We start from the raw sequence: 57,017 nt of genomic DNA on the forward strand, positions 1-57,017 counted from the left end.
TCAATGATTTCAACACATCTTGAGTAGATTTCACTTTTTGATCAACATCTACATTTTCAGCAGCACTTTCTGTCAATGCATTGATAATAGCTGTGTGTACATCGCCACCCCAAACATCACTTACAGTTGGAACAACTACTTTTGCATTCTTAACTTGAGTGATTGCTTGTCCTAAAATTTTAGTAGTAGCTTCTGAACTCTTTTCTGAAAGTTCTTTTACATTTACATTTTCATCAGAAGGATTTGCTCCTACTTTTTCAAAAATTACTTTTTGTACATCATCGCTAGTCATATATTTCAAAAACTCAAGAGCTAGTTTTTGTTTAGCTTCAGACATCTTACTTGAGATAGTGATACCACCTCCAGAAGAACTAATTGCTACACCTGCAGGATAGATTCCAGGTGCAAGACTTGGGTTCTTAGACATCTCACCAGAAGCCCACACACCATTAAAGAAGACTGCAGATTTACCTTCTTGGAAGTCTTTAGAATAAGCATTAGCATCGCCACCAGCATTCTTAGAACCATTAGCTTGAATTTCTTTCATAACCATTTTCAAAGCATCTGCAAATTCTTTAGATTCGATTCCTTCTTTTGTTAATGGTTTGTCTAATAATTTACGCCCATTTTCTGTGGTTCCTAAGACTGTATTAAACAAGCGAATAGATGGTTCTCCAGCACCAAATGCATACACTCCATCTTGCTTTCTCACAGTAGCCATTGCTTGTGTAAAATCTTCCCAAGTATTCCACTGATCAGGTGTTTTAGCACCTGCTTTTGCAAATATATCCTTGTTATACCACAAACCCATTGTAAATAACTGTTCGTGAACTGTATAAATTTTTCCATCTTTTTGGTTTGTTTATAGTTCAAACCAACATTTTTTTCAAGCTTATTTGAATCGATATATGGTTTCAAATCTAAAACAAGTTTTTGTTCAATTGCAGCTAATGATACTGCATTACCTGCTAGGTCAATCACATCTGGAAATTCACCACTAGCAACCTTGTTATTCATTACATCCTTCAAATCACCATTTATAGGAATTGGTTTAAATTCTACACCACTATCTTTATGTTCTTCTGCAAATTTATCATATAAATCTCGCATAGTCTTAGCTACAGGCCATTCATCTTCACTATGATGATACCCATGATAAAATTCTAATACTTCTTTACCAGAAGAACTTCCACCGCTTGCATCCTTAGATGTTCCACAAGCTGCTAAACCAAGGGTAGCTACTAACCCGATAACAGCGCATTTCAAAAGACTTTTTTTGTTCATGACAAAACCTCCGTTTTTTATTTTTGTTTATGATAGCTGAGGATAATAATATTGTGTATCAGCAATATTTGTCATAATATCCTTTAACCCTGTATCCTCGTTTATTTTACCTTGACTTAATAGCTGCACAACAATATTTCCCACAGCTGTAGCCTCAGTTGAACCTGTAAGAACTTCTCTACCAGTTCTATCAGCAATCATTTGATTAAAGTAACTGGCTCTAGCACCTCCTCCAATCACATATATCCTCTTATAAACCTTATGAGTTAGCCCTTCTAATAACTCTATCGTTTTCCTATACGTTTCAGCTAGGCTTTCATAAACGATCTTAAATAGTTGTCCATCTGTCCACTCTCTAGTTTCATGATGATAAGCTAGATATTCTGTCAAAGTCTTGTACATGTCAGATTCTGTTGCAAATTCAGTTGATTCAGTATCAATCAAAGGAAGATCTTCTTTTTCTTTCTCCACCATTGTTTTTATATCACCAAAAGAATATGCTTTCCCTCTTCGTTCAAATGAACGTCTTAGCTCCTCTATGATCCACAACCCTGTACAATTCTTCAGAAATGTAATCACTCCATCTTTACCGACTTCATTTGTAAATCCATAACTGAAGGATTCGGTACTAAGAACAGGTGAAGAAAGCTCCACTCCAACCAAAGACCAAGTCCCTGATGAAATAAATAAACTATCTTCTGTCTTAGGTACTGAGACAATCGCGCTTGCTGTATCATGACTACAAACATTCACAACAGGAATATCGCCTAAACCATACTCCTCTTTTATCCTTCCAAGGACATTTCCCTCTGAAACAATTTCAGGAAGTAAAGATGACTCCAATTCAAATAGTTTTAAAATATTCTGATTCCATTTTTGACTTCTCGGATCAAAGAGTTGGGTTGTTGAAGCAATGCTTTTTTCTGAAGCAAACTTACCTGTCAACAGATAATTAAACAAATCTGGCATTAAAAGAATCTTATTGGTCTTATAGAAAGAGTCAGGAGATTCTTGACGTGCCTTAAAGAGTTGAAACAAGGTATTTATCTCCATAATCTGATTTCCTGTCTCTGAATACAGTTTTTCTAATTCAGTAATTTCAGATATTTCCTTTAACACTCCCTTTGTTCTTTCATCACGATAATGAACAGGTTGTGATAACAGCTTACCTTCATTATCAATAAGTCCAAAATCAACTCCCCATGTATCAATACCGACAGATAAAATCTTGTAACTAGTATTAGCCAAGCGGATGCTTTCAAGAATTTTAGCTAGTAGAAAGTCAGCATCCCAAGATAAATGCCCTTTTACTCTAATAGGTAGATTAGAAAAGCGATTTATTTCTTCCATTACTAGTTTATTTTCAGAAAGGTAACCAACGATTGCTCTTCCAGAAGTCGCACCTAAATCTATTGCTAAAACCGCTTCCATTTTTCTTCTCTCTTCGTCCTTGATTAAGTTTATTATAATCCCCACATTTTATTTTTTCAATATGTGAACGCTTACTTGAATAAAATTCATACGTTTGCGCCATAAACATAAAAATAATTCAAATTCCTTCAATTTGTGCTATAATATAGTTGAGATGATAAATTAGGAGGAGCTTATGATAAAAGATGAACGTATACTTGAATTGATTGAAATTATCAAAAAGAAAAAAAGAATTGCCGTAAAAGAGTTGGCAGAAATCACTTTCTCCAGCACAAGTACCTTACGTCGTGATTTAATTTTCTTAGAAAATCAAGGTCTTATCAAAAGAAAGCACGGATACGTGACCTTGTCCTCCATGAATACAATTGAACTTTCCCATCAAATACGTGAAGGAGAAAGTACTAGGCAAAAAAGATTAATCGCTAGTCTCGCTAAAGACTTTATTCGGTCAGGTATGTGTATCTATCTGGATTCTAGTACTACTACCTACGAACTTTGTCCCTATCTTTCTGAACTTGATAATTTGATTATTTTTACAAATGGTTTACATACTGCACAAACCCTATCTGAAACTGTTAAAGATAGCTCCAAAATCTTTATCACATCTGGCGAGGTCAAACATCAATCCTGTTCCGTAGTCAACTATGATAAGGAAAATTCTTTATTAGATCATTTTAATATCGATTTGGCTTTTTGTTCAGCAAGAGGTATTGATGATCAATATGTTTATGAAGCTTCTCTCAGCCAAGCTATTTCAAAAAAGAATATTATTGATAAAGCCCATGAAACTATCTTACTGATTGATAGTTCTAAATTTTACAAGACTGGATTTTTTAAAATTAATCCGCTCTCTAAATATACAACCTTTATTTCTGACATCTTGCCAGATCAAAAATTATTAGACGCAGTAGAATTATTTGATGGAGAATGGGTTTCTGATATTCAATGAAAATCAAATAGGAAGCTAGTCTCAGGTTGCTCAAAGTACAGATTTGAAAATTGATCAAGTCAGCTCGAAACACTGTTTTGAGGTTGTAGATAGAACTGACAAAGTCAAGTCCCCCATAGACACGGCAAGACGAAGCTGATATGATGTGAAGAGATTTTCGAAGAATATTCGTTCTGTCTGCTGACTTATCTACAAATACTCGCCACATGACATTATTTTCTCAGCAACCCCAAAAACAGAAGCTGGGCAAATACCCAATTTCAGGAGAAAATGGAGTAAATCTTCCCACAATAAAACGCATAGTATCAAGTTTTTACACACCTGATATTATGCGTTTTTCTGATTTTAAAGACTTTGTCGCCTAGACCCTATATTTCAAGAATTAAGTGACCTTGATGATCTGAATGTAGTGTGATATACTATTTTGTCATCGGTTACCGATTACGTTCCTTACGGTTCGTGAGAGGAGGTGAAACTAATGAACCTTATCATAGAGCTCGCTCTTACTATTATAGCGGATGTTATAGCTGGAATTATCTTGTATTTCGTCTGCAGATGGCTAGATAGTAAGGAGTAGACCGACTGACTAGCCTATCAACACCCGTTAAATCGCTAAGATACGTCAAAAAAGCCCTTAACTACGGCAATAGTTAAGGGCTTTGGTGTTCTAATGAACCTTATCAATTAACTATATTCTAGCATATAAGTCCTAATATTTCAAGCATTAAGTAAGGTTGATGGTCTAAATTTATTGTGGTATACTATTTTGGTCATCGGTTACCGATTACGTTCCTATGGGTTCGTGAGAGGAGGTGAAACTAATGAGCCTTATACCTGAGCTTGCTCTTACTATTATAGCGGACGTCATCGCAGGAATTATCTTGTATTTCGTTTGCAAATGGCTAGATGGTAAGAAGTAGACCGACTGACTAGCCTATCAACACCCGTTAAATCGCTAAGATACGTCAAAAAGCCCTTAACTATCGCACTAGTTAGGGGCTTTGGTGTTCTAATGAACCTTATACACTAACTACATTCTAGCATATAAGTCCTAATATTTCAAGCATTAAGTGAGGTTGATGATATAAATTTATTGTGGTATACTATTTTTGTCATCGGTTACCGATTACGTTCCTTACGGTTCGTGAAAGGAGGTGAAACTAATGAGCCTTATCCCAGAGCTCGCTCTTACTATTATAGCAGACGTCATAGCTGGAATCATCTTGTATTTCGTTTGCAAATGGCTAGATGGTAAGAAGTAGACCGACTGACTAGCCTATCAACACCCGTTAAATCGCTAAGATACGTCAAAAAAGCCCTTAACTATCGCAGTAGTTAGGGGCTTTGGTGTTCTAATGAACCTTATCCATTAACTACATTCTAGCATATAAACCCAGATATTTCAAGAGTTTTATTTATTTTTTCAGGTTCCCTTAGTTCTGAAAGATCTATAATGAAGTTAGCCATCTAGTATCAAAAAACCGACTAGCTCTTATGAACTAGTCGATTTCTCATCAATGCGCCAACATTTCTTGGGCGATTTCTTGGCCAGATAGGTTATCTGGGTAGTAGGTTGGCCAGTTGTCCATTTCTTCAAAGAGGGCTTCTTGGCTTGTGCCTCCAAAGAAGATATGGAAATGTTCTGCCTTAACTGGGGCGATATTGTGGTCACTAAACTGAACATACTTGAATTGTCCAGCGTCCGCATCTGTAGCTTCAAAGAGGAAACGCACGCCACGATTGCCTTTCTTGTAAGTCAAAATTTTCTTACCGACATACTTGTAAGTGTATTTCTTGCTTTGTCCACCTTGAACAAATTCCATAGTATTATCAGTAATATTAATCTTAGTCACATCTGTCTGATAGCCTTTTGTATAGTAAGCCTTGTACTCAGCCTGGGTCATCTTACCAGTCAACTTAGCCTTGTAGTCAAAGACTTGGTCAAACGTGCCGTCTTCAAGGAAAGGATAAACTGATTGCCAGTTACCTGCATAGTCACTCAAGGTGCGGTCCTTGACAGCTACATCCTCGAAGTAACCATTTTGGACTGTCTTGGTATCCTCTGCCTTTTCAGGCTCAATTGCTGGGCCTTCTTGGTCCGTTGTTTGTTTCAAAGCCTTGAGGTTTTTCTCCATGATAGAGATGTAGTTTTCTCCAGCCTTGGTGTCCTCTTCTGTCAGACTTTCTAAAGGATTGAGGACATCTGTTTTGACACCTGCCTCTTTTGAAAGTGTGTTAGCAAGGGTCTGTGAGGCATTTTCTTCAAAGTAGATATAGGCAATTTTATTTTTCTTGACATACTCTGTCAATTCTGCCAAACGTGCAGCTGATGGTTCTGCATCTGGAGAGAGGCCTGAGATTGCGACTTGTTTGAGTCCATAGTCCAAAGCAAGGTAGTTAAAGGCTGCGTGCTGAGTCACAAAGCTCTTTTGTTTGGCTTGAGACAAGCCTTCTGCGTAAGCCTTATCCAAGGCTTGTAATTTTTCGATATAGGCAGATGCGTTCTTTTCAAAGGTCTCTTTTTTATCAGGATAATCTGCTGACAAGCTATCACGGATGTGCTCTACTAGTTTAATGGCACGGACTGGTGATAACCAAACATGGGGGTCAAACTCATGGTGATGACCTTCTTCTCCATGGTCATGGTCTCCCTCTTCTTCCTCACCACCTGGCAAGAGCAACATATCACCTGTCGCCTTGATAGTTTTCACCTTTTTCTTATCCAAAGTATCTAGCAATTTAGGTACCCATGTTTCCATGTTTTCATTTTCATAAACGAAGGTATCTGCGTCTTGGATTTTAGCAACTGCCTTGGCAGACGGTTCGTATTCATGGGGTTCTGTACCAGCACCGATGAGAAGTTCTACATTAGCAGTATCTCCTGCTACTTGCTTGGTAAATTCATAGACAGGGTAAAAGGTTGTCACGATATTGAGTTTGCCATCTGCCTGTTTTTGATTGGAACAAGCCACTAAAAACAAGGTACATAGACTGGCTAGTAATAAGCTAATTTTTTTCATGTTCTTCTCCTATTTGATAAAACGTCTTACTAAACTGATTAGCAAGAAAACAGTTACAAAAATAATAGTAATACTTGCACTTGCAGGTGTTTCTGCATAGTAGGAAATGTAAAGTCCTGCCACCATTCCCAAAAATCCAATAGCACTGGCAAGCAGCATAACCGATTTAAAATTTTTCCCCAGACGCAGGGCAATACTAGCTGGCAAGACCATAATGGTCGATACCAGAAGAGCTCCCGCAGCAGGAATCATAAGGGCAATGGCCACCCCTGTCACCATGTTAAAAAGAATAGACATGGTACGAACGGGCAAGCCATCCACAAAGGCCGTATCCTCATCAAAGGTCAGAATATACATTGGACGAAGGAAGAGGAAGGTCAAAATCAAGACAACCGCCGCAATGACAAAGAGGGAAAGCACCTGCTCCTCACTGATCGTCACGATGGAACCAAAAAGATACTGGTCCAAACTCATAGAACTAGAGCTTTTCCCCTTGCTCATGACAATCAGAGAAACAGCCAGACCTGTTGACATGAGGATAGCTGTCCCGATTTCCATAAAGCTCTTATAAACCGTACGGAGATACTCCAGGAAGACTGCCGCAATCAAGACAATGGCAATAGTAGAAACAGTTGGAGAAATCCCTAGGACTAGACCAAAAGCTACACCCGAAAGCGAGACGTGGCTGAGGGTATCACTCATCAAACTCTGACGGCGCAAGATAAGGAAGGTTCCCAATACTGGCGAGAAAAGACTCATGGCAATAACAGCCAGAAAGGCACGTTGCATAAAGTCATAAGATAACAAACTAAGCATGGCCTACCTCCTGATCATTCTCATGAACGTTGAAACAACGCCATGGCGAGTCTTGGTTACGGACTAGATGAATATTGCGGTCCGCATAGTCCTTAACTTCTTCAGGATCATGGGTAATCATCAAAACAGCCTTGCCGTGATGGTGGGCACTGTGGTGCATGAGTTCGTAAAATTCATTTTTACTTCCTGCATCCATCCCCGTTGTCGGCTCATCTAGGATAAACACATCTGGGTCAGAAGCAAACATACGCGCAATCACCGCTCGTTGCTTTTGCCCCCCAGATAGAGAACCCAAGCGTTTATCTCGGTGTTCCCACATGCCAACTGAGTCCAGACTAGCCTTGATATGCTCCTCATCATGAGCATTCAAGCGACGGAACCAGCCTTTTCGCGGATAGCGACCCGACTTGACAAATTCATAAACCGTACTTGGAAAACCTGCATTAAAACTGGCAATCTGTTGAGGAAGGTAAGCTATTCTCAATTTCTTACCCTGCGTATTTGTCTTTGAAATGGTCACCTTACCTATGCGTGGTTGGAGGATACCAAGACTGGCCTTGATGAGTGTCGTCTTAGCTGCCCCATTCTCCCCTGTCAAGGTAACAAACTCCCCACTATCAACACTATAATTGATATGTTCAAGAACGGGCTCCTTATCATAATAGAAGGATAAATCCTCTACCGTAATGTATCTCATTATTTGATTTCTCCTACTAAAGCAGTCAAAAACCGCTGAATCACTTTTTGTTCATTTGGAGTAAACTGAGTCGCCACTTGTTCATAGGTTAAAAGTGTATGCTCATGGTGATGATGATGCTCCTCAGCGATTGGACGAGCCAAGTCAGTCAACTGATAAAAAATCACACGCGCATCCTTAGGATCTTTAGACGTTTCCAACATCCCTTCCTTGACCAAAGACTTAATGGCCTTGGTAACTGCCGCCTGACTGACATTGAGGCGACGCGCCAACTCTGAATTTGTTAAAGATTCCTCTGACAAGAGCATGAGAATGTGCTCCTGGGTATTAGTCAGGGCCACCTCGCTAGTGCAATGACCTATTAGGATTTCATGTTGGTTTTCCGCCTGCAAAATTACCTCATTCAAAAAGGCATCAATATCCTTCGCTAGCTGTCTCATATCTGACTCCTTTCCTTCTGGACTTTTCTTTTTTAAGACAAAAATACTATTCTGTAGAATTTTATTTACCAGTTAATTATATCACAAGCAAAAAAAGAGTCAAGAAAAAACGTAAAAATCGGCTTTATTCTTGAACTCTTCTATATTATCTATTGAAATTCTTTGACATCTCCATCATAAGTCGCCCAATCTTTGCTGAAAAAGCGCTCATTCAGATGGTAAGTCGGAGCTGGTGTGGGATTGGATAGGAAAGGATCAACTGCCTTGTCAAAAGCCAACCAACCCAACCAACCAAGGTGAATGGTGTCCTTCATAAAGAAAGGCTCCCCGCCGTCCTTAGAAAAATCTGCTATATTGGTAAACCCTTGACTTTCTAACTGGTAGCGAATCTTCTGCACCGTTTGTTGGTACATTTCCTCTCGTAGACCAGCATAGTCCATCCATTTTTTATTAACAGGTGGAATGATAAAAATCGGGTTTACCTTGGATTTAGAAAACTGTGTTAAAACCAACTGCAAGTCATTATACTCTGGCGACTTGAGATAGGTAAAGCTTTTCTGAGAATCCTTTAATTTCTTCAAATCCTTCTTGATCTGCTTATTATAGAAATCATTCTCCATTCCCAGATCATTATTGGAAGTATTTTTTTCAGCATCTGCTTTGACAACATCTTCTATTGCTTGATAAGAAAACTGGTCTGGCAAGGTCTTTAAATACTTAGCTACATGCTTCTCGTAGTTGATATAGCCTCTAACCGAAAACTGACCAAAAAAGGAAGCTTGGCGCTCATTAAAACGAGCCAATAATTCAATCATTTCATTGTCTGCCGTCGACAATTCTTCTTTACTTGCCAACTTCTGAACCAGATCCTTCATAGCTACGTTTGGAAACTGCTGCAGCAAGCGAGTCGCTGCATATTGACTAGCCTGATCTCCAGATTGATGTTCCAGAAAACTAGTCAACTGGTCTCCATTAAAATACTGCTGAAAAGCTGCTGGCTCATAGCCATTTTTACTGAACCACTGAGGTGAGATAACATACACAACTTGTTTATTCTCCAGTTGTGGCAACATCTGTTGCATTCCAAAATACTGGTTAAGCGATGCAGCTCCCCTCTGTCCTAAAAGATAGGGACGATAAGAGCGATTGTATTTCTCAGCTAATACCGCAGGATGAGCACCGTCAAAACGAAGCCATTCACTAGAGCCAAAGAAGGGAACAAAATGCATATTTGAATCAGATAGTGCTCTGACTTTTTGACTTCGCTCCTTAAAACTATCGATAGTAGTAGCCACCGCCGAACGCTTTTCAGCTCCTAGATTATGACGCATCTCAGTAGGATAAAAGAAAATGAGCAGAAAAACCAACAAACCAGCTATCAAGACCGGTCCGAAGATTATCCATAAGCGTTTAAGCATTTTGTAGCTCCACAATACCAGCTATGATTTTATTAGCTGTATTCCAGTCGTCGCGACCAAACTCTGTCACAGGGACACGAATGTCAAAACGGTTTTCAATCTCAACAATCAATTCAACCGTTCCCATACTATCCAAGACACCTGCATCAAAAAGATCTTCATCCATCATGTCAGAAACATCTTCCATAAATAACTCATCAATAATTTCGATAACTTCTGATTTGATATCCATATTTTATTTCCTTTTATTTTTTAAACCATAGATCATTCAAGAATCCAGAAAAGATTAAGAATGACAGCATGACGACATGGAAAGTGATAACCATGCCAAGCAACTGAATCCAGCGATTCTCAGGTAGAGCAGCTTTCCCTGCTTTTTTCCGTTCCTTATTGAGCGTTTTTTTCTTACGAACCCAAGCGTCATTGATGACCAGCCCAATCCCATGAAAGAGTCCATAGGCGATGTAGTACCAGGTCACACCGTGCCAAAATCCCATAATCAGCATATTGACAACGTAGGCCACACTTGAGGTTACATTACGATTTTTAAAGACCTTCTTTCTGGTCAATACCATGACCATTCGCATAAAGACAAAGTCACGGAACCAGAAAGAGAGACTCATATGCCAACGATTCCAAAATTCCTTTAAATCCCTTGATAAAAAGGGCTTGTTAAAGTTGATAGGGCTACGAATTCCCATCAAATTTGAAATGGCTAAGGCAAACATAGAGTAACCTGCAAAGTCAAAGAAAAGTTCCAGACCAAAGGTATACATGACTGCCAAGGCATAGAGGTTAAAGAAACCACCTGACTGCAAGGCTAGATTCTTCAGAGGAGGCAACAAGGTTTCTCCTAAAACATGAGCTAGGATAAACTTATACAAAAATCCCCACATGATATAGCGAACAAATTCATCCAGCATATCCATCAACTCATCCCGCTCAGGAATGGTCTGATAATTTTCATTAAAACGCTTAAAGCGATCGATTGGACCACTTGAAAAAGTCGGCATAAAGAGAAGAAAACGGAGGAATTCCCTGAGGGTAAAATCCTTAATCACTCCATCTCTCAACTCAATGATAATCCCAACCGAACGAAAGGTCAGGTAAGAAATTCCCAAGAACCCAAGCAAAGACTGCGTTCCATTGATAGCCGGCTGCACCTTGACAAAGATAATCGGAAGGAGGGACAGAAAACTAACGAGGTAGAAGACCCACTTGCCATCCTTGTTTTTTCGATAATGCTTGTAGAAAAGCAGGAGCAATATTTCCCAGCAAAGGTAAATACCCAAGGCAGCCAACTGATTGGTCTTCCCACCTACCAACATGGTGACGATAAAGAAGAGACTTACCAGCACTTCATACCAGGCAAAGCGTTTCTTGAAAAAGAGACCGATAAAGATGGGCAAGGTTGCAGCAATCACATAGACAAAATACTGAGGATTGCCATATGGCTCTAAATGAGGAAGCTGTTGAAAAAACTCCATCATCTCTTATTCACCTCGTTAATCAATCCTTTGATGTCAATCTTTCCATTTGGAGTCAGTGGCAAACTGTCTCGGTAAAGGAATTTAGACGGCATCATATAGGACATCATGATGTCTGTCAAATCTTCCTTGATGGCCTTGGTAATATCGATATCTCGCTCAAACTGCTCACGAACACCATCTTTTAAGATGACATAGGCCAATAGATTTTGCACCTTGTGGTCCTTGTTATAACGCGGTACTGCAACAGCAGACTCGATATAGCGAGACTTGTTGAGGTTTTGAGAGACATCTTCTAACTCAATGCGGTAACCGTTGAACTTAATTTGGAAGTCCATGCGTCCACCGTAGAGAAGCAAGCCCTCATCTGTCATGGTTCCCACATCGCCTGTGTGGTAGGCTGGCAGTCCTTCAAACTCAAAGAAAGCTTCTGCCGTTTTTTCAGGATTGTTCATATAGCCTTTTGAAACAGCTGGCCCAGAAACAATGATTTCTCCCTGTTCGCCATTTGGCAATTTATTGCCTTCCTCGTCAATGATAAAGGTTGGAGAGTCAGCCTTGGTATAGCCGATTGGTAGGCGTTTGAGAGTCGCTAGCATCTCATCTGTCACGGCAACTGCTGACAGGGCCACTGTCGCTTCTGTTGGACCGTAGGCATTGATAATACGGGCATTTGGGAAACGCTCGCGCAGTTTTTGAGCTGTTTTAACCGTCAATTCTTCGCCATCAAAGTAGAAATGCGTGATTCCAGGCATTTTCTCACTGTTGAAGTCTTCAGACAACATGGCCATATCCGCAAAAGAAGGGGTTGATGTCCAGATAGCAATCGGCAATGAAAAGATGGTCGCAAAGAGTTGCTTAAAGTCCTGAGTAATGGCAGATGGAAGAGCGAAAAGCGTACCACCCAGTGCCAAGGTCGGTGCCCAGTACATGACAGACAGGTCAAAAGAATAAGGTGGCTGAGCCAGCATTTGCGGACGACTTGGCGTCGCAAATTCCTTGTCCGTAATCATCCAATTGGTAAAGCTGAGGAGGTTATCATGGGAAATCTGCACTCCCTTTGGCTTACCAGTCGTACCAGAAGTAAAGATGATGTAGTAATTATCATCGCCCTTGACTGGATGCGTGATCTCATAGCTTGTCCCTTGAGCAAAGGCTTCTTGAACCTGAGCTAGAGTCATCATTGGCGTAGAAACCTGCTCCAATGGAAAGTCTGAGATGGCAATAATCAAGCTTGGCTCTGCTACTTCTAAAATAGCTGAAACTCGCTCCAAGGCCGAATGGCTATCAATTGGAATGTAGGCATGACCTGACTTAGTCAAGGATACAAAAGTTGCCAACATTTCATACTCTTGACCACCAAAAACGACCACAGGAGACTTCTCTGGCAAGCCTAGTTGGTCAATGGCTGTAGCCAAACTATCCGAATCAGCCTTCAAATCGCCATAAGTGTGTTCCTGCCCCAAAACATTGTAAACAGGATAGCTAGGCTGTGTCTGAGCAAAATGCTCAATGGTTTCAATCATATCTACTATTGGTTTATTTGACACAATAGGGATTCTCCTTCAAGTTAAAATTCATTATAGATAAAGCTTCCTTGACCCTGGCCAAGATAGCTAAAGAAGTAAAGCAGCCCTAGAAAGATAAGAAAATACAAGGCTGTCCGACCAAGAAAGAGGTACAATTCTTTTCTCTGTTTCATCAAGAAAAACCATTCATTTCTGTAATTTTTGTTAAATAAGATGAACTCTTACTATAGTATTTTTCTACCATTGTACCATTTTTTAGGGTAATTTTTCAATTGTTTACCGTACATTTTCACTGCATTTAAGCTAATTTTAAAGATTATGCAGTTTTTCTATGAATATTTCAAATAGAGTGTTCCTGGGCAAAAACTCAATTTTAGGAGAAAATGAAGTAAATCTTTCCATAATAAAACGCACAATATCAAGTTTTTTCAACACCTGATACTATGCGCTTTTCTAATTTTTCAAGACTTTTTAACCAGTCTCTCATTTAAAATAATCTCGTCTGATATAAATTAAAATAGCTTCTATCATCAGACAAATGGCTGATAGCCAAAAACTGATGCTAATACCAAAAGTCTCAGTAATATAGCTCATTAGCAAAACAAATACTGAAAATGCTAATGTCGAAATCACTTCAAGAACGGAATAGACATTAACCAAATGATTTTCCTCTACTGTTTCCTGAAGAAATACACTTTCAGGAACTTCTTTTAGTTGCGATAACATACCAACTAAAGCTGAAAATAATAAAAACATCTGTGCGTTTGGAAAATATAGAATAGTCAGTGTCACTATTGCCATAGCTACAAGAGGAAAAAGAATACTTTCCCATTTAGCAGCAAGGAACTTTTCAGATAGCCTAAAAGCAATTAAGCCACTAATTATAATACCAATAGAGTATGCTGTATTAGAATATCCCCAGTAACTTTCCGTTTTATTTAATAACTCAGTTACAAAAACAAGTATAATGGAAGAAACCCAAATCGTATTTGAAAAAATTTCCAATAAATTTGCTGATACAAAAAGTCTTAATCTAGGATCTCTAGCAACTAACTTCCAACCTTTGAGCAAAATTTCAAGATTAGTTTCTGACTCTAACACCTCCACTTCAGCGTTAGGAAGAAATAACATCAAAAAGCTAGAAATGATATAAAATATTAAAATGATAAACGTGGTAGGTAACAGATCAATTGTTGCAAATAAGAGTCCACCCAATCCCCAACCCACTAACTGAACAGCTTCACCAGTCATTGACAAGGCTGAATTAGCCTTACCCAAATCGGTCGCATAGCGTGGCACAATAGCATAGGAAACAGGTGCTGCAAAACCATCTAATATTGAAATTGCAACAACAAATAGATAGGTCACCAAAGGCGCTACTGATTGCATTAGTATAAACATCCCTACCAGTATCGCCAATAATATGGTCTTTCCAAATTGAGATAAAGATAAAACCCTATTTAGCGCTATCCTTTTAGTAACTAAAGGAACTAAAAGACTCGCAACAAAAGAGGATATCCCTATTAAAATGGGAACTAGTGACGTGGCAATTACTGATTTTGAAATAATGTATATGTTAGCAATGATTGTTACTCTAAAGAAAATATCTGCTAAATTTGCAAACAATTGAGAGACTAACAACTTGATAAATGAATTAGACATATAGCTCTCCCATCTTAGTTACCAACTTTAGAATTAAAATTTGATTTTTAATATTTTAGCATAAAATAGCAGAAAACAAAAGTGAGATTTTTCACATAAAAAAGCCTGAGATTTTCATCCCAAGCTCTATCAACATAGTTGTTTTCCAAATTAGAAAAGTGAGAATACAAGCACGGCCAAGGCTGCACCAATAACAGGTCCCACAACAGGAATCCAAGCATAAGACCAGTCTCCGTCTCCCTTGTTTGAAATTGGAAGGATACTGTGCATGATACGAGGTCCAAGGTCACGCGCAGGGTTCAAGGCATAGCCTGTTGTCCCACCAAGTGACAGACCGATACCGACAATCAAAGTCCCCACCGCAAAGGTTCCGATACCTGCCTGAAAATCGTAAAGACCCAAAGCAAAGATTGTCAAGACCAATACAAAAGTTCCAAGGATTTCGCTTATCAAGTTTGATACTGTATCTTTGATGGCTGGTCCTGTGCTGAAAGTAGCCAAAATATTTCCTGCATTTTCTTCTGCCTCATAATGCGGTTTGAATTGCAACCAAACCAAAATCTGACCGAGCATAGCCCCTGCGAACTGGGCTAAGATATAAGGGAAAACGGAAGCCCAAGGTAAGTCACCTTTCAAGGCCACACCGATGGTCACAGCTGGGTTTAAATGAGCTGGACTGAGCTTGCCAGATACAAATACTGCAACCGCAACTGCAATCCCCCAACCCATAGTAATCACAATCCAACCTGAGCTGTTGCTCTTGGTTTTTGGAAGAACCACACCTGCAACAACACCATTTCCTAGAAGAATCAGGATTAAAGTCCCTAGAAATTCTCCAAATAATTCATTCATCATCTTTCTGTCTCCATTAAAAAGAAGGGGCGGGCGACAAGGATTCCTGCCCTCCACCTCTTTTATTTTTTCTTAATTTTTTAATTCTGCTAAATCGTTGTTAGCAAGAGCTACTTCTACATCCGCACGGTAGGCTGCTTTTTCTTCTTCTGACCAGTCATAGAATCGTCCCATTTCATCCAATACTGGCTCAACGATGCTATCCAAACTATCACGCATAAAGAGCATGTGGTTGGTACGACGAAGAAGGAAGTCAACTGGGCTCAGAGCCAACTCGTTGCGCATTGCATAGTGAAGGGACAAGGTATCTGCCAAGCTGAGGCCTGGCGCTTGTTCCAAACTATGAGCAAGGGCAAAGACCTTCGGTGCATTTGAACCGTAAAGATTTGCTAGGTAATGGGCTTCCTTGCTATCCAAACCACGTGACACTCCAAGTTGCGCAAAGGCTTCGATTTCTGAGTCCACATTTGCTGGGTTCAATTCTCCACCTGAAACAGGGTAAGTCTTAGAATTGATGAGTTTAAAGCTACGGTCAAATTCTGCTTTGAGGATGTCAACCACACGCTCCATAGCTCCTTCAGCCATCTTACGGTAGTCTGTGATTTTACCACCAGCAAGGGTCAAGAGACCATTATCATCTCGGTCCAAGCTCGAACCACGTGAAACTGCAGATGGGTCCAAATGTTTCTCAGAAGTACTGCTTTCAAGCTTGCTGACAGCAGACTCAACATCTTCACGAGTTTTTTCTTTAGAGAGGTAAGACTCAACAGTCGCAATCAAGTTGTTAAAGCTTTCATCACTGATTGTACCGTTATTTCCTCCATTGTAGTCAGAAGCGCTATTGCCTGCGATCAATGGACGAAGACCTGCCCAGCTACTTTCGATATCATCAATGGTAATGTTCGCTTCTGGGAAGCGGTTGTTGACAATACCAAGTAGGTAATCTACATCTTCCTGCGTCACTTTTGGATGTTCCAAATCACCTGTGTAGTCTGTATCAGTTGTACCAAAGTAAGTCTTGTTTTCACGTGGGAGAACAAAGACCATACGACCGTCACCCAAACCTGTGTCAAAGTAAACTGGCTGTGACACCTTGATCTTGCTTGAATCCACGACTAGGTGAACTCCCTTAGTTGGACGCATTTGTGAGAATTGGGTTCCCTTATTAGACAAATTGCGTACCTTATCACTCCAAGGACCTGTTGTGTTAATCACCAGACGGGCCTTGATTTCAAAGACTTGGTCTGTCAAGAGATCACGAGCTACAACACCTGTAATCTTGCCACTTTCGTCAAATAAGAAACCTTCTGCTTTAACGTGGTTGGCAATGAGGGCACCGTCTTGGTTGGCACGTTTGATGTTTTCAATCACGAGACGTGCATCGTTGTTACGGAAGTCAAGGTAAACCCCACCTCCTACCAAACCTTCTTTCTTCAAGTTTGGCTGGCGTTCCAAGACTTCTTCTTTACTCAAAACCTTGTTTGCAGCAGGCGTATTGTTAACCCCTGCCAAAAGATCGTACAAATCCATGGCTACTTTCAGACGGAAGAGGCTAAAGGTCGCTCCATCTTCATCGTAAACTGGCAAGAGCATTGGATCTGGTTTTGGAATGTGTGGAGCAATTTGTTGTACCACTGCACGTTCTGAAACCGTATCTGATACTACTTCTACGTCAAATTGCTTAAGGTAACGAAGACCTCCGTGAACCAATTTTGTTGAACGGCTAGATGTTCCTTCTGCAAAGTCTTGCATTTCAATCAAACCAGTATCTAGACCACTAGCTGCTGCCTGCAAAGCTACACCAGCCCCTGTGATTCCTCCACCAATAATCAAGAGGTCCAGGGTACGTTCCTGCATTTTTTTAATTGATAATTCACGTGTTTTCTTTGAAAATTCCATATTTACACACTTTCTAACTAAGTCGCTTTATTCTTCCAGTATTAGTCGTCTACTTCCGCAAAGACTTGGGTTGCTTTCACAGCCTTCTTCCAGCCCTTGTAGAGTTGTTCCTTGCGAGATTCGTTCATAGATGGCTCAAAGAGTTCTCCTGTCTCGTTCAAGAGTTTCAACTCATCCAAATCCTTCCAGTAGCCTACTGACAAACCTGCTAGGAAAGCTGCCCCTAAAGCTGTTGTTTCCAAGTTTTTAGCGCGTGCGATATCGATTCCCAAAATATCAGCTTGGAACTGCATGAGGAAATTGTTCATAGCTGCACCACCGTCCACTTTCAAGACTTGGATAGCTGTCTGAGCATCCACTTGCATCGTATCGATAATATCACGCACTTGATAAGCGATAGATTGCAAAGTTGCCTTGATAAAGTCTTCTTTAGTTGTTCCACGAGTCAAACCAAAGACAGAACCGCGAGCGTTTTGGTTCCAGTATGGAGCACCTAGACCTGTAAAGGCTGGAACGACATAAACTTCATCATTGTTGTGAGAATCACGAGCGTATTTTTCAGATTCTGGTGAATTTTCAACCATGCGAAGACCGTCACGAAGCCATTGAATGGCACTTCCTGCGATGAAGATAGAACCTTCCAAGGCATAGTAAACCTTGCCGTTGATTCCGTAACCAATGGTTGTTAATAGGTTGTTCTCAGACAACTGCATCTCTTCACCAGTATTCATGATGATGAAAGAACCTGTTCCATAAGTATTCTTGACCATACCTGGTTCAAAGGCCAACTGTCCAAAGAGGGCTGCTTGTTGGTCCCCAGCCATACCTGAGATTGGCACTTCTCCACCATAGAAATGGAATGGGGCTGTCTTACCGTAGATTTCAGAGTTAGAACGAACTTCCGGAAGCATAGCCTTTGGAATGTTGAGGATTTCCAAAATCTCATCATCCCATTTAAGTTCTTTAATGTTATAAAGCATGGTACGAGCTGCATTTGAGTAGTCCGTCACGTGAGCCGCACCGTCAGTCAATTTCCAAACCAACCAAGTATCGATGGTACCAAAGAGCAATTCACCCTTTTCTGCTCGCTCTTGAGCGCCTTCGACATGGTCCAAAATCCAACGAACCTTGGTCGCAGAGAAGTAAGCATCGATGATCAAACCAGTCTTTTCATGGAATTTTTCCACATAACCTTGGCTTTTTAGTTGCTCAGCCAAAGGTGCTGTCTGGCGTGACTGCCAAACAATAGCATTGTAGATAGGGAGCCCTGTTTTCTTATCCCAGACGACAGTTGTTTCACGTTGGTTGGTAATCCCAATTGCTTCGATTTGATTTGGCTTGACACCACTTTCGATGAAAGCACCAGCAATAACTGACTGAACAGAGTTCCAAATTTCATTGGCATTGTGCTCTACCCAACCTGCCTGAGGGAAAATCTGGGTAAACTCTTTTTGACTCGAGCTAACTTTTTCTCCTTTTTTGTTGAAAATGATAGCACGAGAACTTGTAGTTCCCTGGTCAATGGCCATAATGTATTTTTCTTGTGACATGTGCTGTCCTCCTGATAAAGATCTTGAGGATGTTTCCTCTTTACAGTAACTAGTATACAAAATAAAGCGCTTTCTTGTTTATCAACTTTTTTTAATTTTTAAAAAAATGTGAGGAGATTGTGTAAATTTCACAAAAAAGACCTGGAACAACCAAGCCTTTTAAGTGAATAATAACTGACGAATCCCTGCCAAATCTTCCAAATCCAAGTCGTTTTTTAAATAATAAACTGGGGTCTGTTCCTTCTTATGAATCGGGTTATTGGTAACCAGCAAATCATAATGCCGAGTTCGGTCATAGGCTTCAATGGTGATAAAACGATTGTATTGCAAATACCGTTTTAAAATGGCTGCCATCCTTGAAAAGACAAGAAAACCAGATGTCAAATCAAGACCAATCCGCATATGTTGACCACCATTTTCAGCCATATATTCGATTAACTGCAGCCATTCCCAGAGAATCTTCTTATCCAAATCCGTCCCCTGCTGAAAAGCAGGTAAAGCATGAAAAATCTCTTCTGCGGTCTCCTTAAAATCATGTTCCATCAACAAATAAGGATGACGATTCTCTGTCTGATATCTGTACTGATCCTGTAAAATATAGCCCTTGTATAGATAGACTTGACCACAAAGCTGACTAAGTTCATAGGTGACATGGTCCTCTGTATAACCGCCTAGCAACTCCTCTTTCTTCATTTCTTGAATCAACTGTGTCAGCAAATCGGCCAACTGCCCTCCAAAACCAAGGATATATTCCATAGTATGAAGAGGAAGAATGCGATGAGATAGGAGGAAAGAGAAGAAAATCATCATCTCCCCATCCTCAGTTCCTAGAGGAAGGTGTTGTCCAGCAAAAAAGGACGGAGCCTTTCTCAGCAAACGAAGGTAGAAAATATTGTCAAAATACCCTCGCATTTTCTCTTCTATCACTTGGAACTGACAAGCATTAACCCGAAGACGCTGTTGACTGATATGAGCCCAGAGAACCAAGTCCAATTTCTGACCCGAAGACAAACTTGCACCGCAGATTTCTTCTAAAGTGGCAATCTCCTGCTTTCTCTCTGGTTTCTGCATGTGACCTTCCCATTCCTGACTGGACCAGACCTTGCGGAAAAGACAGAAATAGAAATAGCGAATCTGATGCTCTGGACCTCGCCAACGTCCATTTTGGATGGATAAGTCAAATTCTGACAAAATCTGATTCAAACTAGCTAAGTGGCGACCAAGCGTAGCCTCACTAATCATCAATTCTTGAGCCAGCTGATGGGCTAAAAACTGTTGGTGGTAGAGAAGATAAACAAGAATCTGGTATTTAACAGCATTCTCCAAAAACAGGCTCCGAATATCTCTCCCCTTGGTCGCTGCACCGATCGATAGACGCAGATTTTCATCTTCTAAGTGAATAGTCAGCTCTAAGCCACTGTCCAAAGCCTTGTCATTGAGTAGGGTGACATATTTGGTTAGGGTTGCTTTTGAAAATCCTGTTTCCTCCATTACAGCCTTGACAGTCGTCTGAGACTCTTGTAATAGAAAGGAAAGGATTGAAAATTGACCACACTCGGCTTTCTCCATCAAATCTCCTAAATACATTTGTTACCCCTTTCATTTTCTACCTTAAGCATAGCATAAATCTTACAAATGCTGAAATAATCTGTTTCTCTTTTTATTTTCCTGCTGATTTTCTGGTCCATTATCCTAAAAATCAACAAACACACGGCTCCCCCTTTGGGCATTTTTATGCTAAAATAGTAGCTATGGATAAAATTATTAAAACTATATCAGAAAGCGGAGCCTTTCGTGCTTTTGTCCTTGATAGCACAGAAACCGTCCGCACTGCTCAAGAAAAACATCAAACCCAAGCCAGCTCAACTGTAGCGCTTGGTCGAACTCTTATCGCTAGCCAGATTCTCGCAGCCAATGAAAAAGGAAATACCAAACTAACAGTTAAGGTGCTGGGATCTAGCTCTCTAGGTGCTATCATCACCGTCGCTGATACCAAGGGGAATGTCAAAGGTTACGTTCAAAATCCTGGTGTTGACATTAAAAAGACCGCAACTGGTGAAGTTCTAGTCGGACCTTTTGTTGGAAATGGTCAATTTCTCGTTATCACAGACTACGGCATTGGAAATCCTTATACTTCCTTGACCCCACTCATCTCTGGAGAGATTGGGGAAGACCTTGCTTTCTACCTAACAGAAAGCCAACAAACCCCTTCTGCAGTCGGCCTCAATGTCCTTTTGGACGAAGAAGACAAGGTTAAGGTTGCTGGTGGTTTCCTAGTTCAAGTCTTGCCGGGAGCCAAGGAAGAAGAGATTGCTCGCTTTGAAAGACGCATCCAAGAAATGCCAGCTATCTCAACCCTTCTCGAAAGTGAAGACCATATCGAAGCCCTCCTCAAAGCTATCTACGGTGACGAGGCCTACAAGCGTCTTTCTGAAGAAGAGATCCGTTTCCAATGTGACTGTAGCCATGAGCGCTTTATGAATGCTCTTGCCAGCCTTCCAAGCTCAGACTTACAGGAAATGAAAGAGGAAGACCACGGAGCAGAAATCACTTGTCAATTCTGCCAAACTACTTACAACTTTGATGAAAACGACCTGGAGGAACTCATTCGTGACAAATCTTAATACACCTTTTATGATTGGCAATGTTGAGATTCCCAATCGTACTGTTTTAGCACCTATGGCTGGTGTCACCAACTCAGCCTTTCGTACTATTGCAAAAGAGCTCGGAGCTGGACTCGTTGTCATGGAAATGGTCTCTGACAAGGGAATCCAATACAACAATGAAAAAACCTTGCATATGCTTCATATCGATGAGGGCGAAAACCCTGTTTCTATCCAATTATTTGGTAGTGATGAAGACAGCCTAGCACGCGCAGCAGAATTTATCCAAGAAAACACCAAAACCGATATCGTGGATATCAACATGGGCTGCCCTGTTAACAAAATCGTGAAGAACGAAGCTGGCGCTATGTGGCTCAAGGATCCAGACAAGATCTACTCTATTATCAACAAGGTCCAATCTGTCCTTGATATTCCACTTACTGTCAAAATGCGTACCGGCTGGGCCGACCCATCTCTGGCAGTAGAAAATGCCCTTGCTGCTGAAGCTGCAGGCGTTTCTGCCCTTGCCATGCATGGCCGTACCCGTGAACAAATGTACACAGGCCACGCAGACCTTGAGACCCTGCACAACGTAGCTCAAGCTTTGACCAAGATTCCATTCATCGCCAACGGTGACATCCGTACAGTCCAAGAAGCCAAACAGCGTATCGAAGAAGTTGGTGCTGACGCAGTCATGATTGGCCGTGCAGCCATGGGAAATCCCTACCTCTTCAACCAAATCAACCATTACTTTGAAACAGGAGAAATTCTCCCTGATTTGACCTTTGAGGACAAGATGAAAATCGCCTACGAACACTTAAAACGATTGATTAACCTCAAAGGGGAAAACGTCGCAGTTCGTGAATTCCGTGGCCTCGCTCCTCACTACCTCCGTGGAACATCTGGTGCAGCCAAACTCCGTGGAGCCATTTCACAAGCTAGCACTCTGACAGAGATTGAGGTTCTCTTGCAGTTGGATAAGGCTTAAAATGGTTCATACTGCTCTACTGATTATCGATATGCAAAAAGCATTTGATAACCCTATCTGGGGAGAACGGAACAACCCTCAAGCTGAACATCAAGCACTGAGGGTACTGGCATACTTTCGTAAACACGCTCTTCCAGTCTTACATGTTCAACACATATCTGACAATCCCCAGTCGCAATTTCATAACAAACAAAATCAGGTGTTTAAAAGTGGATTTGAGCCAGTTACTGCAGAACCTGTCTTTCAAAAAACGCTTAATAGCGCCTTCATTGGAACAAATCTTGAAACATATTTACGAAAAAATCAGATTTGTCATTTAGTCGTTGTTGGTTTGACCCTGCCTCATTGTGTATCTACTACGACACGAATGGCAGCAAATCTTGGTTTTGAAGTCACTTTACTAGCAGATGCTACTGCCAGTTTTACCCTATCTAACAAAAACGGTCAGGCCATCTCTCCTGAGACTATCCATGAGATTAATCTCCTTTCTCTACAAGATGAGTTTGCTCAAATTCTTACTACAGAAGAATTTTTAACCCAAGTATAAGTATAAAATAAGAGGCTGGGACAAAAGTCTAGCCTTAAATATAAAAAGCGAACAAAACGAGTTATCTGACACTCAGAATTCTGTCTTGTTCGCTTTTTTGTCTAATCTATCGATTTTTAAAATTTATAATAAAGAATTCCTAAAATCAAAATCTTTTTGTCCCAGACTCTTTTATTTCAATCGATAGGTTTTTCTTGGTTTCTTTTTAGGTACTCGTTTGAGTCCGACTTCTTCTACATATTCTCCGTATTTTACGAGAAAGTTATTGCTGACGATTGGACGACCGGGGTTGATAAGATTGACCAGTTCAGTTCCTTCGTAGACAGTGAACTCCTCCTCCAGCAGATAAAGGAAGGTCGGATTCCAGTCGAGACGGCCTTGGATTCGTTTGATGGATTCTTGGATAATGGCATAATGGTCAAAAGCGAAGGCTTGCTCCTCCAACTCTACTCCCTTTAAGAAGCACTTGCCTGTCTGAAAATCGACATCTACGAAAACGACATCCTTGGCATCGTCTCCTGCTTGAACAAGTTCTAATGCACGACTAGGCAAATAAACCAAGTGGGCAATGGTCACTGTCCAGCCCCGTGGGTCACGGCCTGGGGTCGATACGGTCATCAATTGCTCGATTTTTTCCAAAGGAAGATCGAGATTGACTTCTTCTCTAACCTCACGCTGACAGGCATGCGCAGCATCTTCGCCCTTGTCCATAAATCCTCCAACTAGCGCTAAACAATTTTGATAAGGGTGAGCCTTGCGACGAATTAATAAGAGCTTGATTTTTCCTTCAACAAAGCAGTAGGCTACCATATCCACCGTCACACTTGGTTTTTCGTATTGAGGGAGTTCCTGCTTGTAGTACCAGTCTAAAAACTCTTCCTGACTTGCATGGATTTCAAAATATTCTCTCTCTGTCATCCCTGCTGGAATCATCGTGTCCGCCATTTTATGCCTCCTTACGAACTGCCTTGGTCCATTGGTACCAACCTACTAGACTATTGAGTGTGTAAACCCAGTACATCCCTTGGATATGGATATTTTCACCCCACCAGAGATAGATACTAAAGAGATTGGTTGCAATCCAAAAAATCCATTGCTCACGGTAGAGACGTGTCATCAAGAGCTGACCGACACCATTGGTCGCATCGGTAACACTATCACGGAAAGGGCGAGCACTATGGATACTTTGGTAGGCCAAGCCCATACCAATCCAAATGATAGCAGTCAAAGCCAAGTACTTGAGCCAGTCAAGCACAGATAATTTCTTAGCTTCAAAATGAGATTCTTCTGCTTTTCCTTGGTCATTAATACGGTTGGACAGCCAAGCATAGAGGCCAATCGGCTGCATGACAAAGAAGTAAACTGTCGTCAAAACTTCGCCATAAAAAGTCGCATTCATGGCCAAAATCAAATAGATAGCAGAGTTAATGGCCCCAAAGAGATAATTACTTGCACGCCCTTCTGCTACCAAGATAACACAGACAATCCCAGTCCAAGATGCAAACAAGCTCATCCAGTCATGACTTTCTGTATTTTGCGTGAATTCCAAGATCAAGGGAACACTTGACAGGACGATGAGATACAACCACTGGAAAAGACTACGGCCGACAAAGAGATCTTTCCAGAGCAGGTTCATGATTCCTGCAAAACCGATCTTGCGGGCTTCCGCATGGACATTTTTAAAGTTTTCGATAAATTGTGTGATTTTTTCAGTTAATTTTTTCATAATTTTCTCCTAATCTGCTTGGTAAATGGCATCAATAGCCACTTTTGCTGTTTCATAATTTCCTAGATAATCCTCTGCTAGATAAACTAGTGGAATGTTTGCTAAGTAGCGCTCCCTCATCTGATCCAAATGTTGTGAAAAACTATGACGAATATGGTCTTCCGCCATGGTCATATCTCTAAATCCGTCATTGACATAGGAACCGACAGGTTGCACAAAGAGAATCAAGTCCCATTTCTCCTTAGCCAAGATCGAGGCAAAGAGATTATCAAAAGTCTCTCCCGATAAGTCTCCTCGATCCTCAGTCTCCATATAATAATCATAGTAGCCCTTGGTTACTAAGGAGTTGGTGTCTGCTATCACCAGTCCCCTATTGGCATTGCTGTCAATTAACTTAGAGGTCTGGTCATACTGCCCCAACAGGAGATAATAATAATCCTTTGGGGTCAATTCATCATCGCGGACATTGTTTTTGATCTGGTACTCACGTGCGTATTCCAAGCTGACTGGTGCATCGTAATACCTTGCCAAATCCTTGGCTAGAGTGGTCTTCCCATTGCTAGCACTTCCCATAATCAACACTTTCTTTGTAAACTGACGTCGGAAGGGTTGAGCAATATATTTCCAATATTTGCTTGGATTTTCTCGAATCATAGTCGCTGAGATACCAAACTTTCTTTCTTGCAAGACAGTCTCAAAGCCACGATTAGATAGTTCTTGCTGGTAGTCTGCTTCTCCCACAAAGAAAATTAGTTCTTGCTGGGTTTCATCATAGGAAATCTCTGCAAACATCTGATTCAACCACTCCTGCCAGCCCATAGGTTAACGAGGAAGATTGGTTTCATCTAATTTGCAGACAGAGGTCAACTCGTCATCACGAAATGTCTCTCGGATATAGCGGAATCTTTTTTGAAGCGTTAAGCCTACCTGCTCCCCTCTATCTCCCTCATATCCTGAAACGACAACCCAGACCCGGTCACACTGCCGCTTCGCTCGCTGGATCAGATCGATATGTCCTTGATGAAGTGGAGCAAAGGTTCCAAATACCACTGCTGTTTTCTTTTTCATAAACGCATTGCCTTTTTATAGTTTTTGATATTTTTGTTATATATGTTTTTATTATAAACTATATTTTTGTTTTGTCAATAGTTTTTTATTGTTTTTTATAAAAAAGTAGCAAAAAAGAGAATCAAGATTGCTCCTGATTCTCCATTTTTATACAATATCAAATTTTAACTGGCCTGCTTTGACACCAATCTTAAGTGTGCTGCCTGCCACTAATTCTCCCTTAAGAAGAAGTTCTGCCAACTTGTCTTCCACTTCTGTTTGCAGGGTTCTGCGAAGTGGACGAGCTCCCATCTCTGGGTCATATCCTTTATTTGCCAACAATTTCAGGGCTGAAGCTTGTAATTTCAAGTCAATACCTTTTTCAGCCAAACTTGCCACTAAAGGTTTAACCATAATTTTCACCACTTCCTGCATATGGTCGCTAGACAGGCTATGGAAGACCACCTTTTCATCAATACGGTTGATAAACTCCGGTCTATAAGCTTTTTTCAGCTCTTCGAACATGCGTTTTTCCATATTTTCCTGGTCAAAACGAATATCCTTGGCCCCAAAACCAACAGTCTTGTCATCACGAAGGGCTGTCGCACCAAGGTTTGACGTCATGATGATAATGGTATTTGAAAAGTCAACCTTGCGGCCCTTGCTATCGGTCAAGACACCATCATCCAAGACCTGTAAGAGAACATTAAAGATGTCTGGGTGAGCCTTTTCTACCTCGTCAAAGAGGAGAACAGAGTAGGGTTTGTTGCGAACCTTCTCGGTCAACTCCCCACCTTCTTCATAGCCCACATAGCCTGGAGGAGCTCCGTTGAGACGGCTGGCTGCAAATTTCTCCATATACTCACTCATATCAAAGCGGATAAGGGCTGATTCGTCATCAAAGAGAACTTCTGCCAGGGCCTTGGCTAATTCGGTCTTCCCAACACCTGTAGGCCCTAAGAACATAAAGGAGCCAATCGGGCGCTTGTGACTGCGAATCCCTGACTGGTTGCGGCGAATGGCACGGCTAATACTTGAAACAGCTTGATTTTGCCCGATAACACGTTTGTGGAGTTCAGCTTCCAGATTCAGGTATTTTTTAGCATCCGTTTGAGTCAGTTTTTGAACTGGAATACCTGACAAGCGACTCAAGGTAGTCAAAATATCAGACTCTGTCACCAAGTCTTTGTAGATAGGCACCTCCTCTTCTTTTGCAATTAGCTGGGCTGCCTGTTTCCACTTGCCATCCATCAAGGCCTTATCAGCTGGACTCAAGCCAAAATCGTCTGCTTTCACATGCTTAGCCTTATTTTGCACTGTTGCTGCCGCTTCATCCAAGAGGTCGATAGCAGAGTCTGGCAAGTGACGGCTAGTCAAGTAACGATGGGCCATCTTAACAGCTGTTTCAACCGCTTCATCTGTGATTTGTACACGGTGATGTTTCTCATAAGTCGCCTTCAAACCCTGTAAAATAGTCATGCTGTCTGCCACGCTTGGCTCTTCGATCGTCACTTTGGCGAATCGACGAGAAAGGGCGGCATCTTTTTCGATATGTTTTTGGTATTCTTCCTGAGTGGTCGCACCAACTGTTCGCAAAGTCCCACGAGCCAAGGCTGGCTTCAAGATATTAGCCGCATCCAATGTAGAATCAATCCCACTACCAGAACCCATGATAGTGTGAAGTTCATCGATAAAGAGGATGACTTGGCCATCTTCTTCAATATCCTTGATGATATTGTTCATGCGTTCTTCAAAGTCACCACGGAAGCGTGTCCCTGCAACGACATTCATCAAATCAAGCTCCAACACGCGCATCTTAGCCATTTCCACAGGTACATCCCCACTAGCAATACGCTGAGCGAGCCCAAGCGCCAAGGCTGTTTTCCCGACACCTGCATCCCCAACCAAGACAGGATTATTCTTTGTCTTCCGACTCAAGATTTGAATCATACGCGAGATTTCCTTATCCCGACCGATGACTGGTTCTAACTTGCCAGAACGCGCTTGCTCTGTCAAATCATGCGTATAGTCCTCGAGACCACCACTTGGAGTCTGGGGCATGCCCATCATATTAGCCATAGAATTTTGCTTGTCAGCTACTGTACGATGGCGTTGGCGTAGAGCCTTGAGGTCTTCACGAGTCCAGCCTGCACGTTCTTCTAGATTTCGACGAAGAGCAGCAATCTTAACCTGATCTTTCTTATCTTCATAAGAAAAACCTGCTCTCTCTAAGATACGAGTCGCCAAGGCATTGCCATCATGCAAAATCGCATAAAGGAGGTGCTCTGTCCCTAGCACCTTAGCATGGACCACTGACGCTACATACTCTGCTTCGTCAAAAAGGACCTGCAAACGATGGGAGAACGGCAATTCCGTAAAGGTTTCATCCTGGCTATAGTCCGTTTCAGTCAGTTCCAAAGCCACCTCTTCTAAACGGTCCATCTCATATGGATAATCATTTAAAGTTGCCCCTGCCACACTATAACTGTGATTAGACATGGCAATCAACAAGTGCCAAGACTCTAGGTAACGAGCTCCAAAATGGCCAGCAACCATGTAGGCACTTTCGATACATTCATTCAATGCTTTTGAATAGTTCATCTTACTTCCCTTTTCTATCTACCTCTTGTATGATCTGTCGTAGCATGTTTGCACGAACAACTGGAGCTTCTTCTACTAGAACACGATCCAAAGCTACTGATACTAGCAAATTCATCTCCTGCTTGGTCATCAATTCCTGCTCAACCAAAAGCTGCAGAATATCCTCATAAATTTCTTGACTGACCCGCTCACCAATTGAGTAAAGTAGCTCCCTGAGCATTTCATGATGACTAGAAAACTCAATCCGCCCTATACGAATGTAACCTCCGCCACCACGCTTACTTTCAACCAAGTAGCCTCTACTTTCCGTAAAGCGTGTCTTGATCACGTAGTTAATCTGACTAGGAACAACCTGAAAGGTATCTGCCAACTGACTACGTTGCAACTCCACGATACCAGATTGATCTAAAATCGCCTTGATGTAGGCCTCAATATGATCCGATGTATTTTTAAATCTCATTACAAACCCACCTCTCTCTTTAAACCTTGACTATCTTTGACTATACTATCATTTAAGACTCTATAAGTCAAATTTTTAAGGCTCAACCATTGGAAATACTGACTTTTTTTAAAAAACACTTTGGCATTAATTCGCCTTAGTTTTTCTTGAAAGTTCCTAAAAAAGTCCACAAAAAAAGCCCTAAAAAGGGCGTAATATTGATGAGTTCAGCAGGCAAGAAACTAGCACGGTCAAACGTGCTTTTTTATTACCTGGTAATATTATAGCATATCTTCCACAGCATAGCCATAAGACACAAAGAAAAACCCTCAGATAATTTTCTGAGGGATAAACAGTAATGATTACTTGTCATTATCGTCACTGTCTATAATAGTTATCACTATAATAATTACTAAAAGAGCAAGCACGTACAAAGTCAGCAATATTAAGACTAACGATGTTGGTACTCCTATGCTGACGAGAAATATCATAAAAAATATTCCAACTATTGAAATTACTTTTAAAAAATTATAGACCATTTTTAAAACCTCTTAGAATAAAATTCACGTATTAAATACGTCTAACGAAGCTACCTTTATTATTAATCTAGTCAAAACTCTACAATTTAATTGATTATATGCAATACGTTTCTTAATTAGTAATATGATTTATTCTAAGCAATATGTTTTATTCTAGGCAATATGTTTTGTTTTAAGCAATATGTTTTGTTTTAAGCAATATGTTTTATTATGAGTAGTTAAGAATTTTGTATTTATTAATAATAGCTTCATATGCATTATAAAACATTAAAAATTAGATGTCAATCTTTTTTATTTTCAGGGTTGCCAATTAAAATATATCCCTTGTAACAATTTATTTGAAGCTTTCTATAATTTTTCTTAAAAATAAGCCTTTCATCCTAAATCTATTAGTTTTTACCCCCTTTTTATTTGGAGGCCTCCGACTTGGAAAAAGTTCCCTTCACCGGTTCCCAAAGTATTCAAAAAATTTTTTTCAACGTGGGGGGGAGTCAATATCCTTTCAGTTCTATAAATCTTTTAGCGATTACTTTTCTTCGACTATTTATATAACGAGTAGTTTTATTTAGTTTCTCTGCCACGTCTTCCCAGGTCATACCAGCTTCTAAAAATCTCATTTTAAAAATGACTAGATCACTTTCAATTAAGTTTTCCATCAAGGTATCTACAACTAGTTTGAAGCCTTCTAAATATCTTAGTGTTTCGTCTTCTTCAATTCTAATGATGGTTGCTTCAGTAGGACTTGACACTTTCTTTCCTTTACCACCTGTATAATCTTCAGCACTATGTTTCTTATTATGTATCAGTTCCTGTCTTCTCAAATAAATTTTATTAGCAATCGTTCTATATCGCCCTAACTCAATATCTATCCCGTCTAGGTCTCTGTTACTCAGTTCATACATAGTCAAGTACCTCCACTTCAATTTTAAAATTTTCTTATCTTGCATTCTGTCAAACTGACAAAAGCTTAAAAGCCTTTCAACACTCCACTTACCAGGTATCATTGTTTTAAGTTGGACAACTCTTCAGTATGACAAGTTCAAGGGAAATTTCTTTAATTTATCCCCCCAGTTTCTCATATCTTACATTCTGTGAAACTCACCCCATTCTGTAACTTACTGATATACATAGCTTCCAAGCCTATACTCTGTTTTAGTTTATGCTTTCTTCATTTTGTGAAACTAATTTACTGAAATTAAAAACAAGGCCATTTTTGATATAGCTATCAATTTCTTGATATTCAAATCAGCCTTGTTTCTAATGAATTACTCTTTACCTAAATACTCTTTAATCTCACGATATTCCTTAGAAAAATTCATATGCCCACTGACATCAGGATTTAAGAACGGAAGGATACTTGTTGGATTTACTTCTGTCCGATATACTGCAAGAGAATGCTCCTGAGTTATTTCTCCAACTACGCCTTTATGTATTTCTTCTACATCTTTCTTTAGTGCTTGAATTTCATCGTAGGCATCTAAAATTATCCTAAGTTTCTTCTGGTAACGTTTATATATTTTCTTTTCTTCAGCTCTTCGCTTAGTCTCTTTAAAGATATATTCAAATATCGCTGCCTTTGCCTCCCAAAAATAAGTATCATATTCTTTCTCTAAAAGATTGATTGATTCACTCATTTTAGTAATTTGTTCTAAAGAAGTAGCATTATCCTCAAGAAAAGAATCAATATTATCAAATGAAATCTTCTTCTCTCCAGTAATTGTTTTTCTTTTTTCTTCCAACTTTGTTCTTGCTTTTGCAATCTTATCTTTTTTATCATCAAGATTTTCTAATGTTGATAATACTTCTCTAATATCCATCCCCTATCTCCTAATTCCATTTTATAAAGAAAGCGCAATCCGTTTCAATTTTCTTCACAACGAAACGAGTATAAAGCATTAAACTCATTCCATAAATAACGGATTCACTTACCCAACGTAAGCTATTTTTATTTCTTTCAAATAAAGTAGCGAAATTGTACAAATCCCCAACGAAAGCAACTTTATCGCCTTTTACTCCTAGTACTTCATCAGATACAACAATAACATCATCAACGTATAAGTTTTCTGAGTATTGTTCCTTCTTGTTAATTTTTAAAATATAATTTCCATCGCTAGATTTCTCTTTATCTAAAAACTTAAATAGTGACTGACTTAATACAAGAGTATTATGACGTTCGGGATTCAAATCGTTTATTGTATCTTTCAATTCGTCAAAATTAGAAACATTTTTTTCAGGTGCTTCTTTTAGAATTTTTCCAATTTCAATATTACGAGTTTTACGACAAAGACGGGTAATTTTGTTACTTAAGAAGTCTGATATATTATATTCTCCATCATCAACTTGTTCAGACGATAAGGAAATACGGCCTGAAAATGTCTTGTGTTCAAACTTGGTTCTAATCTGTTTTTTTCTAAGTTCTACACTTTTACTATCTCTAAACTCTTCTGATTCAAGTTCTGATAGATGTTCATCATCAAAACCTACAGTTTCATATGTCCCACCAGTACCCGTATACTCAATCACATTAACAAGATCCACTAATTCTTTTCCTTCTTCAGGAACGTCATAGATACTTGTTATATCTTGTGATAATATTAAACCTGTTTTTGATTTTTCATCATCAATACTCATTCCTCTACTTCTTACATACTTTTCTACCAAACTAAATTTTTTAGCCATTTTATACTCCTTTATCTCTTTATTGCTCCTCGTTGTTTATAATTTTTTCTAAAATTCTTAGCTCTTAGCTTTTCTTTTAGAACTCTACGAGCTTTTAAAATCATTTTTTCTAACTGTTGATTTTGTGTTTTCGTCAGCATATTTCTCTAGTATTTCGTGTTTCCCACTTTCTAAACTGCTATCTTCATTTTTACATTTTGAAAATATTTTCTGTCTTTTTTCTGGATCAATAGAAAACTTACTAGCTACCACATACCCTAATGAAGTATCTACCGTCATCTTCTTCACCTCCTTTCTTCTCAAGCAAAAAGGGCATACCACTAGCATCATATGCTTACGGTATGCCCCTGAGTTGTTCTCAATAGACTTATTTTTTAGTTTCTTTTTTGACTAGATGAGTAAATTTACCATCTGAGTAGACTAAAGTTATCTCTCCAAATCTTGGAACTTTTTCTATCTCTATTATACCACATTTTTCGTAGACAATAAAGCCTTTTTCTGTTGAAAATTTCATTTCATCCATATCTATTAACCTTTCTCTCCTCTCACTGTGTTAATCGTGTATCGCTTATCTTTGATTGTGAAAGCCTTAAAAGTGTTCCCTTCTAAACCTTTCAAAATTCTACTTGAGTTTCTAGCGTTGTAAACCATTCGCAATTCACTGCTATCTAGATTCGTGTTGAAAATCGTAGTTTCTCGATTATTGATAATATCAAACAAGAAATCCTGTTCCCAGTCACTCTTAGGAGTGATTGTTCCATTTTTTGCCCCAAGGTCATCGATGATTAGAAAATCAACATCGACTAGCTTTTTAACTGCCTCATACTCTGTTAAGTTTGCATTTCTTCCATAAGCCCACCCTTCTTTTATCTGCTTGATAATCTCGGTTAAGCTGACAAACAATACACTCTTAGGCTCGTTCTTCTCTCTGAAACTCTCATTGATTTCTTTGGCCAGGGCAAGCGATAAATGACTTTTTCCTATTCCTGTGCTACCGCTAATTAAAGTATTTCCCGTCATACCTGCAAGGTACTTCTGGGCTTGCCCTTTTACAAACTCTAACATCTGACCTTCCTCTGTAGTCTTAACAAAGAAATTATCAAATGTCGCTCCCTTTAACTCTTTAAGAATTGTACTATCACGCATTAATACATCATAAGTTTTAAAATATGTTTGTCTAGCATCAAACCTCTGTAATAGGTCTTCCTCTTTTTGTTTAATCTCCCCCTTCACACACTCCGGGCAAAATGGTTGTATTTTCCTTTCTGAACTCCCTACTACAGGTATAGAAATCTCCCAGTAATTTACCTGATGAATATCACAAACTTTATCTGATATTTTTTTGTTATTGAACTCTTTAAATTGTTCCTTCATCTTTGCAACTCCTAAAATGGTAGGTCTGGGAAGTTATCTTCAGACTTCCCTTTTATTGTTTTGGGCTTTTGATTCAAATAACCATCAAACTTAGACCCGAAAAGTGTTTCAGGTCTCAGATATTTAGAAAATTCAGGACTATCCTTCCATTCTGCCGTTTTAATATCTATCACCTGTTTAAAATCTTCAAGTGTATAGCCTTCTTTGAATCGTGCTAGTAAAAGCCTTTTTGTCTTATCAACAAACTTATACCTCTTATTAGCTACTTGATTCAGATAAATAATAGGAATCCAAAGTTCTTTATATTTTGTTTTCTCTAAATCTTTTATAGCTGTTTCTTCAAGCCAAGTAGGAAAAGTGAAGTCGGGATTTCCCGACAATATATTATCTAAATATAAATTATTACTCTTACTATTAACTCTATTCTCTTTCTCTATCTCTGTTGGACATGAGTTGGAAAAAGTCTCTTTACTTTGGACATTCTCCAATTTTGGTATATCTTGACTATTTCTTCTTTGGTCTCGCTTATATTTCGCCCAGTTTGTTTCACTCTCAACCATGGCTTTTGCTTGCGATAATGTAGCATGGCCATCATCATCGATCTGAATTAGTCCGCATTTTGTAAAATATGCAACTGTCATATTTATATCATCTTCAGAAACATCTAGTTTTAAAGCTAATTCCTGTACCAAACTATCAAAATATCCTTCATAGTACAAAATACAATCATCTTCTAAACTTTCCAACATAAGACGGATATAAATCACTGTCATAGTGTAGCCACCAGGCATATTTTTAAGTCGTTTAATAAAAAGATTATCAAAAAATTTCTTATCAACTTTTAACCAAAAATATATTTTAGTCTTTGCCATCATCTACCCCCAGGAACTTCAAAATATCCGTAACTTTGTAATAGACTTTTCTAGTATCTTCTAGTGGTGGTTGGTAGCGTCTTAGTCCTGCACCTTCCCACTTTTGCAAGGTTTTGTATTTTATATCTAACTCGTCCATAGCTTCTTGTGCTGATATTAAACCAGTTAGTCGTGGTTTAGGTCTTTCTCGGACTGCTAGATAGTTTTCTACTACTGTGCTTATTCTATTGGTTAAATCGTGTTCGCTTTCTTTACTCAAACTAAACATACTTAGTCCCCTTTACTAACCATTCCAAGCTGAATATATCGCCCATAATCAGGGTTTAAATCCTCGCTAGGTGTTTCTATCGTCTGTATACTCTCTCGCTCGATTTGGGCGCTTTTTTTGCGGTCTCGGCGGTTTAGATAAAGTAGTAGGCCAAGCAGTAGCAAAGTAAAGACAATAGACTGCGTATTGCTTAATTCTAATTCATTCATGTCATGCCCTCGCTTTGTAATTCTTGATATAATTTACTTGATAGCTTCGCTTCATCTTCAGAAAGTCGTACACCTCTTCAGAAGTTACTTTATCATCTAAAAAGTCAATGATGAACTGAAAGAGGTACGGATGTCTATCCTTGATTTTAGTCATTAGCTTGTCAAATTCTGATCGTGTCATGTTGTCTAGGTCTAGAGTCATATTTTTCTCCATTAGCCTTTCCTTGTCCTTTTTCTTGCCTGTTTTCTATATGGTATGCTTCACCACTCCAAACGCTGGGCGATTGCCCCAAGTTGGCGAACGCTTGTAGTGGTGTTTCGTGAGTAATTACCCATCTTTCAGCTAAACAAGGCCTTAGAATCACCCTGTCAGCGCTTGATTTCAAAACCTTTTCTAATTGCTTGCCTGCTCTTCGGTTTTTCTTTAGATATTTGATAGAATAGATATTTTTTGCTATAATCAGATCATAGAAAAAATTTCTATATCATTAATCTTGTCGCTTGCTCGCCTCGTCTAAAATTTGAGCAAGTGATTTTTTTATTTTCTTTTTGCATGACTACTACCTGACTGTGGTTTATAAAGCAAGTCTTTACTTTCGATAAGATCCAGAATCCAGCTGAACCCCTGCTCCACCGTTTCAAGAAATGCGCCAAGGTCTTCACTGTCCAAATCCTCGTAGTTCATACAAAGATATTCGGCTAGTTGTCTGTCTTTCTCAACTAGCTTTTTAAAATCCTTGGAATACTTAGGAATTTCTAACCCTTTGGCATTTATAACTGTCTTAAATTCATTTTCCATTTTCTATACTCCTATACTTTAAAAATTAATTCCTTAATTTCTGAATATCCCCTATTCAAGTTAATCATCGCTATTGCCATATCTTCCAAACGCTGATAGTTTGTCAGTTCATCACTGGTTAAACTGTCAATACCATTTCCACTTTCTCGCTCTTGCATGAGTTGAGACTTGTTTTTCCCTGTAGCTCCCTTTAGCAGTAAATTTGTAAGTGTACTATAGGCATGCTTGGGCGCTTTCTCCCATGATTTGATAGCTTCGGTTAAGGTCTTGCGCTTTGGCTTTTCCAGTTCTCTTTGAAGATAGCGTTTAGAAAGTTCATCACGCATTTCAAAGAATGCTTTGACTAGGTTCATTTTGAATTGCCGTACTGGTTCGGTATTCTTTAGATAAGTAATCAGCAATGTAGCCTGTTGTTCATTCAAACGATAGATTTTCATCGGTCGCCCTCGTCTATCTAATTTACGGATTTCAAATCCGATTATTCCGTAACTTTCAAAATCCTCTTGATGATTTCTTATTAAACTTTGTACTGTATCGTGCTTTACTTCAGCACATTCGGAGATGATTTCGCTCGTAGTATACGGCTCTTTCTTGCCGTCCATGTAAACCAGTTCCATTGGTTCACTCCTTTCTTCTTTTGTCAGTGCTTGCCACCTAAAACAGTACCAAGGTAAAGCATTAAAGTAGGGTAAAATCGGAGAATATGAACCCCTACAAACCCTTGATACTGCTATAGGTAGCAAGCAAATATTTAGCTAGATCCGTTTATCAATCTCCAGTGGTAAAGCACCACATGAGAAATCTATAAATGTAGAGTAGTATTACGATTGGTTCGCTCCTTTCTAATAATCTTCAGCAAGCCACTGCATGGCTTTTTGGTAAATGCTAGGCTTTACTTCGCCTCCGTCTCGGATTTTCCTGTAAGTAATTGGATTCACTCCAATTTCCTCGCTGGCTCTTTTAGCAGTCAAATTCTTGTCCGCTTGCTTTCGGCGAATTGCTTTTGCTTGTGTTGAGGTGATAAGCAATACAGTTCCCTCCTTTCTTATTTGTAAAGTTTATCTTTACTTAGACCAAGTATATAATGTTTTTCTTTACTTGTCAAGAGAAAATAAATAAAAACTTTACAAAAGTTTTTTTAGCGGTTATAATTTAACTGAGGTGATAAAATGTCAACAATAAAAAATAGGCTAAAGATTCTAAGAACCAAAGAGGGAATAACTCAAGATGAATTAGCTCAAATAATAAATAAAGAACTAAAAGAAAACGAAAAACCAATATCCAAAATGGTGATATCTAATTGGGAAAATAATAAACATACTATCAAACCAGATAAAGCCCAGCTACTCGCTAACCACTTTGGGGTAAGCGTTGGCCACTTATTGGGACATGAAGATGAACAAAATATTTTAAAAATAATCCAAAGTAACGAATTTAAAAAAATAGTCAATAACATAGATATTAAAAAAATAAATGAACTTGGTTCAGCGTATAAAAACGTTGAAGAACATATAAATAATCCTGTAAAGTATGACAATTTTGGAAAAGGATTGCTTAATCATAGCCCATTGTATATGTTTACAATTGAAGAACTAATAAATGCTGATAAAGAGAAAAATACAAATTTTGCAGATATTTTAATCAACTATATTTCTTTAAATGACTATGATAAAAAAATAGCTTTTGATTTAGTAAAAAAACTATCTGAAAGAGACGACAAAAAGGAGTAACTCACATGGGATTTTTTGACACTGTAAAACAAGAAGGAAGCTTTTCTACTGCATCTGGAGTAAATGGACTACACTACGTTGTCCTTCAGGTAACTTTGAAAGAAAAGTTTTTCGGCACTGGATCAGGAAACCTTACAGAATTAGAAGATGTTATCAATAAACAAGCTTCAAAAGGTTATCGCCTGCATACAATCACAACCGCCAATGGGGGAAGTAAAGGTTTAGGCGGTGGCGACCGTATTCAAGCCACAATGGTTTTTGAGAAGATTCTATAAAAATTCCCCATCTTTTAAAACATCAGCATATAGGAGACTACTTATGAAAAAATTACTAAGCACATCAGCTATTTTACTTTCTGCTACCGTTCTAGTAGCTTGCTCTAACAATCAATCAGCTACCAAAGATAGCTCGGAGCAACCAAAAACTGAGCAAAAAAACACTACTTCAACAAACGTTAAAACCAAAGTAGATAACAGTAAATACGACAATCTAATTTCTGAAATCAAATCAAAATTAGATCCTGAATCAACTGGCGCAATAAGCGTAAAAATTCAAAATAACGTAATCGATTCAGATTCATCCGAACCGCATGATACAATCATAATTTTGCTAACTGGAACGGCTAAAGATAGCGCAAAAGAGACTATGGACGCAATCAATTCAAATTCTGCTACAACTAATCAGCAAAATGCAATTACCGTATTTCGGATGTCTATATCTGAGTTTGCTAAAAAATTACCAGACGACAATACTACTCTTTCCCTTGGATATGAAAAATCCGCTGATCAATACGACTTAATCGCAAAATCTTCAAAACAAAAAGATTTTATCCCTGTTGGCGAAATCATTGTAAATTAAAAACTCCCCCATATCCGCCAATAGCAACCATCTTTTCATGGTCTATTGTGCAAAAACAGGGGAAATTGAAAAATAGAAAGCCGATTTTACAGACTAAAGCGCAAAAAACGGCAAAATTGACAAATAGAAAGGAGAATCATGGACTACGCTCAAGACTATCTGGACGATATACTGGTACGCATGGCCTACCATTCTAGCGGTATCGAAGGAAACACTATTTCTCTACCCGAAACCGTCAGTATTATCTTAGAAAGCACCTTGCCACGCAATGGCAAAAGTATTCGTGAGTTTTATGAGATTGAAAACCATAAACAGGCCTTTTCTTATCTCTTAGACTCATTGGCAAACCATCAAGCCCTTACTGTGGGGCTGGTTCAAGATTTTCACGCCTTATTAGTGGATAGACTGCAACATGATCGCGGACAATTTAAGCAAGTTCAAAATGCTATTATCGGGGCGGAATTTCAAACGGCTAGCCCAGCAGAAACGCCCTACCTGATGATGCAATGGGCGGATAATACTGCTTATCGCTTAGATCATGCTCAGAATGAAAAAGAAATCTTAGAGATTTTAGCAGATACCCATATCCAGATTGAACGGATTCACCCATTTAGCGACGGCAACGGCCGTACAGGGCGCCTTTTACTCATGTACCTAGCTATGAAGTATCTAAACGCTCCTATCATCGTCTCAAAAGACTCAAGGGCGCATTATATGGAACTCCTCGCGAATCAAGACGTAACTGGACTAGCTGACCTCTTCAAAGAATCACTAGACTACGAAACAACACGGAAGGGACAGTTTTAGGACGAAAAAAAGCAAACTTATTCGCTAATTTGTTGACATATGGCTCCAAATGGATTATAATTTATTTAATCTTAATGAATGGTTGCAGTAGCGACCTACCGAAAGGAGCTTCTAACGAGGCTCCTTTTGTGCATTATTTTGAGGTACAATCAATGAAACCTTTTACAGACATCAATGAACAAATTGAACTACTAAAATCAAGAAATCTAACATTTCTAAATGAAAGCTTAGCAAGACAAGCTCTAACTAATTATGGATACTATGAAATAGTCAACGGGTATAAGTATTTCACTATTGAATTAGACTCGGAAGAGGAAATCTATAAAGATGGTGAAACGTTTGAACATATGCTCGCCCTCTATGAACTTGATAAAGATATCCGAAAAGGAATTTTAGAGGCGACTATGGAGATTGAATTGTCACTACGGACAGCAATCGGTTACGTTGTCGCAAAAGATATCGGAGTTGAAAAAGAGAATTACCTGGATAGAAAAAATTATAATCAAGGGAAGAAGAATAAAAGAGGTTATGAGATTGATCAGCTCATTCTTAAATTAAATAAAATTTACGATGATAACTCTGAACCTTATAAACACTACAGAGAAACTCACGGACACATTCCGCCATGGATTCTTTTAAAAGGTACTACTCTAGGAAACCTGGTAACAATGTGTAAGTTGCTAAAACCTGCTCAAAAAGAGCAAGTCATTGCAACCTGCCTAACAATTCCTAAAGAATTTATAACCGAGGAAGTAAAAGCAACCTTTTCAGAAATTCTATACCTAGTTTTGGCATTTAGAAACCGTGCCGCCCATAGTGGGAGACTGTTTAATTATCATTCTGAGAAATATTCAATCAGCTATAGGGAATTTTTCCACAAACGAATGGATATATCTGAAGCTGGCTATAGAAGAGGTGCTGGAAAAAACGATTTATACACCCTTTTCAACTCTCTTACATGGTTTAAGAATGAGGATGCAACATTTCATGCCGAATTTGCTTTATTCTATTCTCTCAAGGAACATCTTAAAAAGTTCCCTGATGACGATGTTATGTTTACGATAGAATCAGGTATGCCATTAGAGTATATAAATGACAAAATAGCTGAGTATTCTGAATAGAACCATCTACCAAATAGATATAAGCCCCATATCCGCCTTGTTTCATACTCTGGTATTATTTGCCGTCTGACTGCTTAAAATCGAAAATAAAGGGGTTCTCGTAGCTCCTCGCATGGTCTAAACTCAAAACCTTTTCTAATTGCTTGCCTGCTGATGGAAAAGGAGTAAACCATGAAGATTACACAACACACGAAAAAAGACGGATCAGCAGTCTACCGCTCCAGTATCTATCTTGGCATTGATTCTGTGACTGGTAAGAAGGTCAAGACTACCATATCAGCACGAACAAAGAAAGAACTCAAAAACAAGGCCACCCAGGTTAAGGTAGAATTTGAGAAAAACGGCTCGACACGGAAACAACGCTCACATATAACAACCTATAGCGAACTTGTGGACTTATTTTGGCAAACCTACCAGTATACCGTAAAGACTAATACGCAGATTAAGATAAAAGGTTGCTTAAATAACTACCTCTTGCCCTCATTTGGTACTTACAAACTAGATAAACTTACACCTGTCATTATCCAAACTCAGGTAAATAAATGGGCGGATGAGTACAATCAGGACGGAACGGGGTATAAAGAATACAATCATCTTCATGCCTTAAATAAACGTATTCTACAGTATGGAGTTTCTATCCAGGCATTAGACAATAACCCTGCTCGTGATGTTGTCATTCCCAGAAAGATAACCAGAGATAAACAAGAAATTAAATACTTTCAAGATCAGGAACTTAAAAACTTCCTCTCTTATCTCGATAGCCTAGAAAATACCTTTATCAATTTTTATGATACCGTGCTTTATAAGACACTCCTAGCTACTGGACTGCGCATCCGTGAATGTCTGGCCCTGGAATGGTCTGATATTGACCTGCAGAACGGAACGATCGATATTAACAAAACACTCAACATTTTAAACCAGGTAAACACTCCTAAGACAAAATCAAGCTATAGAGTTTTAGATATTGATCATAAAACAGTGCTCATGCTTCGTCTCTACCGAGCAAGACAAGCAGAAAACGGTAGAAACATTGGCTTAACCTATGAGAAAGTATTCTCTGATAGCTTTGACAACTATGTCAATACTCGAAAAGTTGATTACCGCCTACATAAGCACTTAAAAAACGCTAACTGTACTGATTTAGGCTTTCATGCTTTCCGACACACTCACGCTAGTATCTTGCTTAATGCCGGTCTACCCTACAAGGAAATACAGACACGGCTTGGCCATGCAAAAATATCTGTAACTATGGACACTTACAGCCATTTATCAAAAGAGAACCAAAAAAGAGCAGTCTCATTCTTTGAAACTGCCCTCGAAAAAATAAAAAGTTCTTAAAAAAGTCCACAAAATCAAAAAAGCGATACATAAAACCCTTATGTATCAACGATTATAGAATGATTTCGGTATAATTGACTATTATACCGAAATTTTCTCATTTTTAAAAGAAAAAGGGCGCTAGTAAAGGATAATCTTCACCAACTCCCTATTTTTCTACTTATTCTAAGCCTAATTCTGCTAAGATTTGACGTTTGTAGGTAATCTTTTGGACTTCCTTGTCCTCATCTTCAGACCAATCTAGATCAACTTCTGAAACAATCTGCCCAGGGCGATTTTTCAAGATATAGATGCGGTCGCTGAGATTAAGGGCCTCCTCTATACTATGAGTAATAATCAATGTTGTCAGCTGCAACTGTTTGTGAATCTCAAGGTACCAAGCGTGGAGTTCCATCTTGGTCATCTCATCCAAGGCGCTAAAGGCCTCATCTAAGAGAAAGAGCTTGTGCCCGAAAAGGTAAGTTCGAAGCAAGGCCACACGCTGACGCATCCCTCCGCTAAGTTCATGGGGATACTTGTCTCGTACAGCTGTCAACTGGAAGGTCGCAAGAATTTCATCCGCGCGGGCAATGGCTTCCGCCTTATCCACCTTTTGAATCAAGAGGGGCAAAATGATATTACCAAGCACCGTCTTGTGTTCCAAGAGCAGATCCTTTTGCAACATATAACTCACGCGCCCCTTGGGATTTTCTTCACCATCAAGGACAATCCTCCCTGACTGAACTTCTAAAATCCCAGCGATTAGATTAAAGAGGGTGGTCTTTCCAACACCACTTGGGCCTAGGATGGAAACCACTTCACCTGAAGTGACTTTCAGATTGATGTCCTCTAAAATCCTCTCCTGACCATAGGCATAACTGACGTGTTCTAGTCTAATTTCTGTCATTATTTCACAAATTCGTTAGTGAAGCCTTTGTCTGTCAAGTCTTCTTTAAGGATACCATTTTCTTTATCCCATTTGTAGAAGGCATTCCAGCGAGCCGCATCAAATTGTCCCCATTTTTCCTTGTCGCTTGCGTATTCTTTTGACAAATATTTTTGAGATTCGATAACAAAGTCACGTTTTTCCTTGAGTTCAGGTGCATTCTTGATGAGGATATCTGCCGCTTCCTCTGGATGCTCCATAGCATATTGGTAACCTTTTTTGATAGCTTGGATAACTTTGCGAGCTTCTTCTTTGTTGTCTTTAAGGTAGTCGTTGTTTGCGATGATAACTGGTGAGTAGTAGTCAAATTCTTTAACGTAGTCTTTCAAATACATGAAGTTAGCCTCTACACCTTGAGATTTAGCAAGGATACCATCCCATCCATAGTAGATCCAAGCAGTGTCAAAGACGCCATTGGCAATCGGTGTGATTGAGTTTGAGTCGTTGTTTGGTACTTTTTCTACCTTCTCAAAGTCCCCACCTTGTGATTCTACCAAAGTTTTCAACATAGCAAGTTCAGTTGGGTCATTCCATGTCCCGTATTTCTTACCAACCAAGTCTTTTGGACTGCTTACATTGTCAGATTTACGAGAGATGATTCCTGATGTATTGTGCTCTACGATAGCTGCAACGGCAGTGATTCCTGCTCCTTTTTCCAATTTTTTAGCCATGTAGTCTTGGAAATACACTGCAAATGGTGCCTTACCATTGATAACCAAGTCAGATGAGCTTTCTTCTGGTGGCAATTTCAAATCAACATCGACTCCAGCTTCTTTGAAATAACCTTTTTCCTTGGCAACATAAAGCCCTGTGTGGTTGGTATTTGGTGTCCAGTCTAGGATAAAGTCAATCTTCTTAAGTTCTGCTTCCTTATTATCCTTAGAAGCAGTTCCTTGGCCACAGGCCACAAGCACAACAGCTACAAGAGCTGTTACAAGCGTTAAAAACACTTTCCATGTTTTTTTCATTTTGATTTCCTCTTTTCTTTTTGAAACATTCTAATTCTACGAACGTTTCCATTTAATAACATATTTTTCACTGATATCGACCAACTTCATACCCAGAAGACTGATAATCGATACCAGAATAATAATCGCGAACATGGTATCATACTGAAACAGTTTCTTGGACTGAATCATGTAGACACCTAGTCCTTCAAAGCCTCCCAACCACTCAGATACCACTGTTGTGATAAAGGCGTAGGAGACACTGACTCTCAGACCTGCATAAAAGTAAGGCAGACTGACTGGGATTTTAAAATGCCACAGGATTTGCCAAGGCTTGGCCCGCATCAAACTAAACAAGGTCAGCATATCCTTGTCACAATGCCTAAAACCGTCCAAAATACTGACGATGATAGGAAAAGTTGTCGTCAAAATAATCAAGACAATCTTGGGCAGAATCCCATAACCTAGCCACAAGACCAAGATAGGAGCTATGGCAATGGTCGGAATGGTCTGAACAACCACCATCATAGGGTAAATCAGGTCATTGAGCCAAGTTAAACTATCCATAAGTACAGCCATGAGACAGGCAATCAAGACTCCCAAAATCAGTCCCAATAAAGCCACTCTCAAGGTCGCCCAGCTATGGTGCCAGAGAAATTCTCTGTCACGAACAAAGGACTGGAGAATTTCAAGAGGTGTCGGCAGGATAAACTTGGGGAGAAGTTTAAGAAAACCTGCTAACTGCCAGATTGACAAGACTCCCAGAAAGCCCAATAGACTAATGTGTCGTCTCAGTATACTTTTCAAGTTTCTCATCAATACTTAAAATCTCTCCTACATTTATTTTGACATTGGCAAAGACATTATCTGCCTCCTGCCCTGCCACTTCCAGCGCTTCTTTGAGAATACGCATGAGCTCATCAAACTCCCCTTCCAAGACCGTTTCAAATGGTGTCACCACCATGGTCACTTCTTGAGCTTGCAGATAAGCAATGACCTGATCGATAACAGCTATCCGATCAATCCCCTGCGCTAGGGGTAAAACTTGCAAGGCAATGCTTGCTTTCATAAAAACCTCCTCTTCTCGTTTTCCTTTGACAAAAAGAAAAACCTTTGCCATATATGGAAAAGGTCAAGAATAGACTAAGTATCGTTCCCTACGCTGGCATTACCCAGATCAGGTGCGGTCGAAGTTTAACACTTCCTCTCAGACTGTACACAGACTCCCATATATTATATAGATATATGATAGCGCAAAATAAGAAAAATGTCAAGGAAACTGCTTACAGAAAAGAGCAGGAAAAATTTCCTACTCCAATTTTCTATACTCGTTCTCCATCACTGTTTACTCTGTAGCCATCCACCGTCGTATTAACAGCTAAGACACCTGAAGAGTAAGAATAATACCACTTACCAGAAACTTGATACCAGCCTGTTTTCATTGCCCCTGAACTATCCAGATAATACCACGAGCCATTTTCCTTTAACCAGCCTGTCTGCATTTCACCAGATGATTTCAAATAATACCAGCTGGAACCATCTTTCAGCCATCCCGTTGATTTAGACCCATTTGATTTGAAATGATACCAACTACCATTTATTTTCTTCCAACCGACAGTTGAACTACTATTGGATCCATAGCTAGAGATGTTTCCTGATTGGTACTGATAATTCTGTGAAGAAGCCACTCCTTCTAGCTGAATATAACGACGACTTCCGTTATAAGCTGTATAACTCAACCACTTGTATCCATCTTTTTCAAGAATTTGATCATAATGAACCTTCTCCCCAGGATAATAGTAATCAATCGCAGTTGCGCTAGCTAATGGCTGATTTTTAATAGCAGACTTGCTCTTAAAATAATGTGTTCCTCCTATTGAAACTGAGGTTTGACTATTCCCAACACTGCCACCAGCCAAATCTTTAAAATGAATAAAACCAGTCATGGTATTTGCTTTTATAATTCGTTTATTATAGGCTTCTGTATAACCATAGTTATATTCCTCGATCTCAATCTGATCTCCCATTACATTTGACACCCAGGCAACATGCCCATAAGTTCCTGCAGTAGACCAAGCAATAGAGCCAATCGCTGGTCTATTATCGACACGATAACCTTCACGACGAGCACGATAGCCCCATTCATTCGCATTTCCATAAGCCCTTGGAATCTCAAAACCATTGACATTACTCAAACGAAAGGCTGCAAAAGAAGTACACTGACGAGAATACATGCGCCACTGATCAATCTCCTGGCTCCCATTTTTATAATAAACAGGATAATCATCTCCACGCGCAATCGATCCATTTCCTCCAGAATAGGCATATACACTATCACTCGCTGCTAGCATCAATCCTACTACTAAAAAAGGAACAACCTTTTTAGCTGATTTTCTGAAAGAAAACCTTGTCTCTGTTACTTTAAACGGTAAAATTTTCATTCTTCCTCCTTGAAAATAATATAAATCGAAGATTACCTTCACTTAAACTATTCGGAGAAAAAAGAAAAAGTGAGAAAATTTCTCACTTTAGTCCAGATAATGAATCAAATTCTTTTCAGTAAGGATATCTGAGTAAGTAAAGGATTCAACGTAAACATTAGCTTGTTTATCTCCTTCAACGTTCCCAAATTCAACGATAAATAGGGATGGATAAACCTCAATTAGCTTACCCAATCTATTTTTTTGGCGCTTACGACCATTCTCCAAAGTCATTTCTACGACTTGTCCCTCATGTGCCTTGATTTCTTCTTTGATTTTTTTCATCTTGGCTACATCTGTAAATGCATCTGACATCTTATGCCTCCCTCTTTGAGATACTTGAAAATTTATTGTATTCTTTTTGGAAAATCAATTCCACCGTTCCACGAGCTCCACTACGGTTTTTCTCGATAATAACTTCTACCTTATTATTTGGTATGCCGTCCTCTTCTTCACCACCACGCTCATAGTAATCGTCACGATAGAGAAAAGCTACGATATCAGCATCCTGCTCGATAGATCCCGATTCACGAATATCAGATAAGACCGGTCTCTTATCCTGACGTTGTTCTACCCCACGAGAAAGCTGACTAAGAGCGATTACTGGTACCTTCAGTTCTTTTGCTAGGATTTTCAACTGACGTGAAATTTCTGAAACCTCTTGCTGACGATTTTCTCGACCAGTTCCCGTGATAAGTTGCAAATAGTCTATCAAAATCAAACCAAGATTTCCAGTTTCTTGAGCTAATTTACGTGAACGAGAACGAATCTCTGTAATCCGAATTCCTGGCGTATCATCGATATAAATACTCGCGTTGGCTAGATTCCCTTGAGCAATGGTATACTTTTGCCATTCCTCATCGGTCAATTGCCCCGTACGGATAGAATGGGATTCCACCAAACCTTCTGCCGCCAACATACGATCCACTAGACTTTCCGCACCCATTTCCAGTGAAAAAATAGCAACCGTTTTGTCCAACTTAGTCCCAATATTCTGAGCAATATTCAAGGCAAAGGCTGTCTTACCAACCGCTGGACGGGCTGCTAGGATAATCAACTCCTCCTCATGAAGTCCAGTCGTCATATGATCCAAGTCACGATAGCCTGTCGCAATACCTGTAATATCGGTCGTTTGTTGCGAGCGAGCTTCCAGATTTCCAAAGTTGATATTCAACACATCTCGAATGTTCTTAAATCCACTTCGATTAGCATTTTCACTGACATCAATCAAGCCTTTTTCTGCCTGAGCAATGATTTCATCAGCTGGTTGCGAAGCCTCGTAAGCTTGATTGACAGACTCTGTCAACTTGGAGATTAATCGCCGTAGCATTGCTTTTTCTGCAACAATCTTAGCATAGTACTCCGCATTAGCAGAAGTTGGCACAGAATTGACAATCTCAACCAAGTAAGACAAGCCACCAATATTCTGTAAATCACCTTGATTATCAAGAATGGTACGAACCGTTATTGCATCTATAGCATCGCCACGATCGGATAAATCAACCATAGCTTGGAAAATCAAACGATGGGCATACTTAAAAAAGTCCCGAGACTCAATATATTCTCGCACAAAAACAAGTTTACTCTCATCAATAAAGATAGCCCCCAAAACGGATTGCTCAGCTAAGATATCTTGAGGTTGTACTCGTAACTCTTCTACTTCTGCCATCAGACTTCCCTTCCTTTTACAATCTTGTCAAGAAGGTGTAAATTTATCCTTCTTTCACACGAAGATTGATTACACTTGTGATATCTTGATAGATTTTCACTGGCACATCGATCAAACCAACTGCTCGAATCGGAGCTTGTACTTGAATATGACGTTTATCAATCTTAATTCCAAATTGCTTTTGCAATTCTTCTGCAATCTTCTTATTGGTAATAGAACCAAAGGTACGACCATCTGGACCAACTTTTTCAACAAATTCTACAACAGTTTCTTCTGCTTCAAGTTGGGCTTTAATTGCTTTTGCTTCTGCAATCATCTCAGCGTGAGCTTTCTCTTCGGATTTTTGTTTACCACGAAGTTCACCTACCGCTTGAGCAGTTGCTTCTTTGGCTAGATTCTTTTTGATAAGAAAGTTTTGTGCATACCCTGTTGGTACTTCCTTAATTTCGCCTTTTTTACCTTTTCCTTTAACATCTGCTAAAAAGATTACTTTCATTCTTCTTTCTCCTTTTCCTTTATTTCATTTAATACAATTTCTGTCAGTTTTTCACCTGCTTCTGACAAGGTTAAATCCTTAATTTGAGCTGCTGCCAAATTAAAGTGACCTCCACCTCCCAGTTCTTCCATAATCCGTTGCACATTCAGTTTACTACGACTCCGAGCTGAGATGGATATAAAGCCTTGTGTATTTTTCGCAAGAACAAAACTCGCTTCAATACCTGACATAGCTAACATGGCATCTGCTGCCTTACTAATAACAACTGTATCGTAACATTTCGAGTCCGTAGCCTCTGCTATTAGTACATCTGAACCTAATTTACGCCCCTGTAAAATCAGTTCATTGACCTCACGATATTCTTCAAAATCTGTCGCAGCGATTTCTTGGATAGCAATACTATCGCTTCCGCGCGTTCTGAGATAGCTAGCAACATCAAATGTCCGACTAGTCACTCGTGAGGTGAAATTTTTAGTATCCAACATCATACCAGCCATTAAAACACTTGCTTGCATACGACTCAAACGATTTTTCTTAGAATTCTGGAACTGAATCAATTCCGTTACCAACTCACTAGCACTGCTTGCACCACTTTCGATATAAGTGATAACTGCATTGTCTGGGAAATCCTGATCCCTTCTATGGTGGTCAATAACAATAGTTTGGGTAAATAAATCATAAAATTCTTTTGATAATGTTAAGGCTGTCTTTGAATGGTCTACAAGAATCAACAAAGAACGATTGGTCACCATCCCCATTGCATCCTTAACAGACAACAACTTCGTAACTCCTTCTTTTTCTAAGAATGAAACAGCTCGTTCAATATCTGGAGACATTTGATTTTCATCATAAAGAGCATAGCTATTTTCAATCACATTGCTGGAGAACAACTGCATACCTACAGCAGAGCCCAAGGCATCCATATCTAGATTTTTGTGACCAACTACAAAAACCTGATCCACACTTCGAATTTTATCTGAAATAGCTGTCATCATAGCGCGCGTACGTGTCCTTGTACGCTTGATTGACGCCGCAGATCCACCACCAAAATAAACGGGATTTTTCGTTTCGTCATTCTCCTTGACAACCACTTGGTCGCCACCACGCACTTCAGCCAAGTTCAAATTGAGCAAAGCAACTTTCCCTACCTCATCATGATTTCCATCACCATAAGAAAATCCCATACTTAAGGTCAAGGGCAACTGTCTCTGTTTCGACTCTTCTCTGAAAGCATCAATAACAGAAAATTTATCGTTCATCAATCCCTCAAGCACCGTGTAGTCCGTAAATAGATAAAAACGGTCCATACTCACTCGACGAGAGAACATGGCATACTTCCCAGCAAATTCTGAAACAAAATTGGCTACAAAACTATTAATATGACTGATATCAGACTCCGATGTTTCATCTTCTAAATCATCATAGTTGTCAACAGAAATAATCCCAATCACAGGTCGACTTGTCACTAACTCAACAGTCGCTTCGTATTCTCCAGACACATCAAAGAAATAAAGAACTCCAGACACCTTGTCCATATGAACCGAATAGCGGGTCTCACCCAAGGTAGCATAAGAACCTGGATTCCCTACCGATGCCCTGATAATTGTTTGAATTAATGCCACATCAATCTCGCCCACTTCATTAGTTAAAATCAATTCAGCGTAAGGATTGAACCATTCAACTTCACCTGACGATAAGTCTAGTTTAATAACTCCGACAGGCATCTGTTCTAACAAGGTTGTCAAACTTTCTTCAGCTTGGTGGTTTACATACTGGATTTGTTCTACTTCACTCCTTGAGTAGTAGTCTCTCTGATGGATGAATAATAAACTATATGAACCCAAAATAAGTAGTAAAAGAAATAGCGTTACCAGTGTATTCGTTACAAAAACAAGTTGCACAGATAGCACTCCGAACGCCACTATTCCTAATATTAAGGGGAAAATAGGACTTACATAAAATTTTTTCATTCCAAACCTCTTGGCACCCATTATACCATAATAACCACCAAAAAGCGACTTTTTAAAAGTGTAATCAGTAATTCTATCAATTATAAGAAAAAGGAGGTTTACAATTCAGTAAACCTCACTTTACACATATTGAAATTAAGATTCTTTAACTTCTAACAAACCAATTTCTCCATCTTCACGACGATAAATCACATTGGTTGTTTGATCTTCAACATCCACATAGATAAAGAAATCATGTCCCAACAAATCCATCTGTAGAATAGCTTCTTCCAAATCCATTGGTTTTAAATCAATTTGTTTTGAACGAACAACTCTAGATTGGACAACATTTGGATCTTCCACCAAAGCATCTGTAAATAATTGACTAGTTGCTACCTTATTTTTATTTTTACGCTCAATTTTTGTTTTATTTTTACGAATCTGACGTTCAATTTTATCGGTTACAAGGTCAATTGAACCATACATATCTTGAGACACATCTTCTGCACGAAGAGTAATAGAGCCAAGCGGAATCGTTACTTCCACTTTAGCAGTTTTTTCACGATACACCTTCAAGTTAACTCGAGCATCCAACTCTTGTTCAGCTTGAAAATACTTTTCGATCTTTTCGAGTTTAGAAACTACATAATCACGAATTGCTTCTGTTACTTCTAGGTTTTCACCACGGATACTATATTTAATCATATGAGTACCTTCTTTCTAAACATTTTTGTTTTTATGATTTTATTATAACGCTTTCATTCTATTTTTGCAAATTTTTTCCTCATCTTACAAGGGAAAATGTTTTTACATCCTCAGCACCAGCTTCTTCCAGCAGTTTCTTCACACGATTTATAGTTGTTCCTGTAGTATAAATATCATCTATAATTAGGATTTTCTTAGGAAGGCGGACTCCACTTTTAATAAAGAAAGGAAGTTCTGTCGCCAAGCGCTCTGAGCGACTTTTAGAAGAACTGGCTCGTTCTTCTCTTTTCTCTAACAAATCCAGGTACTTAAATCCTGCTGCATTGACCAAGCCCTCAACCTGATTAAATCCTCTATCAGCATATCTCCCCTTACTTAATGGAATGACTACAAATTGGTACTCTTTGTACTTTTTCAACTCCTCACTTAAAAATGAAGAAAAAACTTTTCTTAAAAGGAAGTCTCCATCAAATTTATATCGACTAAAAAAATCCTTCATAGCTTGATTGTAAGTAAAAATCGCTCTATGACTGACCTCAACTCCTTCTTTACACCAAAATTGACAATCTTGACACTTTGTTGACGAACCTGTTTTCATACAGTTTGGACAATGTTTCTCTCCAATCCTCTCAAAAGTAGAGTTACAGTCCGAACAAAGACAGGAGGCATCATTCTTCAGAAGTAAGAGACTACTGAAAGTTAAAACAGCCTTCATAGTCTGCCCACATAACAAACACTTCATAGACCCGCCTCCTTATTCATCTGTTGAATTTCCTTAATTGCCTTTTTGATTGAAGTATTTAACCCGTCATGGAAGAAAAGCAAATCCCCTGTCGGTCTATCCATGCTTCGTCCAACTCGTCCACCAATCTGAATCAAACTAGACTTGGTAAACAGACGATGATTAGCCTCTACTACGAAAACGTCCACACAAGGGAAGGTAACCCCACGCTCCAAGATTGTCGTACTGATAAGTATTGTCAGTTCTCCATCTCGAAAAGCTTGTACCTGCTCTAATCGATCTTCTGTGATAGAAGAGACAAATCCAATTTTCTCATTTGGAAATTGCTCCTGTAAGATTTCTTTTAACTGCTCCCCTTTCTTAATTTCTGAAGCAAAAATGAGTAAAGGATAAGCTGTCTTTCTCTGCTTTTCAATATAATACTTTAACTTTGGTGACAACCGACTTTTCTCTAAACAGTGATTAAAATCAGATAACCAAACTGGTTTTGGAATAATCAACGGATTTCCATGAAACCGTCTAGGCAAACTCAATCGTTTCAACTCTCCTAAACGGATCTTTCTATCTAACTCATCGGTCGAAGTCGCTGTTAAAAAGATTCTCAGCCCATTCTCCTTTACACTATTCTTGACAGCGTGGTAAAGCGTAGGATTATCAACATAAGGAAAAGCATCTACTTCATCCACTATCAGCAAATCAAAAGCTTGATAAAATTTCAATAACTGATGGGTCGTCGCAACAACTAGTGGTGTTCGAAAATACGGCTTTGATTCTCCATGTAGGAGGGCTATCTCGCAAGAAAAATCATTTTGCAGGCGCTTATACAGCTCCAAACAAACATCTATGCGAGGACTGGCCAAACACACTGCACCACCCCTATTAATCACCTTAGCCACAACTTGATAAATCATTTCTGTCTTTCCAGCCCCTGTCACCGCATGTACCAAGGTTGGCTCTTGCTTGTCTACTGCTTGAATCAGTCCCTCTGACACCTTCTCTTGAAAAGGAGTTAATTGACCACGCCATTTAAGAACATCTTGCTTCGGAAAATCCTCCTGTGGGAAATAGTATAAATCTTGATCACTCCTGACTCGCTTCATAATTAAGCACTCCCGACAATAGTAAGCACCAATGGGCAAATACCATTCTTCTAGAATAGTACTATTACAACGTTGACAGACAAGTTTCCCCTTCTCCTTTCTCATTGCTGGAAGTTTCTCCGCCAACTGACGGTCTTCTTCTGTTAATTCATTCTCAGTAAACAAACGACCGAGATAGTTTGGATTTACTTTCATACTTCTTTATTCGTAAAAACCTAGCGCTTTAGATGATTTTTTAGTACAATTAAATCATGGAATTTAGAACAATTAAAGAGGACGGACAAGTCCAAGAAGAAATCAAAAAATCCCGCTTTATCTGTCATGCCAAGCGTGTTTATAGCGAAGAAGAGGCTCGTGACTTCATTACTGCTATCAAAAAAGAACACTACAAAGCGACACATAACTGCTCTGCCTTTATTATTGGGGAACGTAGTGAAATTAAACATACAAGTGATGATGGTGAGCCTAGTGGTACTGCTGGCGTTCCCATGCTTGGGGTACTAGAAAATCATAATCTCACTAATGTCTGTGTGGTCGTGACACGCTACTTTGGTGGTATTAAACTAGGGGCTGGAGGACTAATTCGTGCTTACGCCGGCAGTGTCGCCTTAGCTGTCAAAAAAATTGGTATTATTGAAATAAAAGAACAGGCTGGCATTGCTATTCAAATGTCTTATGCTCAATACCAAGAGTATAGTAACTTTCTTAAAGAACATGATCTCATGGAGCTGGATACAAACTTTACAGATCAAGTCGATACGATGATTTATGTTGATAAAGAAGAAAAAGAAACTATTAAAGCTGCACTTGTAGAGTTTTTTAATGGAAAAATCACGTTAACTGACCAAGGTTTACGAGAAGTTGAAGTTCCTGTAAACTTATTGTAAACAATGGATAATACAGCGTTTCGTTGACATTCTCACAACTACTTTAGCGAGCAAAATAAAAAGATGCTTGAATGAAGCAATTCAAAAAGAAAACGGATAGCGTTCTCCTTTACACCTATTTACTAGAATTAGCCTATCACAATCGCTTAAAAATTAATGGCTTAGACCTGTGATATAAAAAAATCCTATCACTTCGATAGGATTTCTATATTTTACAAATGTTATAGATAGCGTTATACTAGAGATATCTTATACAAAGAGGTATTCATATGTCTATTTATAACAACATTACTGAACTAATCGGTCAAACTCCGATTGTTAAACTCAACAACATTGTGCCAGAAGGTGCTGCAGATGTCTATGTAAAACTTGAAGCATTTAACCCTGGTTCTTCTGTAAAAGACCGTATTGCTCTTAGCATGATTGAAAAAGCTGAACAAGACGGTATTCTAAAACCTGGTTCTACTATTGTTGAAGCAACAAGTGGAAACACTGGTATTGGACTTTCATGGGTAGGTGCTGCTAAAGGGTATAAAGTCGTCATCGTTATGCCTGAAACTATGAGTGTAGAACGACGTAAAATTATCCAAGCTTATGGTGCTGAACTCGTCCTAACTCCTGGTAGCGAGGGAATGAAAGGTGCTATTGCTAAGGCTCAAGAAATCGCTGCTGAACGTGATGGTTTCCTTCCTCTTCAATTTGACAATCCAGCTAATCCAGAAGTACACGAAAGAACAACAGGAGCTGAGATACTAGCTGCTTTCGGTAAAAATGGACTAGATGCCTTTGTTGCTGGAGTGGGTACCGGTGGAACGATTTCTGGTGTTTCTCATGCACTCAAATCAGCAAATTCAAACATTCAAGTTTATGCAGTGGAAGCTGATGAATCCGCCATTCTATCTGGTGAAAAACCTGGTCCTCACAAAATTCAAGGTATCTCAGCTGGATTTATTCCTGATACACTTGATACTAAAGCCTATGATGGTATCGTTCGTGTAACATCAGATGATGCTCTTGCACTCGGACGTGAAATTGGTGGAAAAGAAGGTTTCCTTGTAGGGATTTCTTCAGCTGCAGCTATCTACGGAGCCATCGAGATTGCCAAAAAATTAGGTACAGGTAAAAAAGTCCTTGCTCTAGCACCAGATAACGGTGAACGTTATCTCTCTACAGCACTCTATGAATTTGAAGTTTAGTCTCCTAAATACAATTGGCCCTTATTATAGGGCTTTTTATTTTTACCTTGAAAATAGGAAGCTCTCCCTATAGGGATCGACTGCATAGAAAAAAGGAAGCAAATTTACTTCCTTTCTATAATTAGTTATTCAAGGCTGCTGCCATTGTAGCTGCAACTTCAGCTTCAAAGTCGTTTGCAGCTTTCTCAATACCTTCACCAACTTCAAAGCGAGCGAACTCAACTACTGAAGCGTTAACTGATTCAAGATATGCTTCAACTGTCTTGCTATCATCCATGATGTATACTTGTGCAAGAAGTGTGTAAGCTTGGTCAACTTTAGTGTTGTCAAGCATGAAGCGATCCATTTTACCTGGGATAATTTTGTCCCAGATTTTTTCTGGTTTGCCTTCTGAAGCCAACTCAGCTTTAATGTCAGCTTCAGCTTGAGCAATCACTTCATCAGTCAATTGAGATTTTGATCCATACTTCAAGTGTGGTAGAGCTGGTTTGTTAACCATTGCACGGCTTTCGTTGTCTTGGTCGATAACGTGGTTCAATTGTGCCAACTCATCTTTAACGAATTGCTCATCCAATTCTTTGTAAGAAAGAACTGTTGGTTTCATCGCTGCGATATGCATTGACAATTGTTTAGCAAGTGCTTCGTCTCCACCTTCAACAACTGAAATAACACCGATACGTCCACCGTTATGTTGGTAAGCTCCAAAGTGTTGTGCGTCTGTTTTTTCAATCAATGCAAAGCGACGGAATGAGATTTTTTCTCCGATAGTTGCTGTTGCAGATACGTATGCAGCTTCAAGAGTTTCACCTGAAGGCATTGTCAAAGCAAGAGCTTCTTCATTGTTAGCAGGTTTTCCTTCAGCAATAACTTTAGCTGTGGTATTTACCAATTCAACAAATTGAGCATTTTTCGCAACGAAGTCAGTTTCAGCGTTTACTTCAATAACTGCTGCAACATTACCGTTAACATAAACACCAGTCAAACCTTCTGCAGCAACACGGTCAGCTTTCTTAGCTGCCTTAGCCATACCTTTTTCACGAAGCAATTCAATCGCTTTTTCGATGTCACCGTCTGTTTCTACAAGCGCTTTTTTAGCGTCCATAACACCGGCACCAGATTTTTCACGCAACTCTTTTACAAGTTTAGCTGTAATTTCTGCCATTTTTATTCTCCTATATTTTTTAAAAATAGGAGAGCCGGGCTAAGCCCCGCCCTCCTAGGTAATTACTATTTATATGAATTAAGCGTTGTCGCCTTCTACAACTTCAACGATCTCTTCAATTGAATCTGCTTGAGTTTCTGAAGCTGCAAATGCTGCTTCAACCGCTACTGCATCTTCACCTTGACGTCCTTCAATGATAGCGTCAGCCAATTTAGCTGTGATCAATTTAACAGCGCGGATAGCATCATCGTTAGCTGGGATGATTACATCGATATCATCTGGATCAGTGTTTGTGTCAACCATCGCTACAACTGGGATTCCCAATTTCTTAGCTTCTTTAACAGCGATTTGCTCTTTATGTGGGTCAACTACGTACATCACATCTGGAATACGAGGCATATCTTCGATACCACCCAAGAATTTTTCAAGACGTGCACGTTGTTTGTTAAGAAGTGCAACTTCTTTCTTAGGAAGAACTTCGAAAGTTCCATCTTCTTCCATACGTTTGATTTCTTTCAAACGAGCGATACGTTTTTGGATTGTTCCCCAGTTTGTAAGAGTTCCACCCAACCAACGGTGGTTGATGAAGTATTGACCTGAACGTACTGCTTCTTCAGCAACTGCATCAGCTGCTTGTTTCTTAGTACCAACGAACAATACAACTGCATCGTTAGCTGCCGCATCACGCATGAAGTCGTATGCTTGGTCAGCGTATTTTACAGTTTGTTGCAAGTCGATAACGTGGATTCCGTTACGTTCTGTAAAGATGTATTTAGCCATCTTAGGGTTCCAGCGACGAGTTTGGTGACCAAAGTGTACACCAGCCTCAAGAAGTTGTTTCATTGAAATTACTGCCATGAGTATTTCTCCTTTTTGTTTTTTTCCTCTTCTTGACTTCAACTCGCAAAACGACCCAAGGGCAACTGCTTCACAATTCATCAAGAATGAGTATTATCGTTCACACGACAATTTTTATTCTACCATACTTTTTCGATATTTTCAAGCTATTTTGATGGGATTTTTAATCGTTATTGTCTCTGGTAAAACCTAAAAAAGAGGGCTCTATTCGAGTCCCTCTCTCTAATTAGTCTGCATAAATATATGTCACAAAACCTTCAGAAGTCGTTGTTGGATTAAACCATCCACGGTGGTTTCCAAGTGTGCGATTACCTGCATAGTT

The 57,017-nt window shown here is 39.3% G+C and carries 61 protein-coding genes, 2 pseudogenes and 1 riboswitch (1 of these 64 running past the window's edge); of the genes and pseudogenes, 13 read left to right on the top strand and 50 right to left on the bottom strand.

Annotated elements, in window-relative coordinates; all coding sequences use genetic code 11:
- From HMPREF9957_RS13660 to HMPREF9957_RS11495, 3 genes are all read right to left on the bottom strand, one after another.
- Positions 1 to 811 (bottom strand): ABC transporter substrate-binding protein (locus HMPREF9957_RS13660; protein WP_255263244.1); only part of this gene is annotated, 811 nt, incomplete at its 3' end.
- Complete coding sequence (locus HMPREF9957_RS13665) at positions 709 to 1,284, bottom strand: hypothetical protein (RefSeq protein WP_004242819.1); 576 nt, start codon at positions 1,282 to 1,284, stop codon at positions 709 to 711. The genes HMPREF9957_RS13665 and HMPREF9957_RS13660, both read right to left, overlap by 103 nt.
- A gap of 27 nt (positions 1,285 to 1,311) precedes the next feature.
- Entirely contained in the window at positions 1,312 to 2,715 is a 1,404-nt protein-coding gene (locus HMPREF9957_RS11495) for a rhamnulokinase (protein ID WP_000388519.1), read from the bottom strand.
- Between the two features lie 175 nt (positions 2,716 to 2,890).
- Here HMPREF9957_RS11495 and HMPREF9957_RS11500 point away from each other — a divergent pair, with 175 nt between their 5' ends.
- A complete protein-coding gene (locus tag HMPREF9957_RS11500) occupies positions 2,891 to 3,664 on the top strand; it encodes a DeoR/GlpR family DNA-binding transcription regulator (protein WP_000588541.1) in 774 nt (257 codons plus the stop codon).
- 1,514 nt (positions 3,665 to 5,178) lie between these two features.
- Here HMPREF9957_RS11500 and adcA read toward each other — a convergent pair.
- The 14 genes from adcA to HMPREF9957_RS11570 all read right to left on the bottom strand — a co-directional run bounded on the left by adcA (position 5,179) and on the right by HMPREF9957_RS11570 (position 20,621).
- Positions 5,179 to 6,684 (bottom strand): zinc ABC transporter substrate-binding lipoprotein AdcA, encoded by a 1,506-nt coding sequence (gene adcA, locus HMPREF9957_RS11505; protein ID WP_000724099.1) that lies wholly within the window; start codon positions 6,682 to 6,684, stop codon positions 5,179 to 5,181.
- A gap of 9 nt (positions 6,685 to 6,693) precedes the next feature.
- Positions 6,694 to 7,500 (bottom strand): metal ABC transporter permease, encoded by an 807-nt coding sequence (locus HMPREF9957_RS11510; RefSeq protein WP_000950039.1) that lies wholly within the window; start codon positions 7,498 to 7,500, stop codon positions 6,694 to 6,696.
- Positions 7,493 to 8,197: a metal ABC transporter ATP-binding protein gene (locus tag HMPREF9957_RS11515; protein ID WP_001269496.1), complete on the bottom strand. Its 705-nt coding sequence runs from the start codon at positions 8,195 to 8,197 to the stop codon at positions 7,493 to 7,495. Before HMPREF9957_RS11515 ends, HMPREF9957_RS11510 begins: the two co-directional genes overlap by 8 nt.
- Entirely contained in the window at positions 8,197 to 8,637 is a 441-nt protein-coding gene (gene adcR, locus HMPREF9957_RS11520; RefSeq protein ID WP_001249308.1) for a zinc-dependent transcriptional regulator AdcR, read from the bottom strand. Before adcR ends, HMPREF9957_RS11515 begins: the two co-directional genes overlap by 1 nt.
- A gap of 149 nt (positions 8,638 to 8,786) precedes the next feature.
- Positions 8,787 to 10,055, bottom strand: a complete 1,269-nt coding sequence (gene dltD, locus HMPREF9957_RS11525; RefSeq protein WP_000919832.1) for a D-alanyl-lipoteichoic acid biosynthesis protein DltD — start codon at positions 10,053 to 10,055, stop codon at positions 8,787 to 8,789.
- Positions 10,048 to 10,287 (bottom strand): D-alanine--poly(phosphoribitol) ligase subunit DltC, encoded by a 240-nt coding sequence (gene dltC, locus HMPREF9957_RS11530; RefSeq protein ID WP_000351967.1) that lies wholly within the window; start codon positions 10,285 to 10,287, stop codon positions 10,048 to 10,050. The genes dltD and dltC overlap by 8 nt, the downstream gene beginning before the upstream one ends.
- A 13-nt stretch (positions 10,288 to 10,300) precedes the next feature.
- On the bottom strand, positions 10,301 to 11,545 hold the full coding sequence (gene dltB / locus HMPREF9957_RS11535; protein WP_000969719.1) for a D-alanyl-lipoteichoic acid biosynthesis protein DltB: 1,245 nt from the start codon (positions 11,543 to 11,545) through the stop codon (positions 10,301 to 10,303).
- Positions 11,542 to 13,092, bottom strand: coding sequence for a D-alanine--poly(phosphoribitol) ligase subunit DltA (gene dltA / locus HMPREF9957_RS11540; protein ID WP_004242799.1), 1,551 nt, complete (start codon positions 13,090 to 13,092; stop codon positions 11,542 to 11,544). Before dltA ends, dltB begins: the two co-directional genes overlap by 4 nt.
- A gap of 20 nt (positions 13,093 to 13,112) precedes the next feature.
- Entirely contained in the window at positions 13,113 to 13,244 is a 132-nt protein-coding gene (locus tag HMPREF9957_RS11545) for a teichoic acid D-Ala incorporation-associated protein DltX (RefSeq protein ID WP_000813667.1), read from the bottom strand.
- Positions 13,245 to 13,554: 310 nt separating this feature from the next.
- On the bottom strand, positions 13,555 to 14,733 hold the full coding sequence (locus tag HMPREF9957_RS11550) for a ryptide export MFS transporter (protein ID WP_000071444.1): 1,179 nt from the start codon (positions 14,731 to 14,733) through the stop codon (positions 13,555 to 13,557).
- Positions 14,734 to 14,883: 150 nt separating this feature from the next.
- Positions 14,884 to 15,588, bottom strand: coding sequence for an MIP/aquaporin family protein (locus HMPREF9957_RS11555; protein WP_000980816.1), 705 nt, complete (start codon positions 15,586 to 15,588; stop codon positions 14,884 to 14,886).
- A gap of 69 nt (positions 15,589 to 15,657) precedes the next feature.
- Positions 15,658 to 17,484, bottom strand: a complete 1,827-nt coding sequence (glpO, locus tag HMPREF9957_RS11560; RefSeq protein ID WP_000395884.1) for a type 1 glycerol-3-phosphate oxidase — start codon at positions 17,482 to 17,484, stop codon at positions 15,658 to 15,660.
- Positions 17,485 to 17,525: 41 nt separating this feature from the next.
- Positions 17,526 to 19,034 (bottom strand): glycerol kinase GlpK, encoded by a 1,509-nt coding sequence (gene glpK / locus HMPREF9957_RS11565; protein ID WP_000076786.1) that lies wholly within the window; start codon positions 19,032 to 19,034, stop codon positions 17,526 to 17,528.
- Positions 19,035 to 19,193: 159 nt separating this feature from the next.
- The gene (locus HMPREF9957_RS11570) at positions 19,194 to 20,621 is read right to left on the bottom strand and encodes an AcpB/EbpR/MafR family transcriptional regulator (RefSeq protein ID WP_033685866.1); all 1,428 of its coding nucleotides are present in this window, start codon (positions 20,619 to 20,621) and stop codon (positions 19,194 to 19,196) included.
- A 164-nt stretch (positions 20,622 to 20,785) separates the two neighbouring features.
- Here HMPREF9957_RS11570 and hslO point away from each other — a divergent pair, with 164 nt between their 5' ends.
- From hslO to HMPREF9957_RS11585, 3 genes are read left to right on the top strand one after another with little or no spacing between them, the layout of a single operon-like run.
- Positions 20,786 to 21,658 carry an Hsp33 family molecular chaperone HslO gene (hslO, locus tag HMPREF9957_RS11575; protein ID WP_000357841.1) on the top strand — a complete coding sequence of 291 codons (873 nt, stop codon included), beginning with the start codon at positions 20,786 to 20,788 and terminating at the stop codon, positions 21,656 to 21,658.
- The gene (gene dusB, locus HMPREF9957_RS11580; RefSeq protein ID WP_004242787.1) at positions 21,645 to 22,625 is read left to right on the top strand and encodes a tRNA dihydrouridine synthase DusB; all 981 of its coding nucleotides are present in this window, start codon (positions 21,645 to 21,647) and stop codon (positions 22,623 to 22,625) included. The genes hslO and dusB overlap by 14 nt, the downstream gene beginning before the upstream one ends.
- A 1-nt stretch (position 22,626) precedes the next feature.
- Positions 22,627 to 23,172 carry a cysteine hydrolase family protein gene (locus HMPREF9957_RS11585; RefSeq protein ID WP_000233709.1) on the top strand — a complete coding sequence of 182 codons (546 nt, stop codon included), beginning with the start codon at positions 22,627 to 22,629 and terminating at the stop codon, positions 23,170 to 23,172.
- A gap of 171 nt (positions 23,173 to 23,343) precedes the next feature.
- On the opposite strand, the gene HMPREF9957_RS11590 is transcribed toward HMPREF9957_RS11585, so the two are convergent.
- From HMPREF9957_RS11590 to HMPREF9957_RS11665, 18 genes and pseudogenes are all read right to left on the bottom strand, one after another.
- Positions 23,344 to 24,117 carry an NUDIX domain-containing protein gene (locus tag HMPREF9957_RS11590; RefSeq protein WP_000785866.1) on the bottom strand — a complete coding sequence of 258 codons (774 nt, stop codon included), beginning with the start codon at positions 24,115 to 24,117 and terminating at the stop codon, positions 23,344 to 23,346.
- A 1-nt stretch (position 24,118) separates the two neighbouring features.
- Positions 24,119 to 24,898, bottom strand: coding sequence for a nicotinamide riboside transporter PnuC (gene pnuC / locus HMPREF9957_RS11595; RefSeq protein WP_000736871.1), 780 nt, complete (start codon positions 24,896 to 24,898; stop codon positions 24,119 to 24,121).
- A gap of 9 nt (positions 24,899 to 24,907) precedes the next feature.
- Positions 24,908 to 25,966 (bottom strand): annotated as a pseudogene (locus tag HMPREF9957_RS11600) (AAA family ATPase).
- Positions 25,967 to 26,113: 147 nt separating this feature from the next.
- Positions 26,114 to 28,546 (bottom strand): ATP-dependent Clp protease ATP-binding subunit, encoded by a 2,433-nt coding sequence (locus tag HMPREF9957_RS11605; RefSeq protein ID WP_001109665.1) that lies wholly within the window; start codon positions 28,544 to 28,546, stop codon positions 26,114 to 26,116.
- A 1-nt stretch (position 28,547) separates the two neighbouring features.
- Complete coding sequence (locus tag HMPREF9957_RS11610) at positions 28,548 to 29,006, bottom strand: CtsR family transcriptional regulator (protein ID WP_001211280.1); 459 nt, start codon at positions 29,004 to 29,006, stop codon at positions 28,548 to 28,550.
- Between the two features lie 1,009 nt (positions 29,007 to 30,015).
- Complete coding sequence (locus HMPREF9957_RS11615; RefSeq protein ID WP_004242811.1) at positions 30,016 to 30,426, bottom strand: DUF722 domain-containing protein; 411 nt, start codon at positions 30,424 to 30,426, stop codon at positions 30,016 to 30,018.
- Between the two features lie 363 nt (positions 30,427 to 30,789).
- Positions 30,790 to 31,341 (bottom strand): hypothetical protein, encoded by a 552-nt coding sequence (locus HMPREF9957_RS11620; protein WP_000354588.1) that lies wholly within the window; start codon positions 31,339 to 31,341, stop codon positions 30,790 to 30,792.
- Positions 31,342 to 31,351: 10 nt separating this feature from the next.
- Complete coding sequence (locus tag HMPREF9957_RS11625) at positions 31,352 to 32,218, bottom strand: phage major capsid protein (protein WP_303659946.1); 867 nt, start codon at positions 32,216 to 32,218, stop codon at positions 31,352 to 31,354.
- Positions 32,219 to 32,287: 69 nt separating this feature from the next.
- A complete protein-coding gene (locus tag HMPREF9957_RS11630; RefSeq protein ID WP_000215269.1) occupies positions 32,288 to 32,482 on the bottom strand; it encodes a hypothetical protein in 195 nt (64 codons plus the stop codon).
- 88 nt (positions 32,483 to 32,570) lie between these two features.
- Entirely contained in the window at positions 32,571 to 32,726 is a 156-nt protein-coding gene (locus tag HMPREF9957_RS13370; protein WP_000344069.1) for a hypothetical protein, read from the bottom strand.
- 5 nt (positions 32,727 to 32,731) lie between these two features.
- Complete coding sequence (locus tag HMPREF9957_RS11635) at positions 32,732 to 33,577, bottom strand: ATP-binding protein (protein ID WP_000662891.1); 846 nt, start codon at positions 33,575 to 33,577, stop codon at positions 32,732 to 32,734.
- An 11-nt stretch (positions 33,578 to 33,588) separates the two neighbouring features.
- A complete protein-coding gene (locus tag HMPREF9957_RS11640) occupies positions 33,589 to 34,449 on the bottom strand; it encodes a conserved phage C-terminal domain-containing protein (RefSeq protein WP_001140522.1) in 861 nt (286 codons plus the stop codon).
- Positions 34,436 to 34,717, bottom strand: a complete 282-nt coding sequence (locus HMPREF9957_RS11645) for a hypothetical protein (protein WP_000492116.1) — start codon at positions 34,715 to 34,717, stop codon at positions 34,436 to 34,438. Before HMPREF9957_RS11645 ends, HMPREF9957_RS11640 begins: the two co-directional genes overlap by 14 nt.
- A gap of 2 nt (positions 34,718 to 34,719) precedes the next feature.
- A complete protein-coding gene (locus tag HMPREF9957_RS0102755; RefSeq protein ID WP_001003823.1) occupies positions 34,720 to 34,926 on the bottom strand; it encodes a hypothetical protein in 207 nt (68 codons plus the stop codon).
- 1 nt (position 34,927) lies between these two features.
- Positions 34,928 to 35,128: a hypothetical protein gene (locus HMPREF9957_RS11650; protein ID WP_025170731.1), complete on the bottom strand. Its 201-nt coding sequence runs from the start codon at positions 35,126 to 35,128 to the stop codon at positions 34,928 to 34,930.
- A gap of 336 nt (positions 35,129 to 35,464) precedes the next feature.
- A complete protein-coding gene (locus HMPREF9957_RS11655; RefSeq protein ID WP_000426656.1) occupies positions 35,465 to 35,725 on the bottom strand; it encodes a hypothetical protein in 261 nt (86 codons plus the stop codon).
- An 11-nt stretch (positions 35,726 to 35,736) separates the two neighbouring features.
- The gene (locus HMPREF9957_RS11660) at positions 35,737 to 36,342 is read right to left on the bottom strand and encodes a Rha family transcriptional regulator (protein WP_000424685.1); all 606 of its coding nucleotides are present in this window, start codon (positions 36,340 to 36,342) and stop codon (positions 35,737 to 35,739) included.
- Between the two features lie 225 nt (positions 36,343 to 36,567).
- Positions 36,568 to 36,753, bottom strand: a complete 186-nt coding sequence (locus HMPREF9957_RS11665; protein WP_000909284.1) for a hypothetical protein — start codon at positions 36,751 to 36,753, stop codon at positions 36,568 to 36,570.
- A gap of 141 nt (positions 36,754 to 36,894) precedes the next feature.
- Between HMPREF9957_RS11665 and HMPREF9957_RS11670 the strand changes: the two genes are divergently transcribed.
- The 6 genes from HMPREF9957_RS11670 to HMPREF9957_RS11695 all read left to right on the top strand — a co-directional run bounded on the left by HMPREF9957_RS11670 (position 36,895) and on the right by HMPREF9957_RS11695 (position 41,579).
- Positions 36,895 to 37,455 carry a helix-turn-helix domain-containing protein gene (locus HMPREF9957_RS11670; protein WP_000104074.1) on the top strand — a complete coding sequence of 187 codons (561 nt, stop codon included), beginning with the start codon at positions 36,895 to 36,897 and terminating at the stop codon, positions 37,453 to 37,455.
- A gap of 5 nt (positions 37,456 to 37,460) precedes the next feature.
- Positions 37,461 to 37,730: a DUF4177 domain-containing protein gene (locus HMPREF9957_RS11675; RefSeq protein WP_000505375.1), complete on the top strand. Its 270-nt coding sequence runs from the start codon at positions 37,461 to 37,463 to the stop codon at positions 37,728 to 37,730.
- A 43-nt stretch (positions 37,731 to 37,773) separates the two neighbouring features.
- Positions 37,774 to 38,313: a hypothetical protein gene (locus HMPREF9957_RS11680; RefSeq protein WP_000735521.1), complete on the top strand. Its 540-nt coding sequence runs from the start codon at positions 37,774 to 37,776 to the stop codon at positions 38,311 to 38,313.
- A gap of 138 nt (positions 38,314 to 38,451) precedes the next feature.
- Entirely contained in the window at positions 38,452 to 39,120 is a 669-nt protein-coding gene (locus HMPREF9957_RS11685) for a Fic family protein (protein WP_000384213.1), read from the top strand.
- 152 nt (positions 39,121 to 39,272) lie between these two features.
- Entirely contained in the window at positions 39,273 to 40,241 is a 969-nt protein-coding gene (locus HMPREF9957_RS11690; RefSeq protein WP_000802154.1) for an Abi family protein, read from the top strand.
- A 171-nt stretch (positions 40,242 to 40,412) separates the two neighbouring features.
- The gene (locus HMPREF9957_RS11695) at positions 40,413 to 41,579 is read left to right on the top strand and encodes a tyrosine-type recombinase/integrase (RefSeq protein WP_000705444.1); all 1,167 of its coding nucleotides are present in this window, start codon (positions 40,413 to 40,415) and stop codon (positions 41,577 to 41,579) included.
- 160 nt (positions 41,580 to 41,739) lie between these two features.
- Here HMPREF9957_RS11695 and HMPREF9957_RS11700 read toward each other — a convergent pair whose 3' ends face one another.
- The 12 genes from HMPREF9957_RS11700 to HMPREF9957_RS11755 form a co-directional block, all read right to left on the bottom strand.
- Positions 41,740 to 42,465 (bottom strand): ABC transporter ATP-binding protein, encoded by a 726-nt coding sequence (locus HMPREF9957_RS11700; RefSeq protein WP_000136216.1) that lies wholly within the window; start codon positions 42,463 to 42,465, stop codon positions 41,740 to 41,742.
- Entirely contained in the window at positions 42,465 to 43,472 is a 1,008-nt protein-coding gene (locus HMPREF9957_RS11705; protein WP_000754540.1) for an ABC transporter substrate-binding protein, read from the bottom strand. The genes HMPREF9957_RS11700 and HMPREF9957_RS11705 overlap by 1 nt, the downstream gene beginning before the upstream one ends.
- 36 nt (positions 43,473 to 43,508) lie before the next feature.
- On the bottom strand, positions 43,509 to 44,267 hold the full coding sequence (locus HMPREF9957_RS11710; RefSeq protein WP_001245134.1) for an ABC transporter permease: 759 nt from the start codon (positions 44,265 to 44,267) through the stop codon (positions 43,509 to 43,511).
- A complete protein-coding gene (locus HMPREF9957_RS11715; RefSeq protein ID WP_000647659.1) occupies positions 44,230 to 44,520 on the bottom strand; it encodes a thiamine-binding protein in 291 nt (96 codons plus the stop codon). The genes HMPREF9957_RS11710 and HMPREF9957_RS11715 overlap by 38 nt, the downstream gene beginning before the upstream one ends.
- A 68-nt stretch (positions 44,521 to 44,588) precedes the next feature.
- Positions 44,589 to 44,691: riboswitch (TPP riboswitch) on the bottom strand.
- An 82-nt stretch (positions 44,692 to 44,773) separates the two neighbouring features.
- On the bottom strand, positions 44,774 to 45,892 hold the full coding sequence (cbpD, locus tag HMPREF9957_RS11720) for a choline binding-anchored murein hydrolase CbpD (RefSeq protein ID WP_000698589.1): 1,119 nt from the start codon (positions 45,890 to 45,892) through the stop codon (positions 44,774 to 44,776).
- An 87-nt stretch (positions 45,893 to 45,979) separates the two neighbouring features.
- Entirely contained in the window at positions 45,980 to 46,246 is a 267-nt protein-coding gene (locus HMPREF9957_RS11725; protein ID WP_001278169.1) for a Veg family protein, read from the bottom strand.
- Between the two features lies 1 nt (position 46,247).
- Positions 46,248 to 47,600: a replicative DNA helicase gene (gene dnaB / locus HMPREF9957_RS11730; RefSeq protein WP_000852483.1), complete on the bottom strand. Its 1,353-nt coding sequence runs from the start codon at positions 47,598 to 47,600 to the stop codon at positions 46,248 to 46,250.
- Positions 47,601 to 47,643: 43 nt separating this feature from the next.
- Positions 47,644 to 48,096 carry a 50S ribosomal protein L9 gene (gene rplI / locus HMPREF9957_RS11735; protein ID WP_000864214.1) on the bottom strand — a complete coding sequence of 151 codons (453 nt, stop codon included), beginning with the start codon at positions 48,094 to 48,096 and terminating at the stop codon, positions 47,644 to 47,646.
- Positions 48,093 to 50,066, bottom strand: a complete 1,974-nt coding sequence (locus HMPREF9957_RS11740) for a GGDEF domain-containing protein (RefSeq protein ID WP_000715143.1) — start codon at positions 50,064 to 50,066, stop codon at positions 48,093 to 48,095. The genes rplI and HMPREF9957_RS11740 overlap by 4 nt, the downstream gene beginning before the upstream one ends.
- A 135-nt stretch (positions 50,067 to 50,201) precedes the next feature.
- On the bottom strand, positions 50,202 to 50,750 hold the full coding sequence (gene hpf, locus HMPREF9957_RS11745; RefSeq protein ID WP_000599100.1) for a ribosome hibernation-promoting factor, HPF/YfiA family: 549 nt from the start codon (positions 50,748 to 50,750) through the stop codon (positions 50,202 to 50,204).
- 79 nt (positions 50,751 to 50,829) lie between these two features.
- Entirely contained in the window at positions 50,830 to 51,492 is a 663-nt protein-coding gene (locus tag HMPREF9957_RS11750; protein WP_000649954.1) for a ComF family protein, read from the bottom strand.
- Complete coding sequence (locus HMPREF9957_RS11755; protein ID WP_000867717.1) at positions 51,489 to 52,787, bottom strand: ATP-dependent helicase ComFA; 1,299 nt, start codon at positions 52,785 to 52,787, stop codon at positions 51,489 to 51,491. Before HMPREF9957_RS11755 ends, HMPREF9957_RS11750 begins: the two co-directional genes overlap by 4 nt.
- Positions 52,788 to 52,843: 56 nt before the next feature.
- Here HMPREF9957_RS11755 and HMPREF9957_RS11760 point away from each other — a divergent pair, with 56 nt between their 5' ends.
- From HMPREF9957_RS11760 to cysK, 3 genes and pseudogenes are all read left to right on the top strand, one after another.
- The gene (locus tag HMPREF9957_RS11760; protein WP_000395735.1) at positions 52,844 to 53,479 is read left to right on the top strand and encodes a YigZ family protein; all 636 of its coding nucleotides are present in this window, start codon (positions 52,844 to 52,846) and stop codon (positions 53,477 to 53,479) included.
- Positions 53,480 to 53,556: 77 nt separating this feature from the next.
- Positions 53,557 to 53,652: pseudogene (locus tag HMPREF9957_RS13670) on the top strand (PH domain-containing protein); the annotation flags it as partial.
- Between the two features lie 96 nt (positions 53,653 to 53,748).
- Positions 53,749 to 54,675 carry a cysteine synthase A gene (cysK, locus tag HMPREF9957_RS11765; RefSeq protein WP_000029888.1) on the top strand — a complete coding sequence of 309 codons (927 nt, stop codon included), beginning with the start codon at positions 53,749 to 53,751 and terminating at the stop codon, positions 54,673 to 54,675.
- A gap of 121 nt (positions 54,676 to 54,796) precedes the next feature.
- Here cysK and tsf read toward each other — a convergent pair whose 3' ends face one another.
- The 3 genes from tsf to pcsB form a co-directional block, all read right to left on the bottom strand.
- Positions 54,797 to 55,837, bottom strand: coding sequence for a translation elongation factor Ts (gene tsf / locus HMPREF9957_RS11770; RefSeq protein WP_000808072.1), 1,041 nt, complete (start codon positions 55,835 to 55,837; stop codon positions 54,797 to 54,799).
- A 78-nt stretch (positions 55,838 to 55,915) separates the two neighbouring features.
- Positions 55,916 to 56,695 carry a 30S ribosomal protein S2 gene (gene rpsB / locus HMPREF9957_RS11775; protein WP_000268464.1) on the bottom strand — a complete coding sequence of 260 codons (780 nt, stop codon included), beginning with the start codon at positions 56,693 to 56,695 and terminating at the stop codon, positions 55,916 to 55,918.
- A gap of 226 nt (positions 56,696 to 56,921) precedes the next feature.
- A protein-coding gene (gene pcsB / locus HMPREF9957_RS11780) for a peptidoglycan hydrolase PcsB (RefSeq protein ID WP_000727007.1) crosses the window boundary here: on the bottom strand, positions 56,922 to 57,017 show its 3' portion. It continues 1,083 nt past the right edge of the window; only the last 96 of its 1,179 coding nucleotides appear in the window; its start codon lies beyond the right edge, outside the window; the stop codon is at positions 56,922 to 56,924.

The organism is Streptococcus mitis SK1080 (genome assembly GCF_000220085.1).
Lineage (GTDB): Bacteria > Bacillota > Bacilli > Lactobacillales > Streptococcaceae > Streptococcus > Streptococcus mitis_K.

Coding starts and splice junctions, on each gene's coding strand:
- HMPREF9957_RS13665 (WP_004242819.1), bottom strand. CDS start 1,284: ATGAACAAAAAAAGTCTTTTGAAATGCGCTGTTATCGGGTTAGTAGCT.
- HMPREF9957_RS11495 (WP_000388519.1), bottom strand. CDS start 2,715: ATGGAAGCGGTTTTAGCAATAGATTTAGGTGCGACTTCTGGAAGAGCA.
- HMPREF9957_RS11500 (WP_000588541.1), top strand. CDS start 2,891: ATGATAAAAGATGAACGTATACTTGAATTGATTGAAATTATCAAAAAG.
- adcA (WP_000724099.1), bottom strand. CDS start 6,684: ATGAAAAAAATTAGCTTATTACTAGCCAGTCTATGTACCTTGTTTTTA.
- HMPREF9957_RS11510 (WP_000950039.1), bottom strand. CDS start 7,500: ATGCTTAGTTTGTTATCTTATGACTTTATGCAACGTGCCTTTCTGGCT.
- HMPREF9957_RS11515 (WP_001269496.1), bottom strand. CDS start 8,197: ATGAGATACATTACGGTAGAGGATTTATCCTTCTATTATGATAAGGAG.
- adcR (WP_001249308.1), bottom strand. CDS start 8,637: ATGAGACAGCTAGCGAAGGATATTGATGCCTTTTTGAATGAGGTAATT.
- dltD (WP_000919832.1), bottom strand. CDS start 10,055: ATGCTTAAACGCTTATGGATAATCTTCGGACCGGTCTTGATAGCTGGT.
- dltC (WP_000351967.1), bottom strand. CDS start 10,287: ATGGATATCAAATCAGAAGTTATCGAAATTATTGATGAGTTATTTATG.
- dltB (WP_000969719.1), bottom strand. CDS start 11,545: ATGATGGAGTTTTTTCAACAGCTTCCTCATTTAGAGCCATATGGCAAT.
- HMPREF9957_RS11545 (WP_000813667.1), bottom strand. CDS start 13,244: ATGAAACAGAGAAAAGAATTGTACCTCTTTCTTGGTCGGACAGCCTTG.
- HMPREF9957_RS11550 (WP_000071444.1), bottom strand. CDS start 14,733: ATGTCTAATTCATTTATCAAGTTGTTAGTCTCTCAATTGTTTGCAAAT.
- HMPREF9957_RS11555 (WP_000980816.1), bottom strand. CDS start 15,588: ATGATGAATGAATTATTTGGAGAATTTCTAGGGACTTTAATCCTGATT.
- glpO (WP_000395884.1), bottom strand. CDS start 17,484: ATGGAATTTTCAAAGAAAACACGTGAATTATCAATTAAAAAAATGCAG.
- glpK (WP_000076786.1), bottom strand. CDS start 19,034: ATGTCACAAGAAAAATACATTATGGCCATTGACCAGGGAACTACAAGT.
- HMPREF9957_RS11570 (WP_033685866.1), bottom strand. CDS start 20,621: ATGTATTTAGGAGATTTGATGGAGAAAGCCGAGTGTGGTCAATTTTCA.
- hslO (WP_000357841.1), top strand. CDS start 20,786: ATGGATAAAATTATTAAAACTATATCAGAAAGCGGAGCCTTTCGTGCT.
- HMPREF9957_RS11585 (WP_000233709.1), top strand. CDS start 22,627: ATGGTTCATACTGCTCTACTGATTATCGATATGCAAAAAGCATTTGAT.
- HMPREF9957_RS11590 (WP_000785866.1), bottom strand. CDS start 24,117: ATGGCGGACACGATGATTCCAGCAGGGATGACAGAGAGAGAATATTTT.
- pnuC (WP_000736871.1), bottom strand. CDS start 24,898: ATGAAAAAATTAACTGAAAAAATCACACAATTTATCGAAAACTTTAAA.
- HMPREF9957_RS11605 (WP_001109665.1), bottom strand. CDS start 28,546: ATGAACTATTCAAAAGCATTGAATGAATGTATCGAAAGTGCCTACATG.
- HMPREF9957_RS11610 (WP_001211280.1), bottom strand. CDS start 29,006: ATGAGATTTAAAAATACATCGGATCATATTGAGGCCTACATCAAGGCG.
- HMPREF9957_RS11615 (WP_004242811.1), bottom strand. CDS start 30,426: ATGTATGAACTGAGTAACAGAGACCTAGACGGGATAGATATTGAGTTA.
- HMPREF9957_RS11620 (WP_000354588.1), bottom strand. CDS start 31,341: ATGGATATTAGAGAAGTATTATCAACATTAGAAAATCTTGATGATAAA.
- HMPREF9957_RS11630 (WP_000215269.1), bottom strand. CDS start 32,482: ATGACGGTAGATACTTCATTAGGGTATGTGGTAGCTAGTAAGTTTTCT.
- HMPREF9957_RS13370 (WP_000344069.1), bottom strand. CDS start 32,726: ATGGATGAAATGAAATTTTCAACAGAAAAAGGCTTTATTGTCTACGAA.
- HMPREF9957_RS11635 (WP_000662891.1), bottom strand. CDS start 33,577: ATGAAGGAACAATTTAAAGAGTTCAATAACAAAAAAATATCAGATAAA.
- HMPREF9957_RS11640 (WP_001140522.1), bottom strand. CDS start 34,449: ATGGCAAAGACTAAAATATATTTTTGGTTAAAAGTTGATAAGAAATTT.
- HMPREF9957_RS11645 (WP_000492116.1), bottom strand. CDS start 34,717: ATGTTTAGTTTGAGTAAAGAAAGCGAACACGATTTAACCAATAGAATA.
- HMPREF9957_RS0102755 (WP_001003823.1), bottom strand. CDS start 34,926: ATGAATGAATTAGAATTAAGCAATACGCAGTCTATTGTCTTTACTTTG.
- HMPREF9957_RS11650 (WP_025170731.1), bottom strand. CDS start 35,128: ATGACTCTAGACCTAGACAACATGACACGATCAGAATTTGACAAGCTA.
- HMPREF9957_RS11655 (WP_000426656.1), bottom strand. CDS start 35,725: ATGGAAAATGAATTTAAGACAGTTATAAATGCCAAAGGGTTAGAAATT.
- HMPREF9957_RS11660 (WP_000424685.1), bottom strand. CDS start 36,342: ATGGAACTGGTTTACATGGACGGCAAGAAAGAGCCGTATACTACGAGC.
- HMPREF9957_RS11670 (WP_000104074.1), top strand. CDS start 36,895: ATGTCAACAATAAAAAATAGGCTAAAGATTCTAAGAACCAAAGAGGGA.
- HMPREF9957_RS11675 (WP_000505375.1), top strand. CDS start 37,461: ATGGGATTTTTTGACACTGTAAAACAAGAAGGAAGCTTTTCTACTGCA.
- HMPREF9957_RS11680 (WP_000735521.1), top strand. CDS start 37,774: ATGAAAAAATTACTAAGCACATCAGCTATTTTACTTTCTGCTACCGTT.
- HMPREF9957_RS11685 (WP_000384213.1), top strand. CDS start 38,452: ATGGACTACGCTCAAGACTATCTGGACGATATACTGGTACGCATGGCC.
- HMPREF9957_RS11690 (WP_000802154.1), top strand. CDS start 39,273: ATGAAACCTTTTACAGACATCAATGAACAAATTGAACTACTAAAATCA.
- HMPREF9957_RS11695 (WP_000705444.1), top strand. CDS start 40,413: ATGAAGATTACACAACACACGAAAAAAGACGGATCAGCAGTCTACCGC.
- HMPREF9957_RS11700 (WP_000136216.1), bottom strand. CDS start 42,465: ATGACAGAAATTAGACTAGAACACGTCAGTTATGCCTATGGTCAGGAG.
- HMPREF9957_RS11705 (WP_000754540.1), bottom strand. CDS start 43,472: ATGAAAAAAACATGGAAAGTGTTTTTAACGCTTGTAACAGCTCTTGTA.
- HMPREF9957_RS11710 (WP_001245134.1), bottom strand. CDS start 44,267: ATGAGAAACTTGAAAAGTATACTGAGACGACACATTAGTCTATTGGGC.
- HMPREF9957_RS11715 (WP_000647659.1), bottom strand. CDS start 44,520: ATGAAAGCAAGCATTGCCTTGCAAGTTTTACCCCTAGCGCAGGGGATT.
- cbpD (WP_000698589.1), bottom strand. CDS start 45,892: ATGAAAATTTTACCGTTTAAAGTAACAGAGACAAGGTTTTCTTTCAGA.
- HMPREF9957_RS11725 (WP_001278169.1), bottom strand. CDS start 46,246: ATGTCAGATGCATTTACAGATGTAGCCAAGATGAAAAAAATCAAAGAA.
- dnaB (WP_000852483.1), bottom strand. CDS start 47,600: ATGGCAGAAGTAGAAGAGTTACGAGTACAACCTCAAGATATCTTAGCT.
- rplI (WP_000864214.1), bottom strand. CDS start 48,096: ATGAAAGTAATCTTTTTAGCAGATGTTAAAGGAAAAGGTAAAAAAGGC.
- HMPREF9957_RS11740 (WP_000715143.1), bottom strand. CDS start 50,066: ATGAAAAAATTTTATGTAAGTCCTATTTTCCCCTTAATATTAGGAATA.
- hpf (WP_000599100.1), bottom strand. CDS start 50,750: ATGATTAAATATAGTATCCGTGGTGAAAACCTAGAAGTAACAGAAGCA.
- HMPREF9957_RS11750 (WP_000649954.1), bottom strand. CDS start 51,492: ATGAAGTGTTTGTTATGTGGGCAGACTATGAAGGCTGTTTTAACTTTC.
- HMPREF9957_RS11755 (WP_000867717.1), bottom strand. CDS start 52,787: ATGAAAGTAAATCCAAACTATCTCGGTCGTTTGTTTACTGAGAATGAA.
- HMPREF9957_RS11760 (WP_000395735.1), top strand. CDS start 52,844: ATGGAATTTAGAACAATTAAAGAGGACGGACAAGTCCAAGAAGAAATC.
- cysK (WP_000029888.1), top strand. CDS start 53,749: ATGTCTATTTATAACAACATTACTGAACTAATCGGTCAAACTCCGATT.
- tsf (WP_000808072.1), bottom strand. CDS start 55,837: ATGGCAGAAATTACAGCTAAACTTGTAAAAGAGTTGCGTGAAAAATCT.
- rpsB (WP_000268464.1), bottom strand. CDS start 56,695: ATGGCAGTAATTTCAATGAAACAACTTCTTGAGGCTGGTGTACACTTT.